This window comes from Pectobacterium sp. 1950-15 (assembly GCF_037136835.1).
Classification (GTDB): domain Bacteria; phylum Pseudomonadota; class Gammaproteobacteria; order Enterobacterales; family Enterobacteriaceae; genus Pectobacterium.
Genome location: NZ_JBBBQR010000013.1, coordinates 1 through 57,671 on the forward strand (window position 1 = coordinate 1; position 57,671 = coordinate 57,671).

Annotated in this window: 50 protein-coding genes and 2 pseudogenes (1 of these 52 running past the window's edge); 15 read left to right on the plus strand and 37 right to left on the minus strand. The window is 53.4% G+C overall.

Annotated features, from left to right (window positions below):
• Window positions 1-262: pseudogene (locus WCT94_RS14805) on the plus strand (RHS repeat-associated core domain-containing protein); the annotation flags it as partial.
• Between the two features lie 69 nt (window positions 263-331).
• On the opposite strand, the gene dppF reads toward WCT94_RS14805, so the two are convergent.
• The 5 genes from dppF to dppA all read right to left on the minus strand — a co-directional run bounded on the left by dppF (window position 332) and on the right by dppA (window position 6,109).
• Window positions 332-1,342: a dipeptide ABC transporter ATP-binding subunit DppF gene (gene dppF, locus WCT94_RS14810; protein ID WP_336710534.1), complete on the minus strand. Its 1,011-nt coding sequence runs from the start codon at window positions 1,340-1,342 to the stop codon at window positions 332-334.
• Window positions 1,339-2,319, minus strand: a complete 981-nt coding sequence (dppD, locus tag WCT94_RS14815; RefSeq protein ID WP_181847320.1) for a dipeptide ABC transporter ATP-binding protein — start codon at window positions 2,317-2,319, stop codon at window positions 1,339-1,341. The genes dppF and dppD overlap by 4 nt, the downstream gene beginning before the upstream one ends.
• Before the next feature lie 13 nt (window positions 2,320-2,332).
• Complete coding sequence (gene dppC, locus WCT94_RS14820; RefSeq protein WP_012772790.1) at window positions 2,333-3,235, minus strand: dipeptide ABC transporter permease DppC; 903 nt, start codon at window positions 3,233-3,235, stop codon at window positions 2,333-2,335.
• 13 nt (window positions 3,236-3,248) lie between these two features.
• Window positions 3,249-4,268 carry a dipeptide ABC transporter permease DppB gene (dppB, locus tag WCT94_RS14825; RefSeq protein ID WP_336870168.1) on the minus strand — a complete coding sequence of 340 codons (1,020 nt, stop codon included), beginning with the start codon at window positions 4,266-4,268 and terminating at the stop codon, window positions 3,249-3,251.
• 233 nt (window positions 4,269-4,501) lie between these two features.
• Window positions 4,502-6,109 carry a dipeptide ABC transporter periplasmic-binding protein DppA gene (gene dppA, locus WCT94_RS14830; RefSeq protein ID WP_336870169.1) on the minus strand — a complete coding sequence of 536 codons (1,608 nt, stop codon included), beginning with the start codon at window positions 6,107-6,109 and terminating at the stop codon, window positions 4,502-4,504.
• 1,469 nt (window positions 6,110-7,578) lie between these two features.
• Between dppA and WCT94_RS14835 the strand changes: the two genes are divergently transcribed.
• Complete coding sequence (locus tag WCT94_RS14835; protein ID WP_336870170.1) at window positions 7,579-8,922, plus strand: 2-hydroxycarboxylate transporter family protein; 1,344 nt, start codon at window positions 7,579-7,581, stop codon at window positions 8,920-8,922.
• Between the two features lie 37 nt (window positions 8,923-8,959).
• Here the strand turns inward: WCT94_RS14835 and WCT94_RS14840 are convergent, their stop codons facing one another.
• Window positions 8,960-9,358, minus strand: a complete 399-nt coding sequence (locus WCT94_RS14840) for a winged helix-turn-helix transcriptional regulator (protein WP_336870171.1) — start codon at window positions 9,356-9,358, stop codon at window positions 8,960-8,962.
• Between the two features lie 104 nt (window positions 9,359-9,462).
• On the opposite strand from WCT94_RS14840, the gene WCT94_RS14845 reads away from it, so the two are divergent.
• Window positions 9,463-10,017, plus strand: a complete 555-nt coding sequence (locus WCT94_RS14845; protein ID WP_336870172.1) for a flavodoxin family protein — start codon at window positions 9,463-9,465, stop codon at window positions 10,015-10,017.
• A gap of 36 nt (window positions 10,018-10,053) precedes the next feature.
• Window positions 10,054-10,458, plus strand: a complete 405-nt coding sequence (locus WCT94_RS14850) for a MoaF-related domain-containing protein (RefSeq protein WP_336870173.1) — start codon at window positions 10,054-10,056, stop codon at window positions 10,456-10,458.
• A 117-nt stretch (window positions 10,459-10,575) separates the two neighbouring features.
• Here the strand turns inward: WCT94_RS14850 and dcuR are convergent, their stop codons facing one another.
• From dcuR to ibpA, 6 genes are all read right to left on the minus strand, one after another.
• Window positions 10,576-11,298, minus strand: coding sequence for a two-component system response regulator DcuR (dcuR, locus tag WCT94_RS14855; RefSeq protein ID WP_010281107.1), 723 nt, complete (start codon window positions 11,296-11,298; stop codon window positions 10,576-10,578).
• On the minus strand, window positions 11,291-12,919 hold the full coding sequence (locus tag WCT94_RS14860) for a sensor histidine kinase (protein ID WP_336870174.1): 1,629 nt from the start codon (window positions 12,917-12,919) through the stop codon (window positions 11,291-11,293). The genes dcuR and WCT94_RS14860 overlap by 8 nt, the downstream gene beginning before the upstream one ends.
• 190 nt (window positions 12,920-13,109) lie before the next feature.
• A complete protein-coding gene (locus WCT94_RS14865) occupies window positions 13,110-14,522 on the minus strand; it encodes a DASS family sodium-coupled anion symporter (RefSeq protein ID WP_336870175.1) in 1,413 nt (470 codons plus the stop codon).
• A gap of 583 nt (window positions 14,523-15,105) precedes the next feature.
• Window positions 15,106-16,764 (minus strand): putative transporter, encoded by a 1,659-nt coding sequence (locus tag WCT94_RS14870; RefSeq protein WP_336870177.1) that lies wholly within the window; start codon window positions 16,762-16,764, stop codon window positions 15,106-15,108.
• Window positions 16,765-16,942: 178 nt separating this feature from the next.
• On the minus strand, window positions 16,943-17,392 hold the full coding sequence (ibpB, locus tag WCT94_RS14875) for a small heat shock chaperone IbpB (protein ID WP_012772780.1): 450 nt from the start codon (window positions 17,390-17,392) through the stop codon (window positions 16,943-16,945).
• 164 nt (window positions 17,393-17,556) lie between these two features.
• Window positions 17,557-17,970: a small heat shock chaperone IbpA gene (gene ibpA / locus WCT94_RS14880; protein ID WP_005976748.1), complete on the minus strand. Its 414-nt coding sequence runs from the start codon at window positions 17,968-17,970 to the stop codon at window positions 17,557-17,559.
• 382 nt (window positions 17,971-18,352) lie between these two features.
• Here ibpA and WCT94_RS14885 point away from each other — a divergent pair, with 382 nt between their 5' ends.
• A complete protein-coding gene (locus WCT94_RS14885; RefSeq protein ID WP_052903998.1) occupies window positions 18,353-18,763 on the plus strand; it encodes a YceK/YidQ family lipoprotein in 411 nt (136 codons plus the stop codon).
• Between the two features lie 35 nt (window positions 18,764-18,798).
• On the opposite strand, the gene WCT94_RS14890 is transcribed toward WCT94_RS14885, so the two are convergent.
• Window positions 18,799-20,079, minus strand: coding sequence for a DUF3748 domain-containing protein (locus WCT94_RS14890; protein ID WP_336870178.1), 1,281 nt, complete (start codon window positions 20,077-20,079; stop codon window positions 18,799-18,801).
• Between the two features lie 236 nt (window positions 20,080-20,315).
• Here WCT94_RS14890 and bhsA (WCT94_RS14895) point away from each other — a divergent pair, with 236 nt between their 5' ends.
• A complete protein-coding gene (bhsA, locus tag WCT94_RS14895) occupies window positions 20,316-20,573 on the plus strand; it encodes a multiple stress resistance protein BhsA (protein WP_039281473.1) in 258 nt (85 codons plus the stop codon).
• A gap of 136 nt (window positions 20,574-20,709) precedes the next feature.
• On the opposite strand, the gene WCT94_RS14900 is transcribed toward bhsA (WCT94_RS14895), so the two are convergent.
• Genes WCT94_RS14900 through WCT94_RS14910 form a run of 3 tightly spaced genes read right to left on the minus strand, consistent with a single transcriptional unit; the run spans window position 20,710 to window position 23,790 of the window.
• A complete protein-coding gene (locus WCT94_RS14900; RefSeq protein WP_336870179.1) occupies window positions 20,710-22,122 on the minus strand; it encodes a glycoside hydrolase family 1 protein in 1,413 nt (470 codons plus the stop codon).
• 25 nt (window positions 22,123-22,147) lie between these two features.
• Window positions 22,148-23,470 (minus strand): PTS cellobiose transporter subunit IIC, encoded by a 1,323-nt coding sequence (locus WCT94_RS14905; protein ID WP_012772775.1) that lies wholly within the window; start codon window positions 23,468-23,470, stop codon window positions 22,148-22,150.
• Entirely contained in the window at window positions 23,467-23,790 is a 324-nt protein-coding gene (locus WCT94_RS14910) for a PTS sugar transporter subunit IIB (protein WP_225086392.1), read from the minus strand. Before WCT94_RS14910 ends, WCT94_RS14905 begins: the two co-directional genes overlap by 4 nt.
• Window positions 23,791-24,208: 418 nt before the next feature.
• On the opposite strand from WCT94_RS14910, the gene WCT94_RS14915 reads away from it, so the two are divergent.
• The 5 genes from WCT94_RS14915 to bhsA (WCT94_RS14935) all read left to right on the plus strand — a co-directional run bounded on the left by WCT94_RS14915 (window position 24,209) and on the right by bhsA (WCT94_RS14935) (window position 28,465).
• Window positions 24,209-25,231 carry a sulfonate ABC transporter substrate-binding protein gene (locus WCT94_RS14915; protein WP_336870181.1) on the plus strand — a complete coding sequence of 341 codons (1,023 nt, stop codon included), beginning with the start codon at window positions 24,209-24,211 and terminating at the stop codon, window positions 25,229-25,231.
• A gap of 59 nt (window positions 25,232-25,290) precedes the next feature.
• Window positions 25,291-26,433: an FMNH2-dependent alkanesulfonate monooxygenase gene (ssuD, locus tag WCT94_RS14920; protein ID WP_181845727.1), complete on the plus strand. Its 1,143-nt coding sequence runs from the start codon at window positions 25,291-25,293 to the stop codon at window positions 26,431-26,433.
• Between the two features lie 10 nt (window positions 26,434-26,443).
• Window positions 26,444-27,238, plus strand: coding sequence for an aliphatic sulfonate ABC transporter permease SsuC (ssuC, locus tag WCT94_RS14925; protein WP_336870182.1), 795 nt, complete (start codon window positions 26,444-26,446; stop codon window positions 27,236-27,238).
• A complete protein-coding gene (ssuB, locus tag WCT94_RS14930) occupies window positions 27,235-28,035 on the plus strand; it encodes an aliphatic sulfonates ABC transporter ATP-binding protein (RefSeq protein ID WP_225086388.1) in 801 nt (266 codons plus the stop codon). The genes ssuC and ssuB overlap by 4 nt, the downstream gene beginning before the upstream one ends.
• Before the next feature lie 172 nt (window positions 28,036-28,207).
• Window positions 28,208-28,465: a multiple stress resistance protein BhsA gene (gene bhsA / locus WCT94_RS14935; protein WP_225086387.1), complete on the plus strand. Its 258-nt coding sequence runs from the start codon at window positions 28,208-28,210 to the stop codon at window positions 28,463-28,465.
• 106 nt (window positions 28,466-28,571) lie between these two features.
• Here bhsA (WCT94_RS14935) and WCT94_RS14940 read toward each other — a convergent pair whose 3' ends face one another.
• From WCT94_RS14940 to WCT94_RS14995, 12 genes are all read right to left on the minus strand, one after another.
• On the minus strand, window positions 28,572-29,861 hold the full coding sequence (locus tag WCT94_RS14940) for an MFS transporter (RefSeq protein ID WP_319849715.1): 1,290 nt from the start codon (window positions 29,859-29,861) through the stop codon (window positions 28,572-28,574).
• Between the two features lie 519 nt (window positions 29,862-30,380).
• The gene (gene dgoD / locus WCT94_RS14945) at window positions 30,381-31,529 is read right to left on the minus strand and encodes a galactonate dehydratase (protein WP_319849716.1); all 1,149 of its coding nucleotides are present in this window, start codon (window positions 31,527-31,529) and stop codon (window positions 30,381-30,383) included.
• Window positions 31,526-32,143 carry a 2-dehydro-3-deoxy-6-phosphogalactonate aldolase gene (locus WCT94_RS14950; protein WP_336870183.1) on the minus strand — a complete coding sequence of 206 codons (618 nt, stop codon included), beginning with the start codon at window positions 32,141-32,143 and terminating at the stop codon, window positions 31,526-31,528. The genes dgoD and WCT94_RS14950 overlap by 4 nt, the downstream gene beginning before the upstream one ends.
• Complete coding sequence (locus tag WCT94_RS14955; protein WP_336870184.1) at window positions 32,127-33,023, minus strand: 2-dehydro-3-deoxygalactonokinase; 897 nt, start codon at window positions 33,021-33,023, stop codon at window positions 32,127-32,129. Before WCT94_RS14955 ends, WCT94_RS14950 begins: the two co-directional genes overlap by 17 nt.
• Window positions 33,020-33,718, minus strand: a complete 699-nt coding sequence (dgoR, locus tag WCT94_RS14960; RefSeq protein WP_005976717.1) for a D-galactonate utilization transcriptional regulator DgoR — start codon at window positions 33,716-33,718, stop codon at window positions 33,020-33,022. Before dgoR ends, WCT94_RS14955 begins: the two co-directional genes overlap by 4 nt.
• Window positions 33,719-34,106: 388 nt before the next feature.
• Window positions 34,107-35,912, minus strand: coding sequence for an ABC transporter ATP-binding protein (locus WCT94_RS14965; protein WP_336870185.1), 1,806 nt, complete (start codon window positions 35,910-35,912; stop codon window positions 34,107-34,109).
• A gap of 39 nt (window positions 35,913-35,951) precedes the next feature.
• Window positions 35,952-36,860, minus strand: a complete 909-nt coding sequence (locus WCT94_RS14970; protein ID WP_336870186.1) for an ABC transporter permease — start codon at window positions 36,858-36,860, stop codon at window positions 35,952-35,954.
• Window positions 36,857-37,834, minus strand: a complete 978-nt coding sequence (locus WCT94_RS14975) for an ABC transporter permease (RefSeq protein WP_336870187.1) — start codon at window positions 37,832-37,834, stop codon at window positions 36,857-36,859. Before WCT94_RS14975 ends, WCT94_RS14970 begins: the two co-directional genes overlap by 4 nt.
• Complete coding sequence (locus tag WCT94_RS14980) at window positions 37,834-38,841, minus strand: nucleoside hydrolase (RefSeq protein WP_336870188.1); 1,008 nt, start codon at window positions 38,839-38,841, stop codon at window positions 37,834-37,836. Before WCT94_RS14980 ends, WCT94_RS14975 begins: the two co-directional genes overlap by 1 nt.
• A gap of 1 nt (window position 38,842) precedes the next feature.
• On the minus strand, window positions 38,843-39,796 hold the full coding sequence (locus WCT94_RS14985; protein ID WP_336870189.1) for a nucleoside hydrolase: 954 nt from the start codon (window positions 39,794-39,796) through the stop codon (window positions 38,843-38,845).
• 102 nt (window positions 39,797-39,898) lie between these two features.
• Window positions 39,899-40,783, minus strand: a complete 885-nt coding sequence (locus tag WCT94_RS14990) for a dihydrodipicolinate synthase family protein (RefSeq protein ID WP_012772762.1) — start codon at window positions 40,781-40,783, stop codon at window positions 39,899-39,901.
• A gap of 69 nt (window positions 40,784-40,852) precedes the next feature.
• Window positions 40,853-42,403, minus strand: coding sequence for an ABC transporter substrate-binding protein (locus WCT94_RS14995; RefSeq protein WP_336870190.1), 1,551 nt, complete (start codon window positions 42,401-42,403; stop codon window positions 40,853-40,855).
• Window positions 42,404-42,545: 142 nt separating this feature from the next.
• Between WCT94_RS14995 and WCT94_RS15000 the strand changes: the two genes are divergently transcribed.
• A complete protein-coding gene (locus WCT94_RS15000) occupies window positions 42,546-43,442 on the plus strand; it encodes a LysR family transcriptional regulator (RefSeq protein ID WP_336870191.1) in 897 nt (298 codons plus the stop codon).
• Window positions 43,443-43,587: 145 nt separating this feature from the next.
• On the opposite strand, the gene yidA is transcribed toward WCT94_RS15000, so the two are convergent.
• From yidA to WCT94_RS15025, 5 genes are all read right to left on the minus strand, one after another.
• Window positions 43,588-44,403: a sugar-phosphatase gene (yidA, locus tag WCT94_RS15005; RefSeq protein WP_336870192.1), complete on the minus strand. Its 816-nt coding sequence runs from the start codon at window positions 44,401-44,403 to the stop codon at window positions 43,588-43,590.
• A gap of 155 nt (window positions 44,404-44,558) precedes the next feature.
• Window positions 44,559-46,001, minus strand: coding sequence for a 6-phospho-beta-glucosidase (locus WCT94_RS15010; protein WP_336870193.1), 1,443 nt, complete (start codon window positions 45,999-46,001; stop codon window positions 44,559-44,561).
• A gap of 33 nt (window positions 46,002-46,034) precedes the next feature.
• Window positions 46,035-46,376 (minus strand): PTS lactose/cellobiose transporter subunit IIA, encoded by a 342-nt coding sequence (locus WCT94_RS15015; protein WP_336870241.1) that lies wholly within the window; start codon window positions 46,374-46,376, stop codon window positions 46,035-46,037.
• The gene (locus tag WCT94_RS15020) at window positions 46,366-47,679 is read right to left on the minus strand and encodes a PTS sugar transporter subunit IIC (RefSeq protein WP_336870194.1); all 1,314 of its coding nucleotides are present in this window, start codon (window positions 47,677-47,679) and stop codon (window positions 46,366-46,368) included. Before WCT94_RS15020 ends, WCT94_RS15015 begins: the two co-directional genes overlap by 11 nt.
• 16 nt (window positions 47,680-47,695) lie before the next feature.
• A complete protein-coding gene (locus tag WCT94_RS15025) occupies window positions 47,696-48,001 on the minus strand; it encodes a PTS sugar transporter subunit IIB (protein WP_336870195.1) in 306 nt (101 codons plus the stop codon).
• A gap of 214 nt (window positions 48,002-48,215) precedes the next feature.
• Between WCT94_RS15025 and WCT94_RS15030 the strand changes: the two genes are divergently transcribed.
• Entirely contained in the window at window positions 48,216-49,229 is a 1,014-nt protein-coding gene (locus WCT94_RS15030; RefSeq protein WP_336870196.1) for a LacI family DNA-binding transcriptional regulator, read from the plus strand.
• A 284-nt stretch (window positions 49,230-49,513) separates the two neighbouring features.
• Window positions 49,514-51,517 (plus strand): annotated as a pseudogene (locus WCT94_RS15035) (methyl-accepting chemotaxis protein).
• Between the two features lie 49 nt (window positions 51,518-51,566).
• On the opposite strand, the gene WCT94_RS15040 reads toward WCT94_RS15035, so the two are convergent.
• The gene (locus WCT94_RS15040) at window positions 51,567-51,935 is read right to left on the minus strand and encodes a GFA family protein (protein WP_336870197.1); all 369 of its coding nucleotides are present in this window, start codon (window positions 51,933-51,935) and stop codon (window positions 51,567-51,569) included.
• A gap of 164 nt (window positions 51,936-52,099) precedes the next feature.
• Here WCT94_RS15040 and WCT94_RS15045 point away from each other — a divergent pair, with 164 nt between their 5' ends.
• Window positions 52,100-53,290, plus strand: coding sequence for an MFS transporter (locus WCT94_RS15045; RefSeq protein ID WP_336870198.1), 1,191 nt, complete (start codon window positions 52,100-52,102; stop codon window positions 53,288-53,290).
• A 118-nt stretch (window positions 53,291-53,408) separates the two neighbouring features.
• Here WCT94_RS15045 and gyrB read toward each other — a convergent pair whose 3' ends face one another.
• The 3 genes in view from gyrB to dnaN are tightly spaced (at most 49 nt apart) and all read right to left on the minus strand, a layout consistent with a single transcriptional unit that may run on beyond the window.
• A complete protein-coding gene (gene gyrB / locus WCT94_RS15050; RefSeq protein ID WP_336870199.1) occupies window positions 53,409-55,826 on the minus strand; it encodes a DNA topoisomerase (ATP-hydrolyzing) subunit B in 2,418 nt (805 codons plus the stop codon).
• Window positions 55,827-55,844: 18 nt separating this feature from the next.
• Window positions 55,845-56,930 carry a DNA replication/repair protein RecF gene (gene recF / locus WCT94_RS15055; RefSeq protein ID WP_010281217.1) on the minus strand — a complete coding sequence of 362 codons (1,086 nt, stop codon included), beginning with the start codon at window positions 56,928-56,930 and terminating at the stop codon, window positions 55,845-55,847.
• A gap of 49 nt (window positions 56,931-56,979) precedes the next feature.
• Window positions 56,980-57,671: the 3' portion of a DNA polymerase III subunit beta gene (dnaN, locus tag WCT94_RS15060; protein ID WP_012772749.1), read on the minus strand. Its footprint extends 409 nt past the window's final position; the window shows 692 of its 1,101 coding nt (coding positions 410-1,101); the start codon falls outside the window, past its right edge; its stop codon occupies window positions 56,980-56,982.

Here is a 57,671-nt window from a genome sequence, read left to right on the forward strand (position 1 = left end):
AGATGCGCACGGCTCGGTCCGCTGGAGCGGAGACTACGGCAGCTTCGGTGCAGTCAACGGACAAACGCAGGACAGCGAAGGGCTGCGCCACGGCAACCCGGTGGAATCCCAGCCGTTACGCTACGCCGGACAATACGCGGATGAAGAAACCGGTTTGCACTACAACCTGTTCCGCTACTCTGATCCCACTGTAGGCCGATTCACCACGCAAGACCCGATTGGGCTGGCGGGCGGAATTAACCTCTATCAGTATGCGCCGAATACCAATGCAATAAGCATACACTCGATGTCCCACGCCCCGGTAAAGCAGCGTGGGAACATCGAAGGCAAACTAGGCGACGGCGGTGCCCTGTTCGTCCTGATCGACAGCGAAGCAAGCGACCTGCTGTTCGCCGTAGGTTTTCAACTGCGGTTGGAACTGCGTGCAAGTGCTGAAGCAGCGCTGGCAGCGCGCATTGAACGCGCAGCCCGGCGGTGGATTCAGCGGGCTGGGCAACTCGCCAGTCAGCTTAATGCGCTCGCGGCGTAAATCCGGATTCAGACGCGGCGTCGCGGACAGTAACGCCTGTGTATAAGGGTGCCGCGGATTGTTGAAAATGGCATCTTTACTGCCCTTCTCGACACAGCGACCCAAATACATCACCATCACTTCATCAGCGATATGCTCGACGACTGACAGATCGTGCGAAATGAAGACGTAAGACAGCCCCAAGTCCTGCTGCAAATCCATCATCAGGTTCAGCACCTGTGCGCGCACCGATACGTCCAACGCCGAAACCGGTTCATCGGCAATCACCACGTCCGGGTCCAACATCAGCCCACGAGCGATAGCAATACGCTGACGCTGGCCGCCAGAGAACATATGCGGATAGCGGTCATAATGTTCCGTTTTCAGCCCGACTTTCGCCATCATTGCCAGCGCTTTTTCACGACGTTCGGCTTTTGACAGTTCCGTGTTGATCAGCAGCGGTTCTTCGAGGATCTGTCCGACTTTCTTACGTGGGTTCAGCGATCCGTAAGGATTCTGGAACACGATCTGGATCTTCTGTCGACGCAGTTTCTGCGCTTCAGGATCGGGTTTCAGCAGATCCTGTCCCTGATAGTACAGCTCACCGTCAGACGGGGTTTCGATCATCGTCAGCAGACGGCCCAGCGTGGATTTCCCACAGCCAGACTCTCCCACCACCGCCAGCGTTTTACCGCGCTCCAGCGTAAAGGAAACGCCGTCCAGCGCTTTCACCATCCGCTCCGGTGCGAAAAAGCCTTTCTTCACCGGGTAGTGTTTTTTCAAATCAATCGCATGCAGTAAATACGGCTGCGATGTGGCGTTCAGTTCACTCATAGGGTCGGTCTCCCCGCATCATCCAGCGGTGTATGACATTTCACCTGACGACCAGGAATATCGCGCAGTGCAGGTTCTTCCTGACGGCAACGGTCCTGCGCATAGGGGCAGCGTGGGTTTAACAGACAGCCGTTCGGGCGATCGTATTTGCCCGGCACCACGCCCGGCAGCGATGCCAGTCGGGATTTGTCCGCCGCAAACTCCGGCAGCGCACGCAGTAATGCCTGGGTATACGGATGACGCGGCGCGCTGAAAATATCCGCCGCTTTGCCTGATTCCACCACCTGACCGGCATACATCACGATGATGTGGTGTGCCGCTTCAGCCACCAGCGCCAAATCGTGCGTAATCAGGATCAGCGCCATGTTCTCGCGCTGTTGCAGTTCGAGCAGCAGTTCAATGATCTGCGCCTGAATAGTCACGTCCAACGCCGTCGTTGGCTCATCGGCAATCAGCAGCTTCGGCCGGCAGGCAATCGCCATCGCAATCATCACGCGCTGGCTCATCCCGCCGGAAAGCTGATGCGGATACACATCGAGACGCGAAGCCGGATCGGGAATCCCAACCAGCGTCAGCAGGTCAATCGCCCGCTGACGACGGGTTTTGCGGTTACCACCCTGATGCACCTTGATGGCTTCCATGATCTGGTAGCCCACGGTGTAGCACGGGTTCAGGCTGGTCATCGGGTCCTGGAAGATCATCGCGACCTCCGAGCCCACCAGATTACGCCGTTCTTTCTCAGAAATTTGCTTTAAATCACGCTGGTTAAATTCCAGCTTGTCGGCCATCACTTTACCGGGGTAGTCAATCAGCCCCATTATCGCCAGCGAGCTGACGGATTTACCGGAGCCGGATTCCCCGACAATACCGACCACCTGCCCTTCTTCCACCTGATAACTGATGCGATCGACCGCCCGAAACGGCAGATCCTCGTCACCAAAGTGAACCGACAGTTTATCTACATTGAGCAACGCCATCTCTCTACCTCTGTTACTGCTTGAGTTTGGGGTCGAGAGCATCACGCAAGCCGTCCCCCATCAGGTTAAACGCCAATACCGTCAGTAAGATTGCCAGACCGGGGAATGTCACCACCCACCAGGCGCTTTGCGCAAACTGCAAAACGTCCGACAGCATGGTGCCCCATTCTGGCGTTGGCGGCTGTGCGCCCATACCGAGGAAACCCAAAGCAGCCATATCAAGAATGGCGTTAGAGAAACCGAGAGACGCCTGCACAATCAGCGGCGCCAGACAGTTAGGAAGAATGTTGACGAACATCTGACGCGCCGAACCGGCTCCCGCCACGCGTGAAGCCGTGACGTAATCGCGGTTAACTTCCACCAGCACCGCCGCACGGGTCAAACGGACGTAGTGCGGTAATGCCACGAAGGTCAGCGCCAGCGAGGCGTTCACAATCGAAGGCCCGAAAACGGCCACCAGCACCAGCGCCAGCAGCAGGCTTGGCAGCGCCAGCATGATATCGACGATACGCATGATGAGCGCATCAACCACACCGCCGAAATACCCAGCCAGCAGCCCAAAGATCACGCCCAGCACCAGCGACAGCGCCACCACCAGACAGCCGACCAGCAGCGACAGGCGTGCGCCATACATCAGACGGGACAGGACATCGCGCCCAACATCGTCCGTTCCCAGAATAAACTGCCAGCTTCCGCCCTCTTGCCAGACCGGCGGACGCAGCAGCGCATCGCGGAACTGCTCTGCGGGCGCATGTGGTGCCAGTACGTTGGCGCCAATGGCGATCACCAGCATCAGCACGACGTACACCATGCCAACAACCGCCCCTTTGTTACGTTTAAAATAGTGCCAGAATTCCTGTAGCGGGGTCATCGGCTTCGGTGCGCTATTTACAACAGGTTCAGTGACTTGTGTCATCTTAGCCTTCCCCTTATTTCTTGTGACGGATGCGTGGGTTAACCACACCGTAGAGCACATCCACCAGCAGGTTAACCAGAATGATCATGGTTGCTACCAGCAACACCCCGCCCTGAACTACCGGATAGTCACGACGCTGCAACGCATCGATCAACCACCGTCCCAGTCCCGGCCAGGAGAAAATGGTTTCCGTCAGGATTGCTCCGGCTAGCATAGTGCCGACCTGCAGGCCAATCACCGTCACTACCGGCAGCATCGCATTACGCAACGCGTGCACCACAATCACGCGCAGGCGGCTCAGCCCTTTGGCGCGAGCAGTACGAATGTAGTCCTCGCCCAGCACTTCCAGCATCGCGGAGCGCGTCATACGCACAATCACCGCCAGTGGAATGGTACCCAGCACGATGGCAGGCAGAATCATGTGTTCAACCGCGTCGATAAAGTCGCCTTTCTCACCCCAGAACAGGGTATCGATCAGCATAAAGCCAGTCAGCGGCATGCTGTCATCGAGGAAAATCGTGTCGCTAATGCGCCCCGAAACGGGCGTCAGGTTGAGCTGGACGGAAACCAGCATGATCAGCATCATGCCCCACCAGAAGATAGGCATGGAGTAACCCGTCAGCGCCAGGCCAACAGACGTATGATCGAAAATGGAACCGCGTTTAACCGCAGCCAGCACACCAACCGGAATCCCCACTGCGATAGCAAACATCATCGCGCAGATACCCAGTTCCAGCGTCGCTTTGAAGCGAGGCACAAATTCTTCCCACACAGGGATACGACTCTTGAGGGAGATCCCCAGATCGCCCTGCATCACACCGCCAATATAGTGGAGGTATTGCTGCCAAAGCGGCTTATCCAGCCCCATTTCAGCCAGCAATTGCGCATGGCGCTCGGCGGAGATACCCCGTTCCCCCGCCATGATCATCACCGGGTCGCCCGGAATCATGTGCACGAATGCGAAGGTCAACAGGGTGATACCAATAAACGTTGGGATAACTAACCCCAAACGCCGGAGTATGAACTGCAACATATCCCGAACTCTCTATTCATGCCCGTTGGCTCATTGGCCATCAGGCTTATCATTGCTCACAGATAAAAAATCGCCAGATGCGATTTTAACGTCGTGTGCGACGGCCCGCTGTGTGGCGGACAGGGAAGCCCGCCATAAGACTTTAACGGGCAAGAAACCCCGCCTCCACGATTCCTCTAACGAGAAACCGCAAGGTCGGGGTTTTTAGTGTCCGTGAAAATCGAGCGGCTGACTTAATCCAACGTCACGTTGTTGAAGCTATGCACACCACGCGGCTGAACCACATAACCTTTCACGTTTTTACGTACAGGTTCGTACACGGTAGAGTGCGCGACAATCAGCGCCGGAGCCTGATCGTGCATCACAACCTGTGCCTGCTTGTACAGTTCAATACGTTTTTCGTGATCGGAAACGGCGCGCGCTGGTTGGATCAAATCTTCAAACGGCTTGTAGCACCACTTGGAGTAGTTGGAGCCATTTTTAGCTGCATCGCAGCTGAACAGGGTCGCGAAGAAGTTATCTGGATCCCCATTGTCGCCTGTCCAGCCCATCAGCACGGTCTGGTGCTCGCCGTCTTTCGCACGCTTCAGATACTCGCCCCACTCGTAGGTGACGATCTTGGCTTTCACGCCCACTTTCGCCCAGTCGGACTGAATCATTTCCGCCATACGACGCGCGTTCGGGTTGTACGGACGCTGTACCGGCATGGCCCACAGGTCGATAGAGAAGCCGTCAGCCATACCCGCTTCTTTCAGCAGCGCTTTCGCTTTCTCAGGATCGTAGCTGTAGTCTTTAACGTCGTTGTTGTAGCCCCACATGGTCGGCGGAATCAGGTTGGTTGCTGCCTGGCCGGCCCCCTGATAGACCGCTTCGATAATGGCAGACTTGTTTACCGCATAGTTCAGCGCCTGGCGAATCTTGACGTTATCCAGCGGTTTTTTCTCAACGTTGTAAGCCAGATAGCCAACGTTCAGTCCAGGCTGTTCCATCAACGTGATGTTCTTATCTTCTTTCATCTTCGCGAGATCGGCCGGGTTTGGATACGGCATGATCTGGCATTCATCTTTTTGCAGCTTGGCGTAACGTACAGACGCATCTGGCGTGATGGAGAAGACCAGACGGTCAACGCCCGGCTTAGTACCCCAGAAGCCTTCAAAGGCTTTGTACAGAATGCGGGAATCTTTCTGATACTGCTGTAGCTGGAACGGGCCCGTACCGATTGGGTTCAGGTCAATTTTCTCCGGCGTACCGGCTTTCAGCATCTTATCCGCGTATTCCGCTGACAGGATGGAAGCAAAGTCCATCGCCAGGTTTGCCAGGAACGGCGCTTCTGGGCGGTTCAGCACAAAGCGGACGGTGTAGTCGTCAACTTTTTCGATTTTGCTGACCAGCTCCGGCATACCCATACCCTGATAGTATTCGTAGCTGCCGCCAGATACTTTGTGGTACGGATGGTTGGCATCCTGCTGACGCATGAAGGAGAAAATCACGTCATCAGCATTGAATTCACGAGAAGGTTTGAAATCCTTGCTGTCTTGCCATTTCACGCCTTTGCGCAGATGGAAAGTGTAGGTTTTGCCGTCTTCGCTAATATCCCATTTTTCAGCCAGACCCGGACCGGTGTCCGTGGTGCCGTCTTTAAACTCCACCAGACGGTTATAAATAGGAATAGAGCTGGCATCAAACGTCGTACCTGATGTGAACAGCTGTGGGTTAAAACCTTCCGGGGAGCCCTCTGAGCAGTAGACCAGCGTTTTTGCCTGAACGCCTGCAGCGACGGACATGGCGAGCAAGCCAAGACCGAACTTCAACACCCTTGATTTAACCAGGGACTTTTCCATTACTTATGCTCCATTGTGGATGATGTTGTGTGCTATACCCGCCCAAATCCAAGCTGCATACGCGTTAATACTGTTGTTAAAAACACAATCGTTAAAAGCGTGATTGCTAAAACACAGATGTTAACAACGCTGATGTCCTGTCCTGCATCTCGAAATGAATGAGGTATGGTTGGCCAGACCTGTATTTTTATGTGCTGCGGTCTGTACCCTGTCGCCCGAAGGCAAAATCAAAATAATGGGGAGAGGAATGGTGATTGCCACAACCGATAGTCGCACACTGTTAGATATAGTCATAATAACTACAACCTATACCTCGACGCGCCACAACCCGCTCACGGATGCTGGATGAAGACGTAGAATCATTCAGACAAGCCGTTGCTTTCCTCCTTATATCCCTATGACGCCCTCAATTTCTCAACAGATGGCGGTGACGTCAATATAAGCAGTAAGGATTTACAAAATTTCCTTACATTTTCTTAAAAGAGAAAATACAAGCTCATCACCTTACAAAAGGTGGATATTTTGCCTTTTTATTAAAAAACAGCGATAAAAACCGATACATTGCGGACATAAAGAAATTATCACCATTAAAAAAACTATAGTCATCTGGTCTTACATGTCCAAGATTTGAGCACTATTTTTTGTTAAAAACGTTAACAGCAGGTGAAAATCCTGATGGATAATAAGAAATTCTGATATTTTCCACGGTGCCATAAGTAGACAAATGACTATCTACGCTACAGAAAAAAACTCTGCGCGACAGAAGAAGCACCTTTTTCCCCTCCTCTAACTAGCCTTCTCCAGCGTGGTTTACCTGTGGGATAGCCGTTACCAGAGATCCATTGCTGAAGACATCCGTTAGATAAAGCATAGATAAAAAGGCAACTGATGCAGGGCTGAAGACGCATTCTGTTCGCAGTAGCATCGTCAGGGTGACGACCAGCGAGACAATGATATTGCTCAATAATTAACTGGCTATTTTAGTTAAATAAATATTTTCACTAAAATGAAAGTGCGCTATTTACTTATTCCCATAAAGTGGTATTTTCACTCTGTGAGTTACCTCACTCCCTTCTTTTAATTCCCCCGACGCACCCAATAAATTATTTTAATTACAAAAAAACAATATAAGTTATTTAAAATGGAGTTGCTGATAAGTTCACAAATACGCAATTAACGTATTATTTTTAACATTCCCTCATGCTAGATTACCCTCCAACAAGATTCATTGTTAAATAATATCCACTATTTCTTATCTTTTTGTTACTAACTGATAAAAAACAAAAAAACGTATTTTTCTGCATTCTGATAATAAACATCCCGCCGCTATTGGCATTAATAACGTTCGATAAACATACACATATCGACGACCAAAACGTCGATAACGATGCACTATCAATATCGCAACGACATTACGCGGCAGGCATGTAATTTCTTTCTGTACCAACTGTCCTAGCAGGGTGAATATAATGAAAAAAATTGAAACTGATATTCTATGTGAGAACGATCTCTCTCTGGAAACACAGGCATCGTTTCTCGGGGGCTTTTTTAAAAAGAAAATCGGCTCCGTTCCTGTTGCACTTTTTATGGCGATTGCCGCTATTGTTGCCATCGCGGCCTACGAGGGATACCTGCCTAAAAACATGATCGGCGGTTTCGCCGTCATCATGACCATGGGATTTTTACTGGCGCATATTGGCAGCAACATTCCCGTATTCAAAGATATTGGTGGCCCGGCGATTCTGTGCCTGATGGTACCTTCCGTGATGGTGTACTTTAATCTGTTTAATGACAACACCATGAAAACCGTCCATCTGTTGATGAAAGAGGCGAACTTCCTGTATTTCGTCATCGCCTGTCTGGTGGTCGGCAGTATCTTGGGCATGAACCGCAAGATCCTGATTCAGGGAATGGTGCGCATGTTCGTCCCGTTGGTCATCGGCACAGCAACAGCACTGGCAACCGGTTTGCTGGTTGGTAAACTGTGCGGCTATAGCTTCTATCACACCTTCTTCTTCATTATCGTGCCAATCATCGGCGGCGGGATTGGTGAAGGCATCCTGCCATTATCTCTCGCCTACTCTGCCATTCTGGGACAAACCCCAGATGTGTATGTGGCTCAGTTAGCGCCTGCTGCCGTCGTCGGTAACATCTTCGCGATTCTATGTGCCGGTGTGCTGTCTCGTCTGGGTATGCGCCGCAAGGATCTGAATGGCGAAGGCCGTCTGGTTCGCAGCGATGAAGACAACGCGATGTTTGCCGTCAATGAAGCACCAAAACCGGTCGATTTTCATCTGATGGGCGGCGGATTGCTGATGATTTGCGCCTTCTTCATCGTCGGTGGCCTGTTTGAGAAACTGGTACACATCCCTGGCCCAGTGCTGATGATTCTGATCGCTGTCTTCTGTAAATACGGACGCGTGATTCCTTCCATTATGGAAACCGGCGCGCACAGCGTTTACAAATTCGTATCCAGTTCTCTGGTATGGCCGCTGATGATCGGGCTTGGCATGCTGTATATCCCACTAGAGAGCGTCGTCGCGGTCTTCTCTGTCGGCTACGTCATCGTCTGCGGTTCTGTGGTGCTGTCTATGGCGCTGGTGAGCTTCCTGATTGCGCCTTACCTGAACATGTACCCGATTGAGGCTTCTATCGTGACCACATGCCACAGCGGGCTGGGTGGTACAGGCGACGTGGCGATTCTGTCCGCCTCTAACCGCATGTCTCTGATGCCGTTCGCCCAGATCGCCACCCGTATTGGCGGCGCGTCTACCGTCATCGCCGCAACGCTGCTGCTGGGCTGGTTTGCTTAATCTCAGTATCACGGTTTCCCCCAATCAGGGGGAAACCTTATTGATCATAGTGTGACTGCGCCAATAAAACGTCTTCGATATTTTTCTCGGCCCACCTGGCCAGCGGTTCAACGGCTTCCGATAACGTTTTACCCAACGGGGTCAGCGCATATTCCACCGTAACTGGCACCGTCGGGAATGCCTTTCGGGAAAGCAGACCGTCCCGCTCCAGTTTCTTCAGCGTTTGGCTCAGCGCTTTCTGCGATACCCCTTCAATTTCCCGCCGCAATTGGTTAAATCTCAGCGGCCCTGTTCTCAGCAAACCGACTATCAGCAACGCCCATTTATCCGCCAAACGTTCAAGCACCATTCTCGCCGGACAGCCTTGTAAATAGACGTTATAACGCTGCTCGTCTGCCTCAGTTTCCTTCCTCTCAGTCGCTGAATTTTTGGTCATGGTATACCCGAGTAAACTTAGTAGATTTAAGGTAACTTCTTGTTATGTTGGTTTCTAATATATACCTTATTGCCGTTAACTCCTAACCTGAATAAGGAAACACCATGACGAACATTGCCGTTGTTTACTTCTCTGGATACGGGCATACCCGGCGTATCGCGGAAGACGTTGCCAAAGGCGCTGATGCGGTACTCATTGCGATTGATGCCGATGGCCATGTCGATGAACAGGGATGGGAAACGCTGAATACGGCAGATGCCATTATTTTCGGCGCGCCAACTTACATGGGTTCCGTTCCCTGGCAATTCAAAAAATTTGCCGACGCGACTTCCAAAGCGTGGTTTACACGCGCATGGCAGGACAAAATTTTTGGCGGTTTCACCAATAGCGCCAGCCTGAATGGCGATAAGCAAGTTACGTTGATTTACCTGCAAACCCTTGCCTCTCAGCACGGGGGGATTTGGGTCAGTCTGGGGCTTGCCCCATCGAATACCCTTACCGCGACGCGAAGCGATATCAACAACCTCGGTGGCTCCGTCGGCCTTCTTGCGCAATCCCCATCGGATGCAGGCGCAGAAGCGATCCCCTCCGGCGATCTGGATACCGCAAGACACTACGGCAAACGTGTTGCAGACATTGCACGCCGTTTCAAAAACTAATTACGAACACTAACCTCACCAAAGGCATCACCAAACATGAAAAAAGCACTTTCTGTTTTATTGCTGAGCGGGCTGCTGGTCACTAGCGCAACGGTTTCGGCGCAAGAGACCGATCCTCATGCCGTTCCACTGGCAACCGCGTCGGAATTCATCGCTACCGGCAAGTCCTATAACGTCGATTTCGGCGATCAGAAATTCCGTCTGGATTTCAAATCACCGGCTGAAATGACGTTCACGTCTCCCGATGGAAAAAACAAGGCCGATGTTGCAATCACAACCACGAAGGTCGGTGATGGGGTGTATATGATCTACTGGTCACGCCGTGCAGGACAACACGTGGTTCACGTCGACGACTTCAAAAACGGTGTCTCTTATACCAACATCGTGTTACCGGATGGCTCCATTTCTCGCCGTCAGGGTACGCTGATCGAGATCAAGTAAGCGTTTACCGTTTTAGTATCGGTACAAATAGCACGAGGCGGGATCGCTCCCGCCTCGTCTCTGTTTCTGCTAGTCTTCTTCACCGCTTTTTATTCACTGCTTTTTATTCACAGCTTTTTATTCACAGTATTGGCGCAGCGAGTCCTGCTTTTCCGGCAACAGGCGATACAGATAAACCGGTCGACCGGTCGAGCCGTACAGGATGTTGGTGGTCAGGATGCCGGTGTCAGACAAGTAGATCAGGTATTTACGGCAGGATACGCGGGAAATGCCAATCGCATTCGCCAGCATTTCGGTAGAGAACTCAATACCCTGATTGCCCTCAATCCACTCGCAGACGGTACGCAGCGTCAGGCTGGTTAGCCCTTTCGGTAACTTCTTACGTTCGCTGACCGTGCTACTGCTGGTACGGCGAATCAGGTTATCAATATCCGACTGCCCAACAAAATCGCGGTGCTTGAACAAATTCGCCTCTTCGCGATAGGCGGTCAGCGCCTGTTCAAAACGCGAGAACTGGAACGGCTTAATCAGATAGTCCACAACACCGTAGTGCAGCGCTTTTTTGATGGTATACACATCGCTGGCAGAAGAGATGATGATGACGTCCGTCTTTTCACTGAATTCACGGATAGTCGGCAGCAGATCCAGTCCATTATCCTGCTGCATATAAATGTCCAGCAGTACCAAATCGATTTCCGAGTCAGGTTGCATCAGCAGGTTCCGCGCCTGCTGCAACGTGGGGACGGTCGCATAGCAGCTAAATCCAGAAACCTGGTTCAGATAAGATTTGTTAAGCTCTGCAACCATGGCATCGTCATCAACAATCAGTACATTAATCATGGTCAAACAGCCTTGCTTGATAAGGAATAGTAACGAAAAACTGGGTGTACACCTCAGGTTCTGATTCAAACTCGATAGTGCCGCCAATCTTCTCCAGACTCTGTTTGGTCAGGTACAGGCCGATACCGCGCCCGCTGCCTTTGGTAGAGAATCCCTGTTCATAAATGCGCGCCTGACTCTCCGGCGAAATGCCGGGGCCGTCATCCCCCACAGTACAGTGAAGGCGGCCATTTTGATGATGGAAACTCACGCTGATTTCGCAGTTTTCCTGCCCATCAATCGCGTCCATCGCATTCTCAATCAGATTACCCAATACGGTAATCAATTCATTGGTGGCATCGACATCATCGGTATCTGGCAGCAGACTCTCCTCACTGATGGAGAGCGTAATGCCAAGATCGCGCGCGCGGTTGATTTTACCCAACAGGAAGCCGGCAATCACTGGCGATTTCACTTTACGAATAATCGAACCAATTTCCGCCTGATAATTATTGGCCGTCTTCAGGATATAATCTTCCAGCTGCGAGTAATACTTTAAGTGCAGCATCCCCAGAATGACGTGCAGCTTGTTCATAAACTCGTGCGACTGCGCCCGCAGCGCATCCGCATAGTAGGACATCCCACTCAACCGTTGCAGCAGCTGGCTGATTTCCGTTTTATCACGGAATGTCGCAATTGCGCCGATAATATCGCCCTTCACAAAAACCGGAACGGTGTTAGTCAGCAGCAGGTGGCCGTTAAAGTTAATCTCTTCATCACGCCGTGGCGTGCCGCTCTCCAGCACCTGTTTCAGGTGCAGATGCTCAAGCCACTGTTCGCTGACGCGTTCGGCTGGCTTCAACGATGGCGTTTCGCTGCCCTGTGGCTTATTCTGCCGGAACAGCCGTCGCGCCTCATCATTAATTACCGTAATTCGCCCATTCTGGTCGACCGCGATAACGCCTTCTTTGATGTGTTTGAGCATCGCGTTGCGCTGTTCAAACAGATTCGAGATCTCAAACGGCTCGAATCCCAGCATAATGCGCTTGAGCACCTTCACCAGAATCAACGTGCCGAGCCAGCCGACCAGCGCCCCCGCCAGCAGCGTCCAGGGGATCATCCAGCGGTTATCGCTAATCACCTTCTGTACGCTGGTTAAGGCAATCCCCAGCGCGACGACGCCAACCTGCTTATGGTTGCTGTCGAAAACCGGCGTAAAGACCCGCAGCGCAGGATCGAGCGTTCCCCGATTAATGGCGGTATTTTCCATACCCAGCAGCGCCGGGTAGATATCCCGACCGGCAAAATGCTCGCCAATTCTTTCCGGCTCAGGATGACTATGGCGCACCGTATCCATGTCAGTCACCGTGACGAAAAGCAGTTGATTGCGCAGGCGAATCGTCTCCGCCGCGATCTGCACTTCTTCAGGTCGGCCAATCCCTTTCAGTTCATCAATGACGACGGGAGAGGCGGCAAATGTGCGAGCAATGGCAAAGGCTTTTTCTCGCAGATGATCTTCTGATAGCTGATTAATGCGAAAAAACAGCAAGGAATAGACCACCAGCAACACCGCGCCAAGCACAACTGACACCATCAGAAACACCGATGTTCCCAGCTTTAGCGGTGCCTTTTTCTTGCCCATGTCACTCTCCGAAACAAACATCATCACACCGTTATCTTATACTGTTTCGTCGCGTTTCGCGTGCCGTGATGCATACGCCCCGTCACAGGGACAGGGCGTAGGCGTGAAGAAAGGAATCAGGCTTAACGTATTGCGGTACATTTTTCGCCTCAGGCATGTCCCGCATCAGGAAAGCCAGTAGTACCTGCGCTTACCAGAAGCCGAGCAGTTTCCACCACATGCTGCCAACACCCAGCCAGATAGGGATGATGACCAGACTGATGGAGAAACCGATCTTCCACCAGGTTCCCAGCGGCATGTAGCCTGTACCGAACAGAATAGGAGCCGGGCCGCTGGAGTAGTGCGTCGTAGACATAAACAGGTTACTGAAGATACCGAACACCAGCACGGTCAGCATCGGCGGCGCACCGGCAGCCAGCGCGATAGAGACGAAAATCGCATACATGGCGCTGATATGGGCGATAGCACTCGCCATCAGATAGTGGCTGTAGTAGTAAACCAACAGCAGCAGACCCAGCATCGGCAGCCAGTGCATGCCACTCACCGCGCTGCCAGCCAGACCACCCAGCCAGGCAATCAGGCCCATTTTGTTGAGCTGACCCGCCAGTGTCATCAGCACGGCAAACCACACCACGGTGTGCCAGGCTTCTTTCTCACCCACCACGTCGTCCCAGCTCAGCGCACGGCTGAGCAACAGCACACTCAGGCCAGCCAGTGCGGTCAGGGTCGCATCGATATTCAGCGTGGAGCCCAGCACCCAGAAGATCACCAACCCCAGGAACACGCCCAGCACCACCCACTCGTCGCGGGTCATTTTGCCCATTTCACGCAGTCTTTCGACGGCGATCGCACGCATTTCTGAGGTTTTCTTCAGTTCAGGCGGATAGAAACGGTAGATCAGGTAAGGAATCAGCGCCAATGACAGGAAGCCCGGCAGCAGTGTCGCCAGCGCCCAGTCCGTCCAACTGATGTGAATACCAAACTGAGAAGCCAGCTTCGCCACCATCGGGTTGCCCGCCATGGAGGTCATGAACATCGCGGAGGTTACGGCGTTACATTGGAAAATAGACTGCACCAGGAACGCACCAATGCGGCGCTGCGTGCCTTTTTCCGGTGTGGAATCATAGGCCTCAGCAATCGACCGGAACAGCGGTGTGATAATCCCGCCGCAGCGTGCAGACGTGGAAGGCATGGCCGGGGCAAACAGCAGGTCGGTAAAGACCAGACCATACGCCAGACCGAGAGAACTGTTCCCCAGCTTGCTGATGAACAGCAGACCAATACGCCGACCGAAGCCGGTTTTGATAAAGCCGCGAGAGATAAAGAAGGCGCAGGCGATCATCCAAATGGTGGGATCGCTAAAGCCCGCCAGCACATCTTTAATGGACAATAACCCCAATATGGCGACCGAGGTCAGGCTGAACATCGCCATCGCGCCAAGCGGGTAAGGAGAGAGAATCAGACCGACAACGGTGGCAATGAAAATCGCCATCAGGTGCCAGGCATCGGGTTTAACCCCATCAGGAACCGGCAATAACCATAAGCCACCGGCAATACAAAGGATAATTAGAAGCTTTATTAACCTGCTGTTATTCGCAGACATAAGAACACCACTCTTCATTAAAACGGATTCTGTATTCCCCGTCGTACTTCGAGCCGAATTTGTGCTGCTCTCGAATTATTCAGGAGATATTCACGACGGATGTCCCGTGCGGAGGAGTGGGTATTTCGTTATTCTTCCTTCGTCACCCTGCTGAAAACAACGCAACAGGAATCATCTGCGGAAAAAAAAGACGAGAAAACAAGGATTCAGGGTGCTTCTCTCGTCTAATCAAATCAAGTGATTAATGAAGAGATAGTATTATAATGCGTCATCAAAATAGCGTAACTTTAGTTAATAAAGGGGTTCATTAATTTATTTAAGAAACTATCACGGTTTTAATTTCCCGATAAAAAATCGTTTAAATTCAATAATAATTGACATTTATAGAACATAAAATTAACGAAATTAACGACAAGGAAATGATAAAAAAACCTTATACCTAATAGTGGTAATATAATTCGTTCCCAGACAGTCAGTTATCTATTCCTTATTTATTTACTCAGGTACTCCCCTCTTCATAAATAAAAAAATAAATGGCCATTTTCCGGCGAAAAAATATTATTTTTTATCCAGCTGATAACATTTAGAGCGCCAGGAACAACACGGCTAATAGCTGCGGTGACATAATTCGCAGAAACATCGCCAGCGGATAAACCGTCGCATAAGACAACGCCGCTGCACCGCTGGTCGGGTGTAGTCCATTGGCAAACGCCAACGCAGGCGGATCGGTCATAGAGCCCGCCAGCATGCCGCACAGCGTCAGATAGTTCATCTTACCCAGCGCTCGCGCCAGTATGCCGACCAGCAGCAGCGGCGCAATGGTAATCAGCGCACCGTAGCCAATCCACCACACGCCGTCGCCGTTCAATAACGTATCAATGAAATCGCCGCCGGATTTCAGCCCCACCACCGACAGGAACAGCACAATGCCGAGCTCGCGCAGCGCCAGGTTCGCGCTAGGCGGCATAAACCAGTGAAGCTTACCGATACCGCCAATGCGCCCCAACACCAGCGCCACCACCAGCGGCCCGCCCGCCAGACCAAGCCGCAGCGCGACGGGAAAGCCGGGAATCATCAGCGGCACAGAGCCCAGTAATACGCCTAGCCCAATGCCGATAAAGACGGGCAGCATCTGTACCTGCTGGAGTTTTTGCTGCGCATTCCCCACGATATCTGCCACAGCATCGATCGCCGCTTTTCGCCCCACCAGATTCAAAATATCGCCAAATTGCAGGCTGGCCTGATTGCTGGCAACCAGCTCGACGCCCGCACGGTTCAGGCGTGAAATCACAACATCGTAGTTTTGCTTCAGATTGAGTTCGCGAATCTTGCGTCCCAGCACCTTCTCATTCGTCACCACCACGCGTTCAACGTGCAGATCCGTACCGCGCGTCGAGAGCGATGCCGCCACTTCATTACCGATGACCAGCCGCGCCTGCTCCAGATCGTTTTTCGCACCAACCAGATGCAGATAGTCACCCAGTTGAATGAGCGTCTGCGGCGACGGCACCATTAGCTCATCGCCGCGTTTTAACCGGGAGCAGACAATGGTGTCACGGTTCAGAATCGGCACATCCTGAATCGCCAACCCTTGCAGATTGGTATTCGTCACCGACACATTCATAGTGTGCAGTTGTTCATGATGCTGGCCGTTGCTGACTTCAAACTGCTTCGCCTCGTTCTCCACCGCCACGCGGAACAGCACGCGCATCAGCCACATCACCAGTAAAATGCCGCAGATCCCCAGCGGATACGCCATCGCGTAGCCCGTCCCCATCTGGTTAACCAATGCCGTGCTCGAACCGAGATCGGTCAGAATCTGCTGACCCGCGCCCAGCGACGGGGTATTGGTCACCGCACCGGAAAAAATACCGAGGATAATGGGCAACGGAATATTAAGCAGCTTATGTAGCAGGACGGTCACCACACAGCCGAGGAACACCGTTAGCAGGGCGAACGCATTGAGGCGCAGGCCAGATACGCGCAAAGAGGAAAAGAAACCCGGCCCGACCTGAATGCCAATGGTATAGACAAACAGAATCAGTCCGAACTCCTGAATGACGTGCAACATGTCATCATTCAGTTGAATCTGGTACTGATGGGCAACATGCCCGACGATGATCCCACCGAACAGGACCCCGCCAATCCCTAAACCGACGCCATAAATCCGCCAATTGCCGATCCATAACCCCAGAACCGCAACCAGCGCCAGCATACTCACGGTAAGTGCGATATCACTCATACCCGTATCCTTTGCGGACGTTTTTATTGGGAAATGTCACTGCCGTTCCACTCTATTACGAGTCTATTTTGATTCTGGCAGAATGCCGGGGAAGGAAACGTGGCGGGCAACACAAAACCGCGCCCGTAATGAGACGGGCGCGGGAAATCATCAGGTTAATAACGCGGATGTCGCGTTATTACGCATCTTCAGCAGGCTGCTGGTTCAATGCCGGGCGTCCACCGCCGATGGCGATGCGCTGCGGCTGCAAGGCTTCCGGCACGTCACGCACCAGATCGATATGCAGCAGGCCATTTTCAAAGTGTGCATCAGACACATGCAGATGCTCGGCCAACGTAAAGCTCAGCGTGAAAGGCTTAAACACCAGCCCCTGATGCAGATATTCCACGGCTTTCTCGGTCGGTGCCGGAGAACCTTTCACGGTCAGGCGTGGGCCTTCTACTTCGATATCCAGATCGCTCTGTCGGAACCCCGCCAGCGCCAGCGTGATACGGTAGTGGTTATCGTCTTTCTTCTCGATGTTATACGGAGGAAAATCAATCGGTTCCTGGCTGCCTTGCATTGAGCTGGCTAATTTGTCGAAACCGATCCACTGACGCAGTAAAGGTGATAAGTCGTAGTTACGCATGATATGACTCCTTCTAAGAAGCGAGATTAAGTGCCCATACGGGCATACCTTATGCCAGCCACGATGCCATAGCTGACGTCGTCCCCATTCGGCAGACGATATGCTTATTTATGGCGCTGCCCTTTCAGGCAATGCGCGATTCGTGCAAATAACGTAATGTTGATTTACTTGATTTCAATCCGGCGCGGCTTCATCGCTTCCGGCACGATGCGCTCGAGATCGATGTACAGCAGCCCGTTTTCCAGATTGGCGCCTTTCACCTGAATATGTTCGGCCAGTTGGAATTTACGCTCGAAGTTACGCTCGGCAATACCCTGATACAGGTAGTTGCGGGCAACCTGCTCACCGGCGTGGGCGCCTTTTACAATCAATAAGTTGTCGTGCGCCGTGATGTCCAGTTCCTGCTCGGCGAAGCCAGCTACGGCAATCGCGATACGGTATTGGTTCTCGTCAACCAGCTCGACGTTGTAGGGAGGATAGCCGCCGTTACTCTGGGTCTGACCGGTTTCTAACAGATTGAACAGGCGATCAAAACCAATAGCGGAACGGTACAGTGGGGAAAAATCGGGGTTACGCATAAAACAGCCTCCTAAACATGCAGCGAGGATTTATTCTTACCTTCCCTAGGGACAGGCTCACAGCCGGAACGGATACCCTGACGGCGTATCGTTTTCTTCCGGCTTATTATCAATATGGTGACCCCCCTCAGACTTTCAAGAGGCAAAAAGGAAAAATCACTGTGTTTCATGCAATATTCACTCACACTGCGGGTGTTATCACATACACTCAAAATAGGCAGGTTTTGGCCTAGTGCCGAACGTTTAAGCATCAAGATACACGGGACGATCGCAGGGGTGAAACCTCCCTGCGGGAACCTCCGTTTCCCCTAACAACGGACTTAAGTGACCGGTATTAGACTCTTGACCCGCTCTGGCAGCAGGCTATTAATGGACAGGTAATATGACCTTACTGAAAAGTGCATTGTTCTCTTTCATCATTACCGGTAGCGGCGCGGTGGCAACCAGCGGTTGTTCCAGCGTCATGACGCATACCGGAAGCGATCAGGGATACTATTCCGGCACGCGCGCCAGCATGGATATGCTGCGTGACGACGACACGAGTTGGGCCATGATGCCGCTGGTGGTGATCGACCTGCCGTTCTCAGCGGTTGCCGATACGGTGCTGCTGCCCTACGACTACTATCGCTCAGGCAGCGATAAGAACAAACTGTCGACGCGCGAACGCATTTCGCACAGCGAAGAGCAAAACCAGACAGCCAGCTCACAGCTTGCCACTATGCCTAGTAACAATACTATGCCTAATAACAACACCATGCCTCATAACAGCACTATGTCGCATAACCAGCTGTAATGGCTCTGCATTCACCATGAACCCGTGCGCGCGGGTTATGCCGTCGCCACAACAAAAAGCTGATTAAAGCAGCCAATCTCCCGCATATACGCAATGTGTTTCCCATCAGGGGAAAAGACCACGGCATCCGCACTCGGTGCGCTGTCCGTCCGCGCCGTCAGCCGAACAAGTTCACCGCTTTTCGCCTCACACAGCATGATGCTGTTGTCACACACAAACGCCAGAGAACGCCCATTCGGATGCCAGTTAAAGGCAGACTGTACACCGTGCTCCGTGCGCGTTACCTGCCTTGGCTCACCGCCATTCGGGGAAAGCGTCCACAGCTGTACCACACCCGCCTCATCGCGCATCAGGAAAGCAATCTCACTGCCGTCGGGTGAGGCTCGCAGCCAGTGGCGCGGCTGATTCACCAAGCCAGGATAACGACGCGAGTGCGTAAAGGTTAAACGCCGTTGCTGCACGCCCGCTGGCGGCGCAGGCATTGAGGTTGCCGTTCCTGCCAGAGGCGCATCCCCCGCTTTGGCGTAATCCTCCAGCGCGTCCGGCAAATCGACGATAAAGATCTCCGGCACCGTTGTCCCGTCCGCCGCACGCGTATCGCCGATGAACGCCAACGCCCAGCGCTGGCGCGCACCGTCCTGTCGGATATAGCCCGCCGTTCCTACCCAACCTTCTTCATAGGCGCGATTGATCTCATCGCTGCCGGGCTGCGGCTGCGGCGTCGTTCTGCTGACTAGCACACAATAGTGGCTGCCGTCATATTCGCGCGGATGGCGCTTCTCAACGGCGACAGCCTGTAGCGGCACAGCTACGCCCACGTTGCGCAAGTTCAATGCCGGATCGTACCCATGCAGCACATGGTCGTTATAGGTAAAGCTCAGGCGGCTGGCATCCGGACTGAAGACGTGAACGTGCGTACCGCCGCGCAGCGCACCGGCCTGATAAGGCGGCGTAATAGAGAAAGCATCAAGCGTGATGGCCTTATCACGCTGGCAATCCGCCACTATCGTTCCACGGCGATGGTGAAAATCATACTGCCACTCGCCATCTGGATTTTCCGGCCCGTGGATAAAGACGTAGCGTAGCGGCTCCTGCGGGCTACAGGTCACTACGCCCACATGTGCGCCCGCTGTCGCCCGATAAATCACCTCGGTTTCCCGGCTTGTCAGGTGTACTCGCTCAATTGTCAGCCCAGTGAATGAAGATCCATAGGGTCTTATGTCATAAACCAGCCAATTCCCATCATATGACCAGCAATTAATATTGGTAAGTTGATTACCAGCAGCATTAAACGTTAGTTGAACCTCAACAGACAAGACATCACCCCACTTATTCAATATCAGTCAATTTTTTGTAAATAAATTTCAGTTTTATGTATAACTTATTGTTTTTAATTTAAAAAAAACAAACAACATCAATAAATATCATTCAAAAAAATAGAAAGACTACCTCAATAACATCCGTTTTTTAATTTATTAGCATCGGCGTAACATTCTTCATATCGAAAGGGCAGCCCCCTTTCACCTATCAAATCAGAAAAGGATAAGACATCATGAAAAACGTAAAAACCATCGCCGCTGCTGTTGTTCTCGCTACCATGACTTTCGGTGCTTCTGCTGCTGAATATGTTGCACCTTCACAGACACAGAACCTGGAAAAAGCGGGCGTCGTTACCGCGACCGCTCAAGACCTCAGCTCACTACAGGCTCAGCTCGCGGCGAAAGCAGAAAAAGCAGGCGCTAAAGCTTATACCATCACGTCTGCGACCGGTAACGATCAGCTGCGTGGCTCTGCGGTAATCTTTAACTAATCATTGTTTACCCTGAGTTTTTATCCCAGTTAGCTATCCTGTAAGCATCACGTATTACCCTCTTTCCGGCTTGCCTCCTCATCAGGGCAAGCCGGTTTTTTTATGACGGGCCGTCACAAGCGACGTGGATAAAAACTTACGGCGTTACGTCTTGAAAACCATTTTCGGCCGCTATCGCCGCGAACCATTTCCCACTTTTTTTCACCGTACGCTTCTGCGTTGCCAGATCAAGCTGCACAAAGCCATAGCGATTCTTGTAGGCATTCGACCACGACCAGTTATCGATAAACGTCCACATATGATAGCCGAGGCAGTTGCTGCCTTCCGCGATGCCTTTGTGTACATACTTCAGGTGCTCGCGGACAAAATCGATGCGGTAGTCGTCCTGAATCTGACCGCTGGCATCGAAACGCTGTTCGTTCTCCACCCCCATACCGTTTTCCGAAATAAAGCAGCGCGGATTGCCATAATTCACCCGCAGGTTGGTCAGAATGTCATAGATACCCGGTTCGTAAATTTCCCAACCGCGATAGGGATTCATTTTTCGTCCCGGCATCTCATAGCTGGAGAAAAACCACTCGGGCATAAACGGACTATCAGGATTGACCAGACTGTCGCGACACTGAATACGGCGCGGCTGGTAATAATTAATCCCCAGCAGATCGACAACCCCATCGGCCAGCAGCGCATGATCGTCTGGCTGGCAGCTCGGTAGTTGGCCGTATCGCTGGAGCAGATCGACCAGTTCCTGTGGGTACTCGCCCCTCAAAGCGGGATCGAGGAAGCTGCGATTAAACATCAGATCGGCAATGTTGGCTGCTTTAACATCAGCCGGATGCTGAGAGCGTGGATAGGAAGGCGTCAGGTTGAGGATAATGCCAATTTCCCCACCCTGAGACTGTTCACGATAGGCTTTCACCGCCAGCGAATGCGCCAGCATGGTGTGATAGGCCACCGTCGCGGCACGCTTGAAATCCACCACGTTCGGGTAGTGGAAATCATACAGATACCCGCCTTCCACCGGCACCACCGGCTCATTGAACGTAAACCAGTGTTTTACCCTATCGCCAAACAGGCGGAAGCAGGTCGCCGCATAGCCCGCATAGGCCACCACCACCGCCCGATTTTCCCAGCCGCCCAGCCGCTGCATCACCATCGGCATATCAAAATGGAACAGATTGATAAACGGCGTGATGCCCTGCGCCAGCATTTCGTCAATGACCTGATTATAAAACGCTACCGCCTGCGGATTCGGTTCACCGACGCCATCGGGAATCAGCCGCGCCCACGAAATCGACGTGCGGAACGTGTTGTGATTCAACGTCTTCAGCAGCGCAATGTCTTCACGCCAGTGCTGATAAAACGTGGAGGTATCCGCCGGCCCAACCTGCTGGTGAAAGCGGCCGGGCTGTGTGGCAAACCATTCGTCCCACACGGTGGCGCTTTTACCATAATTAAGGCTTTCGCCTTCCGTTTGCGGGGCCGAACTGGCGCTGCCCCACCAAAAATTCGCAGGAAAGCGAAAATCCTTCTGAAGATGATCGTGCATACGTTCCTCTCTGCTTCACTCGTATTTATGCGCTGGCGCTGGCTTCGCCTGCGGCCTGCTGTTGTTTCTCCTGCTCCTGTTTAAGCAGCGTGCGCTCATAGACTTTCAGGAACGGGTAATACATCGCGGCCGACATCACCATGCAGAGCAGGCACATGATCACCGGGCTAAACGCCCAGTTCGCCGCCCATGAGGCCCCAATCGGTGCCGGCGTTGTCCACGGCGTCAGGGAGACCACCTGTGCAATCCAGCCGAGCTTCGTCGCCGTATACGCAATGACGGCATTAACCATCGGCACGAAAATAAACGGCAGGAACAGCAGCGGGTTCATGATGATCGGCGCACCAAACAGAATCGGTTCATTGATGTTGAAAAAACTCGGCACCACGCCCATGCGGCCAATCGTTCGCAGATGGACGGCACGGCTACGCAGCAGCAAAAATGCCAGCGGCAGCGTGGAACCGACCCCGCCGATCAGCAGGTAGTGATCCCAGAAGCCCTGCAAATAAATATGCGGCAACGGCGCACCGGCCGAGAGCGCGGCCTGGTTCAGCGCCAGGTTGGTCATCCAGAACGGGTTCATAATCCCGGTGACGATCAGCGCGCCGTGAATCCCGGCAAACCACAGAATCTGGCAGATGAAAACCGAAATCAGAATCGCAGGCAGCGAATCCGACGCCGAAATCAGCGGTGCCAGCAGGTGCATAATCGCTTCGGGGATAATCATGCCGGTCGCGGACTGGATGAACAGGTTAAACGGATGCAGCGTCGCGACGATGACCAGCACGGGGATGAGGATCTCAAACGAACGCGCCACGCCGGTCGGCACCTCTTTCGGCAGACGAATCGTGATATTGCGTTTCTTCAGCCAGGCATACACCTCACCCGCATAAATTGACGTCAGGATCGCGGTAAAAATCCCCTCCCCGGAGAAGTATTGGGTGGAAATTTGCTTGTCGTGATAAGGCGCGGCCACCAGCAAGAATGCCATCAGTGCCAGCAGACCAGTCATGATAGGGTCCAGTTTGTAGTGCTTGCCCAGGCTGGCCCCTATCCCCACCGAGATAAAAAAGGTCATAACCCCCATACTCAGGTAGTACGGCAGCATCAGCTGTTCACGGTAGGCAACGGAGAAATCGAGCCACGCGCGGGCGAACCCCAGCGTGGTATCCGGTGCGAACGGCGGGAAGATGAACACCAGCATAAACGAACCGATGATCATAAAAGGCAGCGCGGCGATAAAACCATCACGAATCGCGATGATGTGACGCTGTTGTCCCACCACACCCGCCAACGGGGTAATTTTTTGCTCGATGATATTAACCATCGACTGATAGAGGCCACTCATAGCGGTTGTCCTGATTTTTCGATCAGTGAAAAGGCGAAATCCAGCACGTTGTCACCGCGCTGCATACCGTAATCCATCATATCTATCGCTGCTACGGGCACGCCTTTTCCCTCGGCTTTCTCCTGAAAGGACGCCAGCATATATTTCACCTGTGGCCCCAGCAGCACAACGTCATACTTCCCGACCTGCTCATCAAATTCATGGGCGGCGTAGGCGGCAATCTCAACGTCCAGACCACGTGTGCTGGCCGCCTCCTTCATCTTTCTCACTAAAAGGCTGGTAGACATCCCAGCGGAACAACAAAGCATGATCCTTTTCATTTTCAATACCCCGTCGTCATACGTTATGAATAAAAAGCGTTACGAATAAAAAAGCGTCATCAATAAAAGCATCGTGAATAAACACGTCCATTGGAAACACCTCCATGGAAACACAATGGAAACCGTTTTCCATGAAAAAAACCAATATATGAGAATAGGTTCACGAAATGATAGGCATTGCTGGAAACAATGTGAGGCAGGTCATGGAAAACGTATTTCAGACGTGAAGGACAGGTAAAACCCACTCTTGCTGTGCTTATTACGCTAAGTGTGCTGATTTCAGGCATTTTCTACTTTTGGCTATAAAAACGACAAATTGAGATTTAAAAAGCCCGCTCTCCCCCTGCTATGTTTATCACCTGATGTTGCATTTTCTCGCTGTATTTTAATTTTTCGTTATAAGGGAGAGGTTATAGGCATGTCATTGATGATGAAAAAATCGGACACGGAAGGGCGTGGAGAAAGCGCGCCATTATGGAAAAACGTGGCGACGCGGCTACGCCACATTCCCGCCATTCTGGCTGCCAGCGCCCTGCTTTTCATGTCCGCCTCTTATGCGCAGGACAGCGTGCCGACGCAGTTACGCGTCGGCTATCAGAAAGGCTCGATTAGTCTGGTACTGGCAAAATCACACCAGTTGCTGGAAAAGCAGTTCCCCAACACCAAAATCAGCTGGGTTGAGTTCCCCGCCGGCCCGCAGATGCTGGAAGCGCTCAACGTTGGCAGCATCGATCTGGGCGGCACTGGCGATATCCCGCCGATTTTTGCGCAGGCTGCTGGCGCAGACCTGCTGTATGTCGGCGTGGAACCGCCGAAGCCTCAGGCCGAAGTGATTCTGGTACGAGAAGACAGCCCGGTGAAAACCGTCGCTGATTTAAAAGGTCGCAAAGTCGCCTTCCAGAAAGGCTCCAGCGCGCACAATACGCTGCTGCGGGCGCTGCAACGTGACGGATTGAAATTCACCGATATCAAACCGACCTACCTGACTCCCGCTGATGCGCGCGCGGCCTTCCAGCAAGGCAACGTCGATGCATGGGCAATCTGGGATCCCTACTATTCCGCCGCGCTGCTGGAAGGCGGCGTTCGCGTGCTGGTCGATAGCAGCGGGCTGGAGAAAACCGGTTCCTTCTATCTGGCTGGTCGTCCTTATGCCGAGGCGCACGGCACCTTTATTCGCCAGGTACTGGACGAGCTGACAAAAGCCGATGCCTTAACGATCAGCGAGCGGGCGCAAAGCGTCACGCTGTTGGCAAACGCGGTAGGGCTGCCGGAAAAAGTGATTGAAACGGCGCTCGACCATCGCCCGCCGACCACCATAGAACCGCTGGATGCCGCCACGATCAAGGCACAGCAATCCACGGCCGACCTGTTTTATGAAAACCGTCTGGTACCGGTGAAGGTCAATATCGCAGAGCGCGTCTGGCGTCCCAAGGCGAACTAATCCGCCTATCGCACACCCTTTTGTTTACCTCAAACAAGACTGTTCAAGGAGTTCACACCATGAGTCTTAACGTATTCTGGTTTCTGCCCACCCACGGAGACGGTCGCTATCTTGGTAGCACCGAGGGCGCACGTCATGTTGACTACAGCTATCTGCAACAGGTGGCGCAAGCCGCCGAGCGGCAAGGGTTTGGCGGCGTGCTGCTGCCGACGGGCCGCTCCTGCGAAGATTCCTGGCTGGTTGCGGCATCGCTCATTCCGGTAACACAGCGGCTAAAATTTCTCGTTGCCCTGCGCCCCGGCGTGATTTCCCCCACCATCGCCGCACGTCAGGCCGCGACGCTGGACAGGCTGTCCAACGGTCGAGCGCTATTCAATCTGGTGACTGGCGGTGACCCGGAAGAGCTGGCCGCCGAAGGGCTGTTCCTCAGTCATGAAGAACGCTACGAAGCCTCGGCGGAATTCACCCATATCTGGCGCAGGCTGCTGGAAGGCGAAACCGTCGATTTCGCAGGCAAACATATTCAGGTCAAAGACGCCAAACTGCTTTATCCGCCCGTGCAGCAACCGCGCCCGCCGCTCTACTTTGGCGGATCTTCCGAGGCCGCGCAGAATCTGGCGGCAGAGCAGGTCGATCTCTACCTGACATGGGGTGAACCGCCTGAACAGGTTAAAGAAAAGCTGGCGGAGGTCCGTGCCAAAGCGGCGGCACAGGGACGTGAGGTTCGCTTCGGTATTCGCCTGCACGTCATCGTGCGGGAAACCACCGAGGAAGCCTGGCAGGCCGCCGATCGGCTGATTTCTCATCTGGATGAAAAAACCATCGCCGACGCACAAGCGGCGCTGGCGCGTTTCGATTCCGTCGGCCAGCAGCGCATGGCCGCCCTACACGGTGGCAAAAAGGACAAGCTGGAGATTAGCCCCAATCTGTGGGCCGGCATCGGTCTGGTACGCGGCGGCGCAGGCACAGCGCTCGTTGGCGATGGCCCGACGGTGGCCGAACGCATTCAGGAATACGCGGATCTCGGGATTGATACCTTTATCCTGTCCGGCTATCCGCATCTGGAAGAGGCATATCGCGTGGGTGAACTGCTGTTCCCGCACCTCGATCTGGCGCAACAGCCCACGCCGCTGCATGCGGTGAACAACGCGGGAGAAGTGGTGGCAAACCGCTATGTGCCGCGCAAAGTCTCGCAGAGCTGAGGAACCGATCATGGCAAGAACGCTCTCCTCACTGGCACAGCGGTTGGCACCTTTCCTGCTCCCCGTGACGCTGCTGGTCGCGTGGCAGGTTTCCGTCGAGTTCGGCTGGCTATCCAACCGGATTTTGCCCGCGCCCAGTTCGGTGATCACCGCAGGCTGGTCGCTCATCTCTAGCGGCGAGCTGTGGCAGCATCTGGCGATCAGCGGCTGGCGCGCTCTGATTGGGTTTGCTATCGGCGGCAGCATCGGATTAGTGCTTGGCTTTATCACCGGGCTGTCGCGCTGGGGCGAGCGTCTGCTGGACAGCTCGGTGCAGATGATCCGCAACGTTCCTCATCTGGCACTGATTCCTCTGGTGATTCTGTGGTTTGGGATTGATGAGGCGGCCAAGATCTTTCTGGTGGCGCTGGGCACGCTGTTCCCGGTTTATCTCAACACCTATCACGGCATTAAAAACATCGATCGCGGCCTGCTGGAAATGGCGCGCAGTTACGGACTGTCCGGCCTGAGCCTATTCTCTCAGGTGGTGTTGCCCGGCGCACTGCCGTCCATCATGGTCGGCATCCGCTTTGCGCTGGGCTTTATGTGGCTGACGCTCATTGTCGCGGAAACTATTTCTGCCAACTCCGGCATCGGCTACCTCGCCATGAACGCCCGCGAGTTTTTGCAAACGGACGTGGTGGTGGTCGCCATCATTCTTTACGCGCTGCTCGGCAAGCTGGCCGATATCAGCGCTCAGGGGCTGGAGCGCATTTGGCTGCGCTGGAATCCGGCTTATCAAACCTCATCGGGGGACGCATCATGACCGCTTTTACCGATTCTGCAACGCACGCGCATTCACCGTCGCCGCTCACCAAAGGAACGCCGCTGGCGCTGGATGCCATCACCAAACACTACGGCCACCGCACCGTGCTGAATGACGTACAGCTGCGCATTCCGTCCGGGCAGTTTGTTGCCATTGTCGGCCGCAGCGGCTGCGGAAAAAGTACCCTGCTGCGTCTGCTCGCCGGGTTGGAAGCCGCCAGCAGCGGCGAACTGCTGACTGGCACCGCACCGCTCAGCAGCGCAAAAGACGACACGCGACTGATGTTTCAGGAAGCGCGCCTGCTGCCGTGGAAAAAGGTGATCGATAATGTCGGGCTGGGGCTGCGCGGTAACTGGCGTGAGAAAGCGCAGGAGGCGCTGGCCTCCGTCGGGCTGGCGGATCGCGCTAACGACTGGCCGGCAGCGCTGTCTGGCGGTCAGAAACAGCGCGTCGCGCTGGCACGCGCGCTCATTCACCATCCGCGTCTGCTGCTGTTGGATGAACCGCTGGGCGCGCTGGATGCTTTAACCCGCATCGAGATGCAAAGTCTGATCGAAAATCTGTGGCGCCAGCACGGGTTCACCGTCTTGCTGGTGACGCACGATGTCTCCGAAGCCATTGCGCTGGCCGACCGGGTTATTCTGATTGAAGAAGGGCGCGTGGGGCTGGATATTACGGTCGATTTACCCCGGCCGCGGCGTCGCGGATCGGCAAAGCTGGCGGAGCTGGAAGCCCGCGTACTGGAACGCGTGCTGGCCCCAACCTCGTCTCCTCTGCCCCAGCAGGCGGCAATATAACCTTCATTCTGGCGATCGAGACTGTGCATCTTATCGCCAGATTTACCATCAAAAATATTGACAGATATTCTCAAAACACTCCATTTTTCCTTCCACCTGCATCGGCGTAATATCCTCTTCATCGAAAGGAAATGACCTTTCACTCCAAACAACATTGAACAGGATACATCACATGAAAAACGTAAAATTCTTCGCCGCTGCTGTCGTACTTTCTACCCTGTCTTTCGGTGCTTTCGCTGCCGATCAGGTCTCTTCACAACAGGCACAAGGCTTGGAAAAAGTGGGTGTCGTTAGCGCTACCGCCCGTAGCCTGGATTCACTGCAAGCACAGCTGGCTCAGAAAGCAGAAAAAGCCGGTGCCAGCGCCTTCACTATCACGTCTGCAACAGGTGACAACCAACTGCGCGGCGTCGCCGTTATCTACAAATAATGGCTGCTGATAAACAATCAAAAAATTAAACGGACTTTCCTCACTCAAGAGGAAAGTCCGTTTTTTTATGGTTTTTCCAGAACCTACCGCACGCGAGTAATGAGCGTTAGCCTACACGCTTCACTTCACCCACCAGTAAGATGTAAGACAGTGCACCGACCAGCGCTACGCCAGCAATATAGGTTAGCGCCGGAGCAAAACCGTAATCCTGCGCCAGATAGCCAATAATCAATGGCACCGTGATACCGCCCAGACCGCCGACAAAGTTGAACACGCCACCCGTCAGGCCAATCAGGCGAATCGGCGCCAGCGACGACACCAGCGACCAAGTGATAGAAGCAAAGCCATTGCCAAAGAACGCCAGCGCCATCAACGTCATAATCCATACTGGATCGTTGGTGTAGTTCGCCCCCATGATGCAGGTTGAAATCAACAGGCCACAGATAATCGGCGTTTTACGCGCCAGACCAATCGATTTTCCGCTACGCACCAGACGATCCGCCACAAACCCGGACAGCAGCACGCCAACGAACGCCGCCAGGAAAGGTACTGTCGTCATAAAGCCTGCCGTCAGTGCGCTAATCTGTTTTTCCTGCGTCAGGTAATTTGGGAACCACGTCAGGAAGAACCACAGCGTAGAGGTCACAGCAAACTGCCCGATATACACGCCCACCAGTTTGCGGTTAAACACCAGCTTCCAGTCGGCCGCCGTCAACGGCGTACGCGCTTTTTTCTCACTCGGCGCATCGCCATCAACAATACCGCCGCCTTCAGCAATGTAATCCAGCTCGGCCTGATTGATCCCTTTACTTTTCTTCGGTGGCTGATAAACAAAGTGCCAGATAATTGCCCAGACAATACCGACGCCGCCAGTGACGATGAACACCCAGTGCCAGCTCAGGATTTCCTGCAGCCAGATGAGCAATGGCGTAAGGAATGCCAGACCAACAAACTGCCCTGACGTATAGAATCCAACGGCAGAAGCACGTTCTTGCTCAGGGAACCAACTGGTCACCATGCGGTTATTCGTCGGAAATGCAGGCGCTTCAAACAGCCCGGTCACCGCACGTAAACCAATCAGCGATGCCAGACCCGTGGCGAAACCTTGCAGCAACGTGGCAATCGACCATCCCATGATAGCGATAAAATAGGTGACCTTCGAACCGACGCGGTCAAGGAACCAGCCGCCGGGTATTTGGCATAACGTATAGGTCCAGGCAAAGGCGGAAAAGATATAGCCCATTTGTGTTTTTGTAATGCCGAACTCTTCCTGAATATGTGCCGATGCCACAGCCAGGTTGGCCCGATCCACATAGCAGATGACGACCGTAATAAAAATCATCAGCAAGGTGAAATAACGCCGCTTTGTAGGACGGGTAGTTAATGTCATATCCATCTTATGTTCCTGTTATTTATTAAACGGACGTTAATACTTATTGCCCGCTATTTTTTGAACGTTCAACAACACCAGCAGTTGGTATGCTTTATTTTTTCTAATGAAATAAATAACCGCGCACGCTCACTATATTTCCCTATTTATAATGGCGTTTTATACTCTAAATAATTCGAGTGGCGTGAAGGCGGCAACCGCATGAATCCCCAGGAGCTTACTCAGGTAAGTGACTGGGGTGAATAAGGGCAGCCAACGCACAAGCAGCTTGAAGTATGACGAGTATATTTTAAAATCCCGGTGATGGCGTACCCATGATAAATGGAAGATTACTTTCCCCGGCGACAATAAAATAAAACAGTAATCCCTCACGAAATAATATATTCCGTGATAATCCATGATTGTTCTATTCCATCGCGCCGGGGAAATACGTTATGTATTACCGATTATTCAACACCTAACCTATTGTATTTGTTAAACCCTAAATAATTCGAGTTGCAGGAAAGCCCACTCGAATGGCGGGTATTACCACTCGGCGACGGCACCGTCAGGATAACGCCACACCGGGTTACGCCAGTCTGGCGCATTTTTACTACGTTCGATAACCAACTCTTCATTAATTTCCACGCCGAGGCCTGGTTTATTTAACGGATAGAAATGGCCGTCGGTCATAGCAAAGTCTTCTTTATTGACAACATAATCCAACAGCTCGGCACCTTTATTATAATGGATGCCCATACTTTGTTCCTGGAATACGGCATTACGCGCCACAAAGTCGAGATGCAAACAGGAAGCCAGCGCAATTGGACCTAATGGACAGTGTGGTGCCAGCGCAACATCATAGGCTTCCGCCATAGCGGCAATTTTAAAGCACTCGGTAATACCGCCCGCGTGAGACAGGTCAGGCTGAATAATGGCCAGTCCGCCGTCTGCCAGCACGCGTTTGAAATCAAAGCGTGAGAACATACGCTCGCCCGCTGCAATCGGCAGGTGGGTTTGCGCCGCCAGACGAGGATAGTATTCCGCCTGTTCAGCCAGCACGGGTTCTTCAATAAACAGCGGACGGTACGGCTCCAGCTCCTTAATCAGGATTTTCGCCATCGGCGCATCCACACGACCGTGGAAATCCAGACCGAACTCGATGCTGTTGCCAAAGGCTTCGCGGATTTCCGCAACGACAGCTACTGCCGCATCCACTTTGCGCGAATTATCAATGATGCCCATCTCTTCACAGCCGTTGAGCTTGAAGGTATCGAAGCCAATGTCGGTCAGCTTCTTGATGCCTGCGATCACTTCGGAAGGACGATCGCCGCCCACCCAGCTGTACGCTTTGATCTTATCGCGCACCAGCCCGCCCAGTAACTGATAAACCGGTACACCCAGCGCCTTGCCTTTGATGTCCCACAATGCCTGATCGATACCCGCGATGGCGCTCATCAGAATCGGGCCGCCGCGGTAGAAGCCCGCACGGTAAAGCACCTGCCAGATGTCGTTGATGCGTGCCGGGTCCTGCCCGATCAGATAGTCAGACAGCTCGTGAACGGCAGCTTCAACCGTGCGTGCACGGCCTTCGATAACCGGCTCGCCCCAGCCGACAATGCCTTCATCGGTTTCAATCTTCAGGAACATCCAGCGTGGCGGCAGCCGGTACGTGGTGATTTTGGTAATTTTCATTGAACAGCGTCCTTATAGGCGTTAACAAATGCATGTGCTTTTTGCGCGGTGACGTCAACCGACTGACCGGCTCGATACAGATCGCTGCCTAACCCGGCACCGATGCAGCCCGCGCTAAGGTAATCCTTCAGGTTTTCTGGCGTGACGCCACCGACGGCAAAGACGGGAACGTCTTTTGGCAACACCGCTTTCAGCGCCTTGATGTAGTCCGGCCCAAACGCGGATGACGGGAAAATTTTCAGCGATTGCGCGCCTGCATCCAGCGCCGTGAAGGCCTCCGTCGCGGTAGCGCAGCCAGGGCACACCATCATGCCGTAACCCACTGCCCGGCGAATCACTTCGGGGGAAATGTTAGGCGTAACGACTAGCTTGCTGCCAATTTCCTGTAATTTGTCGATATAGTCGGCTTTTAGTACCGTACCTGCGCCAATCAGGGCGCGATCGCCAAAATGCTCTACCGCCAGTTGAATACTTTCATACGGGTTCGGCGAATTCAGCGGGATCTCCACCGCATCGAATCCAGCATCCAGCAGTGCCGCGACATGTTCCAGTACCTCATCCGGCGTGATACCGCGCAGAATCGCAATCAAGGGAAGATTAGTATTCCAGCTCATTAACAATGCTCCTTATTCCTGCCTGAAAAGCCCGATCGCCATCCAGCGGCTGCCAGCGCAATCCAGCTTGTTGTAATGCTTTTTCGTAGCGCGCCGTCAGCGCAGGGGAGCCGATGAGTGTGATGCTGTCTCCTGCCGCCATCTGATAGTGGCGCTGCATTTGTGAGACTTCGTTGCCAATCAGCAGCCCAGACAGCCAGTCGCTCACGGCACTTTTCTCCAGACGCCCCAGCACATGCGCCGCACGAGTTTCAAACAGGCAGCGGATAATGTTGTCATCGGCAAAGCCCAGCGCCAGCCCTTGCTGGAAAGCATCGGGGGACGGCTGCTGCTCGGTCAGCCCCACGCCAATTAAGGACTGCGTCATCAGCAGGTGGTGCAGTTCGCCGGTCATCACCGTGCGGAAATCCAGCACGTTGCTGTCATCGGCCCGCACCCATTTCGAGTGGGTTCCCGGCATTAAATAAAGAGAGGAAGGACATTCGCTATATGCGCCAATCAGCTGGGTTTCTTCACCGCGAATCACATTGCAGTTATCGTCCTGCGCAATACTCAGCCCCGGCACGATCCAGGCGGCCAGCGGACGGGCTTCTTCCACACGCGTCAGGCGATGGGCGACATCCGTCAGGCGAGTCGGGCATGACAGATACGGTACGGAAAGCCAGCCCGCATTGCTGCCAATCATGCCCGCCATCACGACAGGCACGTTGTGCTGCTGCCACGGCGCAACGATCTGCTGAAAAACCTGCTGCGGCGTCTGACCGTTCAAACGCGTGACGCCCGCTTCAGATTTCACGCTGTCGATACAGACGCCGTCCAGATACAGCCACGCCCGCAGGTTGGTCGAACCCCAGTCAATGGCGATATAGCTTTCACTCATGTAATGTCCTTTAACCGTTTGGTCGAGCTGGCGATCATGGTCAACGCCGCCCGCTCTGCTGCTTCAATATCCTGATGCCGAATGGCATCGTAGAGATCCTGATGCTCACGCAATGTCCGTGGCATGTTGTCTTCGTCCGGCATATAGGTGCGCTCAAACACCGCACGCTGCAACGAGCTGATCGCAACGCTTAGCTGCTGTAGCACCGGGTTATGCACTGCCGCCAATACCGCCTCATGGAAGCGAATATCCGCTTCATTAAACGCATCACGATTCTGATGGTTGGAAATCATGTCGTTCAGCGCCGCTTCGATCACCGCTAGTTCGCTTGAGGTCGCTCGTTCGGCGGCCCAGCGAGCAATCGTCGGCTCCACCAGATTACGTACCTCACTCATCGCGCTGATCAGCCGTGGGTCGTAATCGCTTGCCAGAACCCATTGCAAAACGTCGGTATCCAGGTAATTCCACTGGTTACGCGCGGCCACAAACGCGCCGCGATACCGTTTCACTTCCACCAGCCTTTTCGCCATCAGCGCCCTGAATACTTCGCGAATGATGTTGCGCGAGGTCTGAAATTCTTCACACAGCTCAGCTTCTGCGGGTAACGGCGTACCCGGGGCATATTTTCCGCCAACGATCTGTTGGCCAATATCCAGAATGATGCGGTCGGTTTTGCTTAATTCTTGCTTATTCATCATCACCTCAACGAGACAAAACGGATTGATATCACTGCACTTACTTTACCCGCCATGCCGCCTGACGTCGTCGAACTGTTGCACAATAACCGCATCCTTCCCTCTTTTCTTGGCTTGATTGTAGTACCATTATTATATGTTGTACTACAATCTGGATCACAAAACGGACAATAAATACAATTTGGCAACATCCAGCGTTACCGGATTTCAACATCCAGAGGAATTGAGCTGTGCGAGACGGGAAGGCAACGAAAGCCCGTCAGCAGCAGTGAAAAGAGAGAGGAAAAAGGAAGGAAGAGAGTGAGAAGAAAAAGAATGGCGGTTCAGGCCATACGCAATGCGCACGCAAAAGAACCGCCATTAATGGCAAAGTCAGATAAGGGTAAAGCTACGCCTGTTCCAGTACAAAGTGTCCTTCCCCGACTTGCTTATAGCGGCGTACCGGAGGATGGAAATCAGGGGTGCGAACCGGACTGCGTAGTTCATCATTGGTGATATTACGCACCGGACGAGTATCCGGGTCAGGCACGGGCACCGCAGAAATCAGACGTCGGGTGTAATCATGCTGCGGATTGTCGAAGATCGCCGAACGTGGCCCGATCTCCACAATTTCGCCGAGATACATCACCGCCACGCGGTGGCTGATACGCTCGACAACGGCCATATCGTGCGAGATAAACAGGAATGACAGCCCCAGCTTCTGCTGGAGATCCAGCATCAGGTTGATCACCTGCGCCTTGACGGACACATCCAGCGCCGACACCGATTCATCGGCAATAATCACTTTCGGCTCCAGCGCCAGCGCACGCGCAATACACACTCGCTGCCGCTGCCCGCCGGAGAACTGATGCGGGAAACGCGAAGCCATATCGCCGGATAATCCCACCTGTTCCAGCAGTTCGCTCACTCGCGCATTCACATTCTGTCGGGTCGCCAGACCGTGCAGCAGCATCGGCTCGGCGATAGCTTCCCCTATCCGCATACGCGGATTCAGGCTTTCATATGGATCCTGAAACACCATTTGAATCTGCCGCCGCGACTCGGTCAGCTCACGCTTATCCGCCGTCAGGATATTTTTTCCCAGCAACTGAATGTCGCCGCTAACGGCGTCGTTGAGGCGAATAATCGACCGTCCGGTGGTGGATTTACCGCAGCCCGACTCGCCAACCAGCGCGAGCGTTTCGCCCGGCCAGAGATCGAACGAGACATTTTCCACCGCATGAACTCGCCCAGACAGCCGACGGAAAAATCCTGATCGGATATCAAATCGAGTGACCAGATTTTTTACCGTCAGCACCGGCTCCTCACCCGACACGGTATTCACCGCCTCCGGCACCGGCTGGCGTTCGCCCGTTTTGAGATCGATCAGCGGAAAACGCTGTGGCCATGCGCTGCCGGACATCGAGCCGAGTTTGGGTACTGCGGATAGCAGCATACGGGTGTAGGGCTGTTGCGGATGATGAAAGATCTCCCGCGTGACGGCATTTTCTACCATCTCCCCCTGATACATCACCAGCGTGCGGTCGGACACTTCCGCCACCACGCCCATGTCGTGGGTGATAAACAGCACCGACATCCCTTCTTCTTCCTGAAGGGTTTTTATCAGCGTCAGAATTTGCGCCTGAATCGTGACGTCCAGCGCCGTCGTCGGCTCGTCGGCAATCAACAGCTTCGGGTGGCAAGCCAGCGCAATTGCAATCACCACACGCTGGCGCATCCCGCCAGAGAAGCTCTGTGGGTATTCGTTCAACCGTGATTTGGCTGCCGGAATGCGTACTTTTTCCAGCAGTCGTACCGCTTCGGCACGCGCTTCAGCTTTCCCCATGCCGCGATGGCGACGCAGCACTTCCGTAATCTGGTAGCCAATCGGCAAGACCGGATTCAGGCTGGTCATCGGCTCCTGGAAAATCATGCCGATACGGTTGCCGCGCACATCCTGCATCGCTTTACTGGGGAGCGACAGCAGTTCGGTGTCGCCAAAATGAATCTGCCCTTCAATCCGGCTTTGACCGGGTGGCAGCAAGCGCATGATGGATTTCGCCATCACGCTTTTCCCTGAACCGGACTCCCCCACTACGGCGACCGTCTCTTTCTCGCCAATCGTGAAGGATAAATCCCGCACCACATTCATCCACTCGCCGTTCACCTGAAAGGCGGTGGTCAGATGCGAAACAGACATAATCGGCGCTGTCATGTGTTCGTTACCCCTTATTCCCATGGGCGTTCCCACGGCTTAGTTCCGTGGGTTGAGGATGTCGCGCAGCGCATCCCCGACCAAATTGATCGCCACAATCAGCAGCAGCAGTGTCAGCCCCGGAAAGAAGCTGATCCAATAGTCGCCCGACATCAGGTATTCAAAACCATTCGAGATCAGCAGCCCCAGCGACGGTTCCGTCACGGGCAGCCCGATCCCCAGAAACGAGAGCGTGGCTTCCAGCATGATGGCGTAGGCGATGCGCATCGTTGCCACCACGATCAGCGGTGCCAGACAGTTGGGTAAAATATGGCGAAACAGGATGCGGCGGTTGGACAGTGCCATACTGCGCGCCGCGTCCACGTAGCTGCGGCGGCGTTCCACCAGCGCCGACCCACGAATCGTCCGCGCATAGTAAGCCCACTGGGTCACCACCAGCGCCATAATGATCTTATCGACCCCTTGCCCTAGTACCGCCAGCAGAATCAGCGCGATCAGGATGGGCGGGAAACTGAGCTGGATATCGACGATACGCATGATCGTCGCGTCCGTTTTTCCACCGACGTAGGCGCTAATCAGCCCGAGCGAGGCGCCAATCAGCAACGCAAACACCGCACTGGAGAAACCCACCATCAGGCTGATGCGGGTGCCGTACAGAATGGCGCTGAACAGATCGCGCCCTTGATCGTCCGTCCCCAGCCAATACGTCATGCCCGACATACTGGAGGAGCCCGGTACAAGTCGGCCATCCATGATGTCGAGCTGCATCAGATCGTAGGGATTCTGCGGCGACAGCAGCGGGGCAAGCAGCGCGAGCAGCACAAAAATCGCCAGCAAGATCAGCCCAAACAGCGCCAGCCGATCGTTGATCAGCGCCATCACCACGCGCATCACCGGATGTACGGTTTTTTGCACGGCGGCGGGCTGGTGTATCGTATTCCCCGTCATCCCTTGTCTCCTCCCAGCCGCACGCGCGGATCGACCAGCACATACAGCAAATCGACCAGCAGGTTGATCACGCTGAACATCACGACGGTAATCATCAGATAAGCCAGAATAACCGGACGGTCGAGCACGGCGATCGAGTCGATAATCAGCTTGCCCATGCCCGGCCAGGCATAAATGGTTTCCGTCACCACCGCGAACGCGATCAGCGAGCCGAGTTCCAGCCCTAGCACAGTAATCAACGGAATCAGCGTGTTGCGCAGCACATGTACCAGTACGATGCGGGTTTCCGACAGCCCTTTCGCGCGAGCAAATTGCACATAATCCTGTTGCAGACACTCCATCACGCCCGCACGCATCAGGCGGATAACCAGCGAGATTTTAAACAGCGCGAGGTTAAACGCCGGCAGGAGAAGATGTTCAAGGCCATCGCGGGTCAGAAAGCTAAACGGGATGCCGAACAGCTCATGGACATCGCCCCGGCCTGATGACGGCAGCCAGCCCAGCTTCACACTAAACAGCATGATCATCACCAGCCCGATCCAGAACGTGGGCAGGCTAAAACCGAGGATGGAGAAAGTCATGATGGATTTGGATACCACGCTGTCCGGCTTCAGACCCGCGTAAATCCCCAACGGAATACCGACAACCAGCGCCATCACGAACGCCACCATCGCCAGTTCGAGCGTGGCAGGCATACGCTGAAAAATCAGCGTCAGCGCGGGTTGATTAAAGATAAACGAGTTGCCCATGTCGCCCTGAAAGGCGTTCCAGACAAATAGCCCGTACTGTTCCCAGACCGGCTTATCCAGGCCGAAGGACTGAATCACCGCCAGCCGTTCCGCTGGCGTGGCCGTCGCGCCCAACAACATATCGACCGGATTACCGACCAGATAGACACCCACAAACACCAGCACCGACATAACAGCCAGCGTCAGCAGCGTTTGTCCGATTCGGCTCAGCAGGTAGGCTATCATTAGCGCCCCCTGGAACCGTTTAGTGCTTCGGAGCTATCTTTCTTTTCAGAACCCTCTCTTTCTTCAGAGCCATAGCGGCGCAGGCGCTCGGCAATCAGCCCGAGAAACCCTTGCTCGTCGATTTCCCGCATGATCAGCGCATTCTCTGGTTCACCCAGTTTGTGATAAAAATCGGCAAACGCATAACCCGCCGTTCTACCAGCTACTTCTACTCCGATGCGCGCGCGTTTTGATTTGAATAACTCCGGTTTCAGCAACCACGCAATGACGGTCGCATCATGAATTGGCCCACCTTCGCGACCAAAGCGCTCCACTTCACTACGGTCAAACATACGCAGCAGTGCTGCCATCGCCTTACCCGGCGCACCGCCGCTACGCTCGATGTCATCAACCTGTTCCGTCTGAATCAGCGCCTGAAAGGTCATATCCAACGGCATGATGACAATCGGCACGCCGGAAGAAAACACGATTTCCGCCGCATGGGGATCGGCATAGACGTTAAAGTCCGCCCACGGCACGCGATTTCCCATTGCGGTGAAGGCACAGCTCATGGAAACAATTTGTTTGATGCCGCGCGCGACATCAGGATGGAAGCACAGCGCCAACGCCAGATTCGTCAGCGGGCCAAGTGAACAAATGGTGATCGGGTTATTGTCGGCTGCTGCCTGACGCGTCATCCGTACCAGAAAATCGACGGCGTGTTCCTGTTCCGGCGACAGCGTGCTCTCCGGTACCCAGTCAGCAGAAAACTTGCCGATATGGGCGTATTTACCGAAAACCTGATCGCGGATCAGCGGGCGTGAGGCACCTGCAAAAATAGGTACATCGGTTCTGCCCGTCACACCCACTACGTTGCACGCGTTCGGCAATGTGGCGGCAAGCGGCACATTGCCTGCCACAACGGTAATTCCCAGTACATCCAGCTCGGGCGACGCCAATGCCAGCCAGATGGCTATCGCATCGTCAACGCCGGGATCGGTATCAATAATAATGCGTTCTTGAACCATGTCAGACACCCTCTCCGTAGCGGCTCAATAGGTCAGCAAACAGCTCGACAACCTGTTTGGCATCAACCCCCGTCACCACATCGACATTCGGCTGACGGTCAGTTTTTCCGTACCAGTCGGCAACGGTCTGCCCCATGCACAGCTCGCTTTCCTGCTCAACGTAAACGCTGGCTTTTTCCGTCGTGAAGCAGTGCGGCGCCAACACCCAGGCAATGACCAGCGGATCGTGTAGCGGACCACCGCGTGAACCATAGCGACGGATGTCATTGCGATCCCAAAACGCCATCATTTCACCCAACGGCGCGGAAATCCGCCCGGATAGCGCGATGAAGCGCGCCACCAATTCCGGCGTCAAAATCACCTGATGCGTGACATCCAGCGGTAGCGCGACAAGGGCAATCGATGAATCAAACACTATCTTCGCCGCCTGTGGATCGGCGATCATATTGAATTCAGACGTCAGGCTGCGGTTGCCTGCTTCGCGGTAGGCGCCACCCATCATCACAATGCGCGCAATACCGTCAGCAATCTCAGGTGCCATACGCAGCGCCATGGCCACGTTGGTTAGCGGCCCTAGCGTACAGAGCGTAATCGGCGTGCCGTCAGCGATCGCCTGCTTGCACTGCGCAATAATAAAATTCACCGCATGCTGTGCGTCGGCCTGTTTTTGCGGCGCAGGTAACACCGTCTGGCCCAGTCCGCTTTCACCGTGAAACTGGCCATGAATAGGGGCGCGCAGCAGCGGACGATGACAGCCGGCGAAAACGGGAATATCCGTACGCTGACCCAGTTCAACAATTTGCAGGGCGTTATGCAGCGTCTTGTCCAACGGTTGGTTACCGCACACCGTGCAAATACCGCGAATATCCAACTCTGGTGCCACAAATGCACTTAATAACGCAATCGCGTCATCTATCCCCGGATCACAATCAATAATAATAGGTAACGCGCTCATCCTTCGATGATTCCTTTTCTCTTTTTAATAGGTACTGCCGAACTTCAAGGTGCAGAAAGCCCCACACCTCTACAGCGTGAAAAATAACAACTCTATTTGGTGTTAAAGGGAATCGACAGACGCTAAAACGTCAGCGATCTCCTTACGTGCCTTTTCATCCAGCGGCAGTTGAGGCGGCAACGGATCGCCTACCGCAAATCCCTGCAATTGCAGCGCCGCTTTAATACAGCCGGCAATGGAATAACGAGCAAAGATTTCATTGATGCGCCATAACGGGCGCTGAAGCTCCATTGCTTTGTTCCAGTCACCCGCGCGGGCGGCTTCATACAATGCAATACTCTGTTTGGGAACGATACAAGCTGGGCCAGCCATCCACCCCACGCCGCCAATCAGCATGACGCAGGCGGGAATATGGGCAGAGGCGGAGAACACGTCCATCCGGCCACGGGTACGTTCAATGATGGAAAGCAAGCGCCCGGTATTGGTCGAGGCGTCTTTGATATAGCGGATATTGCTGACATGACTCAGGCGCTCGATGACGGGCAAACTCAAATCGGAACGCTGGAACTGAGGGTTGGTATAAAGCACCACCGGTTTACCCTGTGCGGCTTCGGCAATGGCGCGGAAATACTGTTCGACACCTTCGTCTTTCAGGGGGAAATAGGCTTCCAGTACAGCCAGAATGCCATCCGCGCCCAGTTCGACGTAGCGTTTCGTTTGCTCAACGGCATCCTGAATCGTTGTCGATGCGACACCGGCGATAACCGGCACACGGCCAGCCGTCGTCTCGATTACCGTTTTGACCACATCAAGACGTTGAGCCGCAGAGAGATAGGCAAATTCACCGGTGCTGCCTAACGGCACGACGCCATGTACACCACATTGAATTAGATGTTCAGTGAGCTGCGCCAAAACGGGCTTATCAACCTGACCATCGGGCCTGACGGGTGACACCAGATAGGGAAAAACACCGCTAAACGTATTCACACCGCTCTCCTTGTTATAGGTAATAAGGGGTGAAAACCTCACCCCTTTTGGGTCATCGCTGAAAGGTAACTATTTTGCGGAACGGACGAAGTACGGCAGCGTGTAGGCATCGGAACGGCCCACATAGGTATACTGCTTTTTCATCGCCCAGGTGTTGGACAGGAACATGACTGGAATGACACCCAGATCGTTCATGCCAATGTTCATCGCCTCAGCCAGCAGCGCATCACGTTTGGTTTCATCCAGCGTGACCCGTGCTTCGTTCAGCGTTTTATCAAAGACAGGATTGGAATAGCGACCACGATTACCCTGTCCTGCATTGGGGCCAAAGGTTTCTAACAAGGGCCCCAATACCCCAGAAGCTTCCCCGGTTTCAATCGCGGCCCCGCCCATAATCAAACTGAATTCGAGACGAGACGCGCGTGAGAAGTACACACTGCCGGGCATCGTAACGACTTCGGTTTTGATGCCGGCGCGTGTGAACATTTGGCCAATGGCCTGAGCAATTTTAGAATCATTAGGATAACGATCGTTCGACGCGTGGAAGGTCAGCGTGAAGCCGTCGGGGTAACCCGCCGCCGCCAGTTCCTGTTTGGCTTTCTCCGGATTATAAACCGGCGCAGGAATAGAAGCGGAATAGCCTGGGTACCCCTTCGGTACAAGCTGAGAGGCGACAACAGCCTGCCCCTCCATCACACGGTCGACGATTGCCTGACGATTAAGTGCTAAAGACATCGCCTGGCGTACTTCTTTTTTTAGTAATGGGTTTTTACCATCAGGGCCTTTGGCGAACGGTGATTCCTCTCGCTGCTGGTCCATGTGAAGGTAAATAACACGATTCCCTGGTGTTGAAATCGTTTTTAACTGCTGATTTTTTTCAATATTACTGCTGTCGGCTGTTGGAACGTTTTCGATCATGTCCACATCACCGGATAATACTGCTGCTACACGTGCACTACTGTTTTTAAATACACGGACAGTAACGTTGTCCCACTCTGCTTTTCCTCCCCAGTAATCGTCATTACGACTAAGGACTACCCGGTCGTCCGGCACCCAGGAAACAAATTTGAATGGCCCTGTACCAATCACATCTTTTCCTGAATTCAACGTTTCCGTCGGGACGTTTTCAAGTCGGGCCGGTAAAATCGAAATCCGACTTAAATTATTCAGCAGCAGTGGCGAAGCCTCTTTTGTCTTAATCCGCACCGTTAGTGGATTAACTTCTATTACTTCAGCAATGTCGCTGACGTAAGGTGCGTAAGAGCTAGGACTGTTTTTCGATGCCAGCGCAACACGCTTAATGCTGGCAATCACATCTTTAGCCGTAAAATCACTGCCGTCGTGAAACTTAACGCCAGGACGCAATACAAACTCCCACGTCTTGTCGTCAATCACTTTCCAACTGGTTGCCAGGGCAGGTGCAATCTGCTGTTTTTCATCCTGTACAACCAAACCGTCAAAAATATTGCGCGCCATTGCGCTATTCGCTCCACTCACATAAAACTGCGGATCCATTGATGTGGTGGAGGAAGCCAAACCGATATTCAGGTCCGCGCTATAAACCAAAGGTGAAGATGAAAATAAAACGGTAAACAATAACGCCAGCGTTGATTTCTTCATTCACTAACCCTCTATTCCATGATTGAGTACTGATGAAGTGTATTAAATCTTATGATTGTGAGTCTATGCGCCAGATTGGATAATGAAAAATTGCATTTTGTGTTAAATTGATAACTAAATGTTATGTTTTAAGGTGACGAGCATGCGTATCAATCCCCGTCAGGTTGAAGCCTTTCATAAAGTCATCCTCACCGGAGGCATCACCGCTGCCGCCAACATGATGTATATCACTCAGCCCGCGGTCAGCAGACTCATTAAAGACTTCGAAGACGCGCTGAATCTGAAGCTATTTGATAGAGACGGACGCGGCCTGATTCCACGCGCCGAGGCGATGAAGCTGTACCGGGAAGTCGAGCGTCTTTACTTAGGATTGGATCAAATCGGGCTGATTGCCGATGAAATTCGCCACGCCAAAGGCAGCGTACTGCGCATCGCCGCCGTTCAGGCGCTCTCGTTCCTTTGTTCCGACCAGGTCCTCCCTACCTTACTCAAGAAATACCCCGATCTTTCCCTGTTTCTGGACATCGAAAGCAGCAGCCGTATTACGGACGCGATTGCTGAAAACCACTATGACGTGGGGTTTATTTTCGGCCAGCCCGGCATCAAAGGGCTGGAAGCTGAACCGCTGGCTGACGCCAGTGCTGTCGCGGTGTTAGCGATGGATCACCCGCTTGCCACGGCGGATGAAATTACACTCGCCGACCTGGCTGGCACGCGCGCCATTCTGCCCGGCAGAACCACACCGCTGCGGGCGCAGATTGATATCTCCGCCAGAAAAGAACAAATCTATTTGCATAACCCCATCGAAACCTCAATGGCTAATTGCTGCGTGCTAGCGTCAAGAAACGTCGGCATCGGCGTGGTAGATTTTATTACCGCCCTGAACAGCCCTTCCCCGGTTATCGTTAAGCCTTTCAATCCTGATATAAAAATGGCGTATTGCGCGGTTTACCCACCTCAAATTCCCCGCAGCCAAGTGGTGAATCACATCACTCAGGTTATGAAAGAAAAAATAGCGGACAGTCTGGAATTAAAATAATTTCCAATCGAAGTCGTTATTTTTATTAATGTATTTATTGAATAATGACTATCAGGAAATAGATTTATATAAAATAAACACTAAGGTTATTATTTTAAATAAAAGTAGCCATCATTGATGGCTATTCAGCCTTATATCTCTCGAATCAGGCATTCAGCACAAATTTCTCGATCGCATAAGCGACGCCGTCTTCCGTGTTGCTTTTGGTGACGAATTGGCTGGCTTCTTTCACTTCGTCGATGGCATTGCCCATCGCTACGCCGATGCCCGCATAGCGAATCATCGCCAGATCGTTCTGCTGGTCACCCAGCGTCATGACGCTTTCGCGTGGAATGCCGAGGTGCTCTGCCAGCATCTTCACACCTTCACCTTTGTTGACGCGCTTATCCAGAATTTCCAGATAGTATTCGGCACTCTTCATGATGGTGTAGCGTTCAAAGGCTTCCGGTGGAATCTGGCTGATGGCGCGATCCAATATCTCTGGCTCATCAATCATCATCACTTTCGGGAACGTCAGGCCGCGATCCATTTCCTCAACCGCGCGATACTTCAACGGCATTCCGGTCAGGTGGGATTCGTGAATGGTGTAAGGGCTGATGTCTTTATTGGCGGTATAGACGAAGTTGAAGTCCAACGCGTGAAAATGGGTGCCCAGTTTGCAGGCCAGCGCTTCGAAATAGAGATAATCGTCGAAGCTCAGCGCGGTTTGCGCTACGCAGTCACCGTTGATCGTACGCTGCACCAGCGCGCCGTTGTTGGTAATGCAGTAACAGCCTTCCTGCTGCAAATCCAGCTCCATCAGGTAGCGCTCGACACCAATGTAAGGACGACCGGTAGCCAACACGACCTGCACGCCTTTCTCTCTGGCAGCGGCAATCGCGGCTTTTACCGCAGGTGAAATTTGATTTTGGGGCGTCAGCAACGTCCCGTCCATATCAATAGCGATCAGTTTTACAGACATAGTTTTTCCAGCATCAAGTTATCTGTTTTCATGCTAACGCGATTCAGCGATGAAGTCGTTAGTGAAATACAGCAGGGTGACAGGCGTATGACGCGCAACGTAAAAAGCCGTGCGGTTAAGCACGGCCTTGTGACCAACGTTTTCTGCAATCGCCGTTATAGTTCTGCGCCGTTGCTGGAGATCACTTTCTTATACCAGTCAAAGCTCTTTTTCTTCGAGCGCTTGAAGGTGCCGGTGCCATCGTCGTGTTTATCCACGTAGATGAAACCGTAGCGTTTGCTGTACTGACCGGTGGTGAACGACACGCAGTCGATGCAGCCCCACGGGGTATAGCCCATCAGTTCCACGCCATCTTCCACGACGGCTTTCTTCATCTGATCGATATGCGCTTTGAGGTACTCGATGCGGTAATCATCATTAATGCTGCCGTCGGCTTCCACCTTGTCTACCGCGCCAAAACCGTTTTCGACGATGAACATCGGTTTCTGATAACGCTCATAGAAGCTGTTCAGCGTATAGCGCAGGCCAACCGGGTCGATCTGCCAGCCCCATTCCGATGCCTTCACATGCGGGTTTTTCACGCCGCCGTCAAAGCCCGTAATCGCATCTTCTTTTTTCTGGCCTTTTGCCGCCAGCTGCACCGCGCTGCTCATGTAGTAGCTGAAGCCCAGATAGTCCGTGCAACCTTCGCGCAGCGTCTGTTCGTCTTCCGGCTGCATATCAATCTGATAGCCTTTGCGCGCCCACTCTTTCAGGATGTAAGACGGGTAGTAACCACGCAGTTGCACATCACCGAACAGGTGGCGTTCACGCATCGCTTCCTGTGCAAACATCACGTCATCCGGATGGCATGACCACGGATAGATCGGCACCAGCGCCAGCATGCAGCCAATTTTGAAGTTCGGGTTAATTTCATGACCCAGTTTCACCACTTTCGCACTGGCGACAAACTGGTGGTGCAGCGTTTGGTACATCGCCTGCTCCGGCTTGTCGTGATCGGTAAAAATCACGCCGGAACAGCAGTAGCCAAACAGCGGATACTGCCAGTTACGCTGGTTGTTGATCTCATTGAAGGTCATCCAGTATTTCACTTTGGACTGGTAACGCTTCATGACCACTTCGCTGTAGCGTACAAAGAAATCCACCACTTTACGGTTCAGCCAGCCGCCGTACTGCTTAACCAGATGATGCGGCATCTCGAAATGGGACAGCGTAATCACTGGCTCGATGTTGTATTTCAGCAGCTCATCGAACAGGTCGTCATAGAATTGCAGACCCGCTTCATTCGGCTCCAGCTCATCGCCATTGGGGAAAATACGCGTCCAGGCAATCGAGGTGCGGAAGCATTTGAAGCCCATTTCGGCGAACAGGGCAACATCCTGCTTATAGTGGGAATAAAACTCCACCGCCTGATGATTCGGATAACTGACACCAGGCTGTACGCCATCGGTAATCACACGGTCAACGCCGTGGGCACCGCCGGACAGGACATCGCAAATGCTGACGCCTTTGCCGCCTTGATCCCAACCACCTTCAACTTGATGCGCCGCTACCGCGCCGCCCCACAGAAAGTCTTTCGGTAATTGTTGAACAGACATCTTGTTTCCTTCTTATTTCAGGTTTGCATATTATTAATTTATAAGCTTTTTCAGGGAGGAGATTTCCCGATGCAGTTGAATCAGCTCCTCCACCAATTCACGGCATAGCATCGCGTTCATCAGGTGATCTTGCGCGTGAACCAGAATCAGGTTGACCGGGATTTTCCCGCTGCCCTCATCGGCACCAATCAGAGCCGTCTGGATTTGATGGGCTTTACGCGCCGCAACGGAAGCCGTGTTCAGCAGTTCCTCGGCCTTGTCCCAGTCATATTTTCTGGCAGCGATCAGCGCTTCCATTGAGCTGGAGCGTGCCTCTCCCGCATAGATAATCAGTTCCATTACTGTCGTTTCATCAAGAATGGTTTCATCGCGCATCACTCACTGTCTCCTCTGCTGTACCCACTTCTTGTTCGATCAACTGACGTTCATACATTTTGAAGAAGGGGTAATAGATTAAGGATGAGACGACAATCAGTACCCCCACCAGCACCACCGCACGCCAGTCCCATCCCGTAGACCAGGCTGCGCCAATCGGGCCCGGCGTTGTCCAGGGCGCAAGAGAAATGACGCGATGCACCAAATCGGTTTTTAACGCGATATAGGCAAGGGTGGCATTTACCAGCGGCGCAGTAATAAACGGGATGAACAGCAGCGGGTTCATCACGACGGGTGAACCAAAAATCACCGGTTCATTGATGTTGAACATGCTCGGCACCACGGCCAACTTGCCGATAGAGCGCAGATGAGCAGAACGGCTGCGCAGATAGAGAAAGACCAGCCCCATGGTCGCCCCCGATCCCCCCACCGTAATGAAGAACTGCCAGAAGGGCTCAATGAAAATTTTGGTGATCGGTGCGCCCGCGTTAAACGCTTCCTGATTGATTCCTAAGTTGGTCAGCCAGAACGCCTGCAAAATGCCGCCGACGATAACGGCGCCGTGAATCCCGGCAAACCACAGCAGGTGGCAGAGCAGCACCGCGATCAGGATGGCAGGAAGCGAATCGGATGCCGAGATAATCGGCGCGAAGACAGCCATGATCGCCTGCGGCAACAGCATGCCGAACTGGCTCTGCATGAACAGGCTAAGCGGGAACAGCGTCAGGAAAATGGCAAGAATCGGGATCAGCAGATCGAAAGACTGGCGGATTTTCGGCGGTACCTGTTCCGGCAGGCGAATGCCAATATTGTGCTTCTGCAAAAAATGCATCAGCTCCGTCGAGTAGATCGCCACGATAATCGCGGTGAAAATCCCCTCGCCGCCCAGCGACCCAACCGGCAGACTTTTGTCGATTTGCGGCGCTGCAACGACCATAAACGACATCAGCGCCAGACTGGCGGCCATAAAACCGTTCATTTTATAGCTCTGCGCCAGGTTATAAGCGATGGCGCTGGTGATATACACCGCCATAATGCCCATCGTCATATTGTAGGGCATCATGATTTGTTCGCCGTGGCGTTCCACCATCCCCAGCCACCACTGCGCAAAAGCCCATTCACTATTCGGGCTAAAAGGCGGATGAGCGAATAGCATCATAAAAGAGCCGACAATTAAAAAGGGCATTGACGCAATGAACCCATCTTTAATGGCAACAACATGACGCTGGCTGGAAAGTTTCGCCGCAATGGGGCTAATACGGTTTTCGATAACGCTGAATAATGACTCGGTTAATTTACTCATTATTCCTCCCGTTATATTACGCGATCATCGCCAGGGCATCGTTAAGGACTTTCTCCCCATTCATCATGCCGTAATCAACCATATTAATAACCGCGATCGGCTTCGCTTTTTCGTCAGCTATCGCTTTGAATTCAGGCAGTTTATACTTAATCTGCGGCCCCAAAAGGCAACAGTCATATTCATCAATCAGTTCACTAAACTCTTCAAAACCTACGGCTTTTATCTCGACAGCGATCGCCTTTTGCTCGGCGACCTTTTCCATCCGCTGTACCAGCATGCTGGTAGACATTCCTGCTGCGCAACAGAGTAAAATCTTATTCATACTGCACCTCACCGTCCGTTTTTTTATTATTCAAGCAAGACGAAAAATAATATGCAACCGGTTTCATATTGTTTTTACTGTTTTTTGAAGGCGATCATAAATAGCGCAATCAGGGAATATTTTTATCCCTACACGCGTTATTGGTGATAAAAAAGGAGGATTTTTCCCTATAATGACGCCATAAAGCGGCGCAAAAGGAGAACGGGAAAGTACGATGGTAACCATGCTCGATGTAGCGAAAAAAGCCGGTGTCTCCAAAGCCACCGTATCACGCGTGCTGACAGGGAATAACTACGTCAGTAAAACCACGCGGGATCGGGTATTCCGGGCGATTGAAGAGATTGGCTACCGGCCTAACCTGCTGGCGCGTCAGCTCGCCACAAGCAAATCGCAAATCATTGGCTTGGTCGTGACCAACACGCTATACAGCGGCCCCTATTTCAGCGAATTGCTGTTCCAAACGGCGACGATGACGGAAAAATACGGGCGGCAGCTCATCATGGCGGATGGCAAACACAGTGCGGAAGAAGAGCGAGAAGCGATCCAGTTCCTGCTCGATTTACGCTGCGATGCCGTCATTATCTATCCGCGCTTTCTTTCTATCGATGCGCTGGAAAGCATTATCGAACAGCATGAACAGCCGATTATGGTCGTCAACCGCACACTGCATCGGCACGGTGACAACGGTATCTGTGCTGACCACCAGCAACACTGCCATGATGCCGTCAATTACCTGATTACGCAGGGTCATCGTGATATTGCGTTTATCTGCGGATCGCCGAATTCACCCACCGGCACGAGCCGACTGGCGGGCTACCGGCAAGCGCTGGAGGAAAATGGGATTCCCTATAGTGACAGTCTGGTTGCGCCTGGCGACTGGACGCATGACAGCGGTTATTCGGCAACAAAAACCCTGCTGCAACAGGCGGGCACTTTCAGTGCTCTGGTCGCCAGCAATGACGACATGGCGATTGGCGCGGCAAAAGCGCTGCGCGAACACGGCCTTGCAATTCCGCAGGATGTCTCGCTGCTAGGGTTCGATGATTTACCCATGGCTTCATGGTTCTATCCCCCGCTCACTACCGTACACGTGCCCGTCGCAGAGATGATCAACTATACCCTTGAGAAACTGCTGTGCCGGCTGGAGGGTGAAACCGTCGTGCCTGCGCCTGACTTCAAGGGCGAATTGATTATCCGCGATTCCGTCAGCAAAGGCCCTGCCGCTTAACCCTCGTTCACACGGTGAGGCGTCATGCCTCACATCTCATCCGCTATCACACTGATGCCGGTTTATGACTGCGCCAATTTGTGACATTTTCGTGAATAGCCTAAAGAGGTAGTGTTTCTCGCCGATAATTTATTTGTGACTTACATCACAAATAATGATGAGTCGCCGAAGGGAATGACTATAAAACAGAAGGAAGACAATCAATTGATTCTTTTATGAAAAAAGCACCTATATACCCTAAATTGACGGGTATCGGCGCTTATATCCCAGGGGATATTACGCATATGTCTACAACACTGTTACCGGTTAACCACAGCAATCCACCCATTTACTCCTCACCAACTGCGTCCAAAAGAAAACTCAGCACACGGATGCTGATGCTTCTGGCAGGCGTTACCACTATCGCACTCGGTTTTATTCTCACTATCGGCCTGCTGATCTGGCAATCCGGCCAGCAACAAAAGACCATCGCGCAGTAGTATCTTGAGCAAACGGCCTATACCAACAGTTACCTTATTCAGCAGAAGCTGGATGTCGCACTCCATGCGGCACGCAATTTGGTACAGAGCGTTGTCAGTCTGCAAGAAGCAGGCAATGCCGATCGGAAAACCGCAGAAACGCTGCTGAAGAATGCGCTGAAGAGCTACCCCGATTTCCTTTCGATGTCGCTGGCATGGGAACCTGATGCGTTCGACGGCAAAGATCGCGAGTACGCGGGTCAGCCCGATCAGGACCCGCAAGGTCGCTTCGTCCGTTATGTCGACCGCGATACCGCAGGCAACGTTGCTCTGCATAATCTGGTGGATTATGAAACGCCCGGCAGCGGCGATTACTACCTGCTGCCGAAGAAGCTCCAGAAAGAAGTGATTCTGGAACCGTATAGCTACCCTTACAACGGCGTCGATGTCCTGCTGACCTCCATTGCCGTGCCCATCATCATCAACAACAAATTTTACGGCTCCGTCACTGCGGATTTTTCACTGGATACGCTGCAACAACTTACCAACAACATCAAACCCTATGAGGGAACAGGCTACGCCCAGCTGCTGTCCCATACTGGCGCCTACATTTCCCACCCCGACAAAGCTCGGGTGACCAAAAAAATTGAAAATGACCCAACGCTGCTTGAGCATGTCACCACAGGGCGGCCTTATCAGATCGAACGTGACAATGCCGTACTGAACACGCCAGCGTTTAACGTGTATGTGCCAGTCACCATCGGCAATACCGGCACGCCCTGGATGCTCGGCCTGTCTGCTCCCGTCAATGTGGTGATGGCGGAAACGGTGCAGCAGCGTAACGTGGGCCTGCTGCTTATGATGCTGAGCATCGTGGTGGTTTCCGGCGTGCTGGGCATCATCTTTAACCGTAAGGTCGCTCGTCCTATCGGTGGGGAACCTTCTCAGGCAGCACAGATCGCGCTGTCCGTCGCGCAGGGGAATTTAACGCAGACCATTCCTGTGCAGCCAAAAGACGATAGCAGTATTTTTTACGCCATGAACGCCATGCAGTCACAGCTGAGAGATATCGCCGAGCAGCTGATTAGCACCAGCGAATCCGTCAGCCACGGTGCGACAGAAATTGCGACAGGCAACACCGATCTGGCCTCTCGTACCGAGCAACAGGCGGCGGCGCTGGAAGAAACCGCCGCCAGCATGGAGCAGATTACGGCGACGGTGAAACAGAATGCGGATAACGCCCATAACGCCACAACGCTGGCGCAGAACGCGGCCCACATCGCTCAGAAAGGTGACAAGATAGTCGGTCAGGTTGTTCACATTATGAGTGAGATCGACGACAGTTCGAAGAAGATTGCCGATATTACCAGCATCATCAACGGTATCGCATTCCAGACCAATATTCTGGCACTCAACGCGGCGGTGGAAGCCGCCAGAGCGGGCGAACAAGGGCGCGGTTTTGCCGTTGTTGCCAACGAGGTGCGTAACCTCGCACAGCGTAGCGCCAGTGCCGTAAAAGATATCACCGCGCTGATTACAGAATCCGCCAGCCGTGTCGACAGCGGCGTTACGCTGGTTCAGAGCGCCGGTGAGACCATGCAGGAAATGCTGAGTGCCGTCACGTCGGTAAAAGACATCATGGATGAGATCGTCTCAGCATCGGATGAACAATCGCGAGGGATCAGTCAGGTGACGCAGGCCGTTCACGAGATGGATGGCGTCACCCAGCAGAACGCCGCACTGGTGCAGGAAGCCACGGCTGCCGCTGCGTCACTAGAAGAACAGGCCAGACAGCTCGCGCAGACCGTGCTGGTATTCAAACTCTCGTAATCATCCTTCTTCACCCACTCCTCCGCACGGGCCGGAAACGGCCTGTGCATTATTCCCAACGTGGGCAGCAGTCTTCGAACGAATGTGACGTTGGCTTCAGCTCTGGGCTGTTTTTCTCATCAAAATTCCCAATCGTCAGCGCAATGGTCGGTTCATCATCAATCGCTCCCAGCGTGCTGCCGCAGTGCGGGCAAAAAGCCCGGCTGGAGTAATCAGACGAACGATAGCGCGCGGGTTCTCCGCCTTCACCAATCCATTCAACTGCCGACCGGGGAAACTCAACCCACAACAGCGTTGGCGCACCGGAATGCTGCTGGCAAGAAGTGCAGGAACAGGCATGGGGATTGCCCGGTTCGCCCGTGGCTCTGAACCGAATCTGACCACATAAACACCCACCCAAATATGATGTTATCGTCATGCGGTTCTCTCCCTATTCTGCGGAAAAGGCGGGTATCAATATTCGCCATCGATGATATAAGTAATATGCTAACCTTATGATCCATTTACCAGGGAGTGACGCCCTGTTCTTGCGCCAGCTCTCACGATAATAAAATCTACAGACCCGTAAGCTGCAAAGATAATATGAAATTCATAAAATTACCGCTACTGGCGCAAATCTCATCAGCGCATTTGGTGAGTCACTTCCATATGATGGTGCTGCCCGCACTGATTCCGCTGCTGTCAGCTCAGCGCGATATCAGTTTTGTCGAACTCGGGTTTGCGCTTAGCGTATTCAACATTGTCTCTGCCTGTGTGCAAACACCAATTGGCTTTATGGTGGATCGCATCGGCGCGCGCCGCACGTTAACCGCAGGTTTAGCGCTCGGAAGCCTCTGTTTTCTCTCGCTCGGTTTCTCAGACAGCTATGTTTGGCTGGTCGCCGCGATGGGGCTGGCTGGCGTGGCAAACGCGGTTTATCACCCGGCGGATTACGCCTTATTGTCGCGCGGGATTGATGAAAAACGCATGGGCCGCGCGTTCTCAGTGCATACCTTCTCCGGCTTTCTGGGCACGGCCATTGCGCCCGGTATTTTGCTGTCCATCGCCGCTTTTTCCGGCATCAATAGCGCCTTCATCGTTTCCGGCATCATCGGCTTACTGACGATACCGCTGCTTCTGACGGATCGCGATGAACCTAGCCGAATGAAACCTGCAGCGGCAACAGGCACCCAGCCGGGCAAATCGCGCGCGCCCGTGTTCACGCTGCCGATTCTGGCACTGCTGATTCTGTTCCTGCTGCTGAATTTAAGTACGGGTTCAATCCAGAATTTCTCCGTGACGGCGTTAGTCACGGGTTACGATTTGTCGCTTTCGCAGGCTAACGTGGCGCTGACCGCGTTCCTGTTCGCCAGCGCCTTTGGCGTACTGGCTGGCGGCTCACTGGCGGATAAAACCAAACGCCACGGGCTGGTCGCGACAGCGGCGTTGGCCGTCACCGCCGTGCTCGTCAGTATCGTTGCCATGTATTCCTTGCCGACTATCGTGCTGGTGCCATTGCTGGCTGCTGCTGGTTTCCTCTCCGGCATGATCGCCCCTTCTCGGGATATGTTAGTACGCGCCGCCTCACCGCCAGGCGCGGAAGGACGGGTCTTTGGGATTGTCTCCACCGGTTTCAACATCGGCGGCGCTGCGGGACCGGTGCTGTTCGGCTGGCTGCTGGATCACGGCCATCCTCACGCCATTTTCTGGTCTGCCGTCATCTTTATGCTAATCACAGCTTTCATCACGCTGCTACAGGAAATGCGTAGCGCCAAACGCCGTGCATTAGCCTGATAAAACGTTTTTCAACGTCGCTCGCGACGGCCCAAAGGGTGGCGGGCAGGAAGCTCGCCATAAAAAAAGCCAGCTCCACAGGGAGCTGGCTCAGGTAACGATAACAACGTAAACCGAATCAGATATCGATATTCATCGCTTTCAGGGCGTTCTCTTCGATAAACGCACGGCGCGGTTCAACCGCATCGCCCATTAGCGTTGTGAACAGCTCATCGGCAGCAATGGCGTCTTTCACCGTCACGCGCAGCATGCGGCGGCTGGTCGGATCCATCGTGGTTTCCCACAGCTGATCCGGGTTCATTTCACCCAGACCTTTATAACGCTGTATGGTCAGACCACGGCGGGATTCTTTCACCAGCCACTCCAATGCCTGCTCAAAGCTGGCAACCGGTTGACGACGCTCACCACGTTCGATGTACGCATCTTCTTCAATCAGGCCGCGCAGTTTTTCACCCAGCTGATTCAGCTTGCGATATTCGCTACCTGCAACGAAGCCAGCGCCCAGCGGATAATCGGTATCCACACCGTGCGTACGCACGCGCAGCGCCGGTTCAAATACGCCACGCTCTTCATCGTGGTGAATGACAAAGCTGTATGTACTGCCGTGCAATTCGTTTTCGTTCAGGCTGTTAACCAGCAATTCCGCCCACGCCTGCACGTTTTCACGCTCGTTCAAATCGGCTTCGGACAGCGTCGGTTGATAGATCAGACGGTTCAACAACGCGCGCGGGAAGCGACGTTCCATACGACCGATCAGCTTCTGTACGGCATAGTGTTCAGAAACCAGCTTCTCCAGCGGCTCCCCCGCCAGCGCAGGAGCCTGCGCATTGGTATGCAGCGTCGCGCCGTCCAGTGCCAGCATAATCTGGTACTGATCCATCGCTTCATCATCTTTGATGTACTGTTCCTGCTTGCCTTTTTTCACCTTGTACAGCGGCGGCTGCGCGATATAAACGTGGCCACGCTCAACAATTTCAGGCAGTTGACGATAGAAGAAGGTCAACAGCAGAGTACGGATGTGCGAACCATCCACGTCAGCATCGGTCATGATGATGATGTTGTGGTAGCGCAGTTTGTCCGGATTGTACTCATCGCGGCCAATGCCGCAGCCCAGCGCAGTGATCAGCGTCGCGACTTCCTGTGAGGAAAGCATCTTGTCAAAACGGGCTTTCTCAACGTTCAGGATTTTACCTTTCAGCGGCAGAATCGCCTGGTTCTTACGGTTACGTCCCTGCTTGGCAGAGCCGCCCGCTGAGTCCCCTTCCACCAGGTACAGTTCAGACAGCGCCGGGTCGCGTTCCTGACAGTCCGCCAGTTTACCCGGCAGGCCAGCTAGATCGAGTGCGCCTTTACGGCGTGTCATATCACGCGCTTTACGCGCCGCTTCACGGGCACGTGCGGCATCAATAATTTTGCCGACTACGATTTTGGCATCTGACGGGTTTTCCATCAGGTAATCCACCAGCTTCTCGTTCATCAGCGATTCGACGGCGGTTTTCACTTCAGAAGAAACCAGCTTGTCTTTAGTCTGCGAGGAGAATTTCGGATCCGGCACTTTCACGGAAACGACGGCAATCAGCCCTTCACGCGCATCGTCACCGGTGGCGCTGACTTTGGCTTTCTTGCTGTAGCCTTCTTTATCCATGTAGGTATTCAGCGTACGGGTCATCGCGGCACGGAAACCGGCCAGGTGCGTACCACCGTCGCGCTGTGGAATGTTGTTGGTAAAGCAGTAAATGTTTTCCTGGAAACCATCGTTCCACTGCAATGCCACTTCCACGCCGATGTCATCTTTCACCGTCGAGAAATAAAACACGTTCGGGTGAATAGGTGTCTTGTTGCGGTTCAGGTAATCAACGAACGCCTTGATGCCGCCGTCATAATGGTAATGATCGGCTTTATCTTTCTCACGCTCGTCGATCAGGCGAATAGAAACACCGGAGTTCAGGAACGACAGCTCACGCAGGCGCTTAGCCAGGATTTCATACTCGAATTCCACCACATTGGTGAACGTCTCATGGCTCGGCCAAAAGCGCACCGTGGTACCGGTTCTGTTGGTGTCACCCGTCACTGCCAGCGGAGCCTGCGGCACGCCGTGTTTATAAGTCTGCTCGTGAAGCTTCCCGTCGCGGTGGATAATCAGCGTCAGTTTTTCTGACAGGGCGTTAACCACGGAAACCCCTACGCCGTGGAGACCGCCGGAGACTTTATACGAGTTATCATCGAACTTACCGCCAGCGTGCAGAACGGTCATGATCACTTCAGCCGCAGACACGCCCTCTTCCGGGTGAATCCCCGTCGGAATACCACGGCCATCATCCTGCACCGACACCGAGTTATCGGCATGGATGGTGATGATAATGTCTTTACAATAGCCAGCGAGCGCTTCGTCGATAGCGTTGTCCACAACCTCGAATACCATGTGATGCAGGCCGGTACCGTCATCCGTATCGCCGATATACATACCTGGGCGTTTACGTACCGCATCCAGCCCTTTCAATACCTTGATACTTGAGGAGTCATAAGAATTCGACATCAACGTTTCTCGCTCATTTTAGTCCTGTGATTGAACCGTTATTTTACCCTGTTCTACGCGGAACATCTTGCCCTTTTCACCAACCATGTCCTCTATCTGTTCGGCGCTGACCGCGCTGACAAAAACCTGTGCATGGGTGGCTTTCAACCGTTCGGCTAACAAACGGCGGCGGGTACTATCCAGTTCGGAAGCAAAATCATCGATCAGATACAGACAGCGCAGTCCGTTCTGACGGGTGAGAAATTCACCCTGAGCCAGCCTCAGCGCGCACATCAGCAGCTTGAGCTGGCCACGGGACAGCATATCCTCAACCGCCACGCCGCTGGCGCGGATGCGGAAGTCGGCTTTATGCGGCCCCAGCGCCGTATAACCTAACATACGGTCGCGTTCGAACTGCCGTTCCAGCAGTTCGGCATACTCACTTTCTTTATCCCAGCCGCGCTGGAAAGAGAAACTGAGCGAAAATTCAGGCAGAAATTGCGTACAGGTCGTGGCGATATCATTGGCAATCGCCGCACTGTATTGCGCACGCCATTCGCTGATACGCTCCGCCAGCGGCACCAGTTCCTGGTCCCAGGCTCTAAGCTGCCCATAATGGCTCACCTGGCGCAGTGCCGCATTACGCTGGCGCAACAAACGCTTCATGTTGCTCCAGGCCGCGAAAAAGCCGGGTTCGTTATGGAAACAACCCCAGTCGAGAAAGGCGCGACGAAATTTTGGGCCGCCGTTGAGCAGGGTAAACCCTTCAGGTGTGATCAACTGTATCGGCAGCAGCTGTGCCAGTTCAGCGACTTTATGGCCGTCGCTGCCGTCAATCCGTACCTTACTGTCGCCCTGACGGTTTTTGCTTAACCCAACGGATCGCTCCGTTTCCGTACCATCAATACGACCATGCAGTACAAATTCTGGCTGATCGTGCCGAATGACGCGCCCCGCTTGAATGCTACGAAACGCCCGCCCGTGCCCTAGCGTATAAATTGCTTCCAGCACGCTGGTTTTACCGCTGCCGTTGGCACCCACTAAAAAATTAAAGCCGGGAACCAGCGCCAGATCGGCCGCCTCGATATTACGGAAATCTTTGATGAGAAGACGAGTGAGAGCCATGTTGCAGTTATCTTAATAATGAAAGGGCAAGTAAGCTTGCCCGATAATTCTACAACCGCATTGGCATAACGACATAGGCCGCCGCCCGGCTGGCGCTATCTTCGATCTGCACGCTGGAAACGGAATCGGTCAGCAGTAAACGCACTCCTTCGCACTTCAGCGCGTTCAGCACATCCAGTACGTAGCTGACGTTAAAGCCAATTTCCATCTCGGTGCCGTCGTACTGCACATCCAGAATCTCTTCCGCTTCTTCCTGCTCTGGGTTGTTGGCAGTAATTTTAAGCTGGTTCTGAATCAGGTGCAGACGCACACCGCGGAATTTTTCATTCGATAAAATCGCCGCGCGGGAGAAGGCCTGCTTGAGCAGATCGCAGCTGGCCTCCAGCGTTTTATCCGGGTTCTTCGGCAATACGCGACGATAATCAGGGAAACGCCCATCGACCAACTTCGACGTGAAAATAAAGTCGCCGACATGTGCGCGAATATTGTTGCTGCCGATCTGCAATTGCAGCGGCGTATCACCACCATCCAGCAAACGCACCAGTTCCATCACGCCTTTACGCGGCACGATCACCGAATGCGATGGTAAAGATTGACCAACCGGCATGGAGCAGACTGCCAGACGGTGACCATCCGTCGCGACCGTGCGCAGCTCTTCGCCTTCGGTTTCAAACAGCATACCGTTGAGGTAGTAGCGAACATCCTGATGCGCCATCGAAAACTGCGTCGCTTCGATCAAAC

Coding starts and splice junctions, on each gene's coding strand:
- dgoD (WP_319849716.1), bottom strand. CDS start 31,529: ATGAAAATTACCAAAATCACCACGTACCGGCTGCCGCCACGCTGGATG.
- WCT94_RS14835 (WP_336870170.1), top strand. CDS start 7,579: ATGAAAAAAATTGAAACTGATATTCTATGTGAGAACGATCTCTCTCTG.
- WCT94_RS14940 (WP_319849715.1), bottom strand. CDS start 29,861: ATGGATATGACATTAACTACCCGTCCTACAAAGCGGCGTTATTTCACC.
- dppA (WP_336870169.1), bottom strand. CDS start 6,109: ATGGAAAAGTCCCTGGTTAAATCAAGGGTGTTGAAGTTCGGTCTTGGC.
- WCT94_RS14915 (WP_336870181.1), top strand. CDS start 24,209: ATGTCATTGATGATGAAAAAATCGGACACGGAAGGGCGTGGAGAAAGC.
- dppC (WP_012772790.1), bottom strand. CDS start 3,235: ATGACACAAGTCACTGAACCTGTTGTAAATAGCGCACCGAAGCCGATG.
- yidA (WP_336870192.1), bottom strand. CDS start 44,403: ATGTCTGTAAAACTGATCGCTATTGATATGGACGGGACGTTGCTGACG.
- WCT94_RS14905 (WP_012772775.1), bottom strand. CDS start 23,470: ATGAGTGGCCTCTATCAGTCGATGGTTAATATCATCGAGCAAAAAATT.
- dppF (WP_336710534.1), bottom strand. CDS start 1,342: ATGAGTGAACTGAACGCCACATCGCAGCCGTATTTACTGCATGCGATT.
- recF (WP_010281217.1), bottom strand. CDS start 56,930: ATGGCTCTCACTCGTCTTCTCATCAAAGATTTCCGTAATATCGAGGCG.
- WCT94_RS14860 (WP_336870174.1), bottom strand. CDS start 12,919: ATGGGCAAGAAAAAGGCACCGCTAAAGCTGGGAACATCGGTGTTTCTG.
- WCT94_RS14970 (WP_336870186.1), bottom strand. CDS start 36,860: ATGACGGGGAATACGATACACCAGCCCGCCGCCGTGCAAAAAACCGTA.
- WCT94_RS14965 (WP_336870185.1), bottom strand. CDS start 35,912: ATGACAGCGCCGATTATGTCTGTTTCGCATCTGACCACCGCCTTTCAG.
- WCT94_RS14865 (WP_336870175.1), bottom strand. CDS start 14,522: ATGTCTGCGAATAACAGCAGGTTAATAAAGCTTCTAATTATCCTTTGT.
- WCT94_RS15040 (WP_336870197.1), bottom strand. CDS start 51,935: ATGACGATAACATCATATTTGGGTGGGTGTTTATGTGGTCAGATTCGG.
- WCT94_RS15010 (WP_336870193.1), bottom strand. CDS start 46,001: ATGTCTGTTCAACAATTACCGAAAGACTTTCTGTGGGGCGGCGCGGTA.
- WCT94_RS14850 (WP_336870173.1), top strand. CDS start 10,054: ATGAAAAAAGCACTTTCTGTTTTATTGCTGAGCGGGCTGCTGGTCACT.
- WCT94_RS14900 (WP_336870179.1), bottom strand. CDS start 22,122: ATGCACGATCATCTTCAGAAGGATTTTCGCTTTCCTGCGAATTTTTGG.
- WCT94_RS14870 (WP_336870177.1), bottom strand. CDS start 16,764: ATGAGTGATATCGCACTTACCGTGAGTATGCTGGCGCTGGTTGCGGTT.
- bhsA (WP_225086387.1), top strand. CDS start 28,208: ATGAAAAACGTAAAATTCTTCGCCGCTGCTGTCGTACTTTCTACCCTG.
- WCT94_RS15020 (WP_336870194.1), bottom strand. CDS start 47,679: ATGAGTAAATTAACCGAGTCATTATTCAGCGTTATCGAAAACCGTATT.
- ssuD (WP_181845727.1), top strand. CDS start 25,291: ATGAGTCTTAACGTATTCTGGTTTCTGCCCACCCACGGAGACGGTCGC.
- WCT94_RS14910 (WP_225086392.1), bottom strand. CDS start 23,790: ATGAAAAGGATCATGCTTTGTTGTTCCGCTGGGATGTCTACCAGCCTT.
- WCT94_RS14885 (WP_052903998.1), top strand. CDS start 18,353: ATGACCTTACTGAAAAGTGCATTGTTCTCTTTCATCATTACCGGTAGC.
- ibpA (WP_005976748.1), bottom strand. CDS start 17,970: ATGCGTAACCCCGATTTTTCCCCACTGTACCGTTCCGCTATTGGTTTT.
- ssuC (WP_336870182.1), top strand. CDS start 26,444: ATGGCAAGAACGCTCTCCTCACTGGCACAGCGGTTGGCACCTTTCCTG.
- WCT94_RS14995 (WP_336870190.1), bottom strand. CDS start 42,403: ATGAAGAAATCAACGCTGGCGTTATTGTTTACCGTTTTATTTTCATCT.
- WCT94_RS15015 (WP_336870241.1), bottom strand. CDS start 46,376: ATGCGCGATGAAACCATTCTTGATGAAACGACAGTAATGGAACTGATT.
- ibpB (WP_012772780.1), bottom strand. CDS start 17,392: ATGCGTAACTACGACTTATCACCTTTACTGCGTCAGTGGATCGGTTTC.
- WCT94_RS14980 (WP_336870188.1), bottom strand. CDS start 38,841: ATGGTTCAAGAACGCATTATTATTGATACCGATCCCGGCGTTGACGAT.
- WCT94_RS14975 (WP_336870187.1), bottom strand. CDS start 37,834: ATGATAGCCTACCTGCTGAGCCGAATCGGACAAACGCTGCTGACGCTG.
- bhsA (WP_039281473.1), top strand. CDS start 20,316: ATGAAAAACGTAAAAACCATCGCCGCTGCTGTTGTTCTCGCTACCATG.
- WCT94_RS15030 (WP_336870196.1), top strand. CDS start 48,216: ATGGTAACCATGCTCGATGTAGCGAAAAAAGCCGGTGTCTCCAAAGCC.
- dcuR (WP_010281107.1), bottom strand. CDS start 11,298: ATGATTAATGTACTGATTGTTGATGACGATGCCATGGTTGCAGAGCTT.
- WCT94_RS15045 (WP_336870198.1), top strand. CDS start 52,100: ATGAAATTCATAAAATTACCGCTACTGGCGCAAATCTCATCAGCGCAT.
- dgoR (WP_005976717.1), bottom strand. CDS start 33,718: ATGAATAAGCAAGAATTAAGCAAAACCGACCGCATCATTCTGGATATT.
- WCT94_RS14845 (WP_336870172.1), top strand. CDS start 9,463: ATGACGAACATTGCCGTTGTTTACTTCTCTGGATACGGGCATACCCGG.
- ssuB (WP_225086388.1), top strand. CDS start 27,235: ATGACCGCTTTTACCGATTCTGCAACGCACGCGCATTCACCGTCGCCG.
- WCT94_RS14985 (WP_336870189.1), bottom strand. CDS start 39,796: ATGAGCGCGTTACCTATTATTATTGATTGTGATCCGGGGATAGATGAC.
- dppB (WP_336870168.1), bottom strand. CDS start 4,268: ATGTTGCAGTTCATACTCCGGCGTTTGGGGTTAGTTATCCCAACGTTT.
- dppD (WP_181847320.1), bottom strand. CDS start 2,319: ATGGCGTTGCTCAATGTAGATAAACTGTCGGTTCACTTTGGTGACGAG.
- WCT94_RS14840 (WP_336870171.1), bottom strand. CDS start 9,358: ATGACCAAAAATTCAGCGACTGAGAGGAAGGAAACTGAGGCAGACGAG.
- WCT94_RS14955 (WP_336870184.1), bottom strand. CDS start 33,023: ATGAGTGAAAGCTATATCGCCATTGACTGGGGTTCGACCAACCTGCGG.
- WCT94_RS15000 (WP_336870191.1), top strand. CDS start 42,546: ATGCGTATCAATCCCCGTCAGGTTGAAGCCTTTCATAAAGTCATCCTC.
- WCT94_RS14950 (WP_336870183.1), bottom strand. CDS start 32,143: ATGAGCTGGAATACTAATCTTCCCTTGATTGCGATTCTGCGCGGTATC.
- WCT94_RS15025 (WP_336870195.1), bottom strand. CDS start 48,001: ATGAATAAGATTTTACTCTGTTGCGCAGCAGGAATGTCTACCAGCATG.
- gyrB (WP_336870199.1), bottom strand. CDS start 55,826: ATGTCGAATTCTTATGACTCCTCAAGTATCAAGGTATTGAAAGGGCTG.